Origin of the sequence: Curtobacterium sp. MCBD17_028 (genome assembly GCF_003234875.1) — a bacterium.
GTDB lineage: Bacteria > Actinomycetota > Actinomycetes > Actinomycetales > Microbacteriaceae > Curtobacterium.
The window spans coordinates 1-57,349 of record NZ_QKTQ01000017.1 but is presented as its reverse complement, the minus strand read 5'-3'; the positions used below and the strand labels follow the sequence as shown (position 1 = coordinate 57,349).

Below are 57,349 nucleotides of genomic sequence, written 5' to 3'. Positions count from 1 at the left end.
CCTGCTCGAAGGCCACGTCGGGCACGACGCCGTCGATCACCGGGTACCCGTACGAGTCGGCGAGGAACATGAAGTCGAACCCGCCGTCGTCGAGCATGCGGGCCAGGTCGGTCCAGTGCTCGAGCTCCTTGTAGCGCCACGTCGTGTTGTCCGGGTGCGCCCAGAGCCCCTGGCTCGTGAGGTTCACGCCGTTGATCTCGAACGCGCCGAGGAACAGTTCCTTCGTCATGCTCGCCCTCCTGTGAGCCACGCGGTGAGCTCACGGTCGAATCGGTCGCGGGTGTCCGCGGACATCCCGGTGGCCCGCGTGCCGGTGCGCGCGAGGTCGGCCAGGGCCTGGTCGTCGAATCCCCACGTCGTGCGGGCGATCGCGTACTGGTCGGACACGGTGGCCCCGAACCAGAGCGGGTCGTCCGCGTTCAGGGTCACCGGGACCCCGCGCTCGACGAGGACCGGGGCGGGGTGCGACGCGAGGTCGGCGACGACGCCGAGCCGCACGTTCGACACCGGGCAGACGTCGCAGACGATCCCCTCGGCCGCCAGCCGATCGGTGACGCGGGCGTCCTCGACCGCTCGGAACCCGTGCGAGATCCGGGAGGCATCGAGCACGTCGAGCACGGCCGTCACGCGGTCCGGCCCGCCGGTCTGGCCCGCGTGGCTCACGACCGGGAGGCCCGCCGCCCGTGCGGCGCGCGCCGCACCGACGAACGGGGCCAGGTCGCCGTCCTCGTCGAAGCAGGCGGTGCCGAGCGCGGTGACGCCGCTGCCGGCGAACCGGGCGGCGAGCGCACCGAGCTCGTCGGCGAGGTCCGCGTCGGCGTCGGTGTTGAGCGTCAGGTCGGCACCGACCTCGACGGGCGTGCCCGCGGCGGCGGCGTCGGCGGCCGCCTCGGCGAAGGCCGCGAGGACGGTGCGGAGGACCTGCTCGTTCCCGCCGAGACGCTCGGCGTACAGCTGCGGCTCGACGGCGGGCTCGAGGTACCGGACGCCCTCGGCGGCCTCGGCGTGCACGAGTGCCCGGCAGAGTGCGGCGAGGTCCTCGTGCGTCGCGACGAGGGCCGGGACGGTGCCGTACGCGTCGAAGAACGCCCAGACGTCGGCGAACCGCTCCGGCCGGTGGAACGGGAGGCCGCGTCGCGTCGCGAGGGCGCGGACCGCGTCGACCGGGTAGCTGCCGTCGAGGTGCGCGTGGAGGTGGGTCTTCGGCAGGGCGCGGAGCCGGTCGTCGGCGGTGGGGTGGACCGGCATCTGCACGTCCGGCAGCGTAGGGCGAGGGCACCACGGCTGTCGCATAGGATGCGCCACTGGGGCCATAAGCAGCGCTGATGTGCCCGCCGACACGGGGATCGGCGCGGTGCGGCGCCGCACTCGGGCCCGGATCCGTTACACGCCGGAAACGCGCGGAGCGCGCGAGCGAGGAGGACCACGCCGTGCCCGTCGACCTCGACCTCCGGCTCCTCCGTGCGTTCGTCGTGCTCGTCGCCGAGCAGGGGTTCACCGCCGCTGCCGCCGTGACCGGGGTGTCGCAGCCGGCCCTGAGTCAGGCCATCCGACGACTCGAGGACGTCCTCGGGGTCGAACTCGTCGACCGCCGGGGCCGGACGCCCGGGAGCGGTGTGCGGCTCACCCCGGCGGGGCACGCGTTCCACGCCGACGCCGTCGCCGTGCTGGCCGCCGCGGAGCGTGCGGTGGCCCGGGCTCGTCGGGTCGCCGCCCGGCCGCGCGTCGTCGTCGGGTTCGGCACGAGCGCGCCACGGACCCTGACCGGTCTCGCCGTGCGCGAGGGCGAGGCCGCCGACGTCGAGGTCGTGCTCGAGCACGTCCCGTGGGGCAGCGAGCACCAGCGGCTCGCGGCGGGTGAGGTCGACGTGCTCGTGGCGCAGCTCTCCCCCGGGTTCGCGGAGGCCGACTGGGTCGCCACGGTCCTCGGCACCCGCGACCTCGTCGCCGTGTTCCGCTCCGACCACCCGCTCGCCGGACGCACGGCACTGGCGCTCGCGGACCTCGACGACGAGCCGATCGTCGACGCCGCCTCGGACCGGGACTTCTGGATCGCGGCGGCACGGCCGGACGGGCGGGCTCCCGTCGTCGTCGGACCCCCGGCGCGGACGGTCGAGGAGATGCTCGCGCAGGTGGCGGCCGGGCGGGGCATGGCGTTCACGAGCACGACGGTGGCCGAGAACGCCGGGGGCACGGGACTCGCGTTCGTGCGGATGGTGGGCCTCCCGGCGGTCACCGTCGCCATGGTCCGCCGACGCGACGACGACCGCGCGCACGTCCTGGACCTGGTCGAGCGCGTCCGCCGGTCCTGGGCCGACCCGGCCGCCTGACCGGCGCTGTGGCCTCGGCGCCGGCCGCCTCGGGCCTCGCCGGCGCCAGCACCCTCGGGCCTCGCCGGCGCCGGGGCCCTCGGGCCTCGCCGGCTCCAGTCGGCTCCGGCTGGCCCGTCAGCGGGTGACGAGGGCGCTGTCGATGCTCTGGATCACGGACTCGAGGGTCTGGTCGATCCGGACGACGAGCCCGGCCTCGTCGGCCTGCAACGGCTCGAGCGTCGCGAGCTGCGAGCCGAGCAGCGAGTCGGGCATGTACTCGTGGTGCCGGCGGCGCTGCCGTTCGGCGATGACGTCCTCGTCGCCGGTGAGGAACACGAAGAACAGGTCGGGGTTCGTCGAACGCAGGCGGTCCCGGTAGACCCGCTTCAGCGCGGAGTTCGCCATGACGCAGCGCTGCCCCTGGGCCTCGATCGCGGCGATGCGGGCCGCGCAGATGTCGAGCCACGGCCAGCGGTCCTCGTCGGTCAGGGGATGCCCGGACCGCATCTTCTCCTTGTTCGCCTGGGGGTGCAGGTCGTCGGCGTCGACGAACTGGGTGCCCTCCCAGTGGCGCGCGAGGGCGGAGCCGATGGTCGTCTTGCCCGAACCGGACACCCCCATGACGACGACGGGGCGATGACCGGTCACAGCGCGCCCTTGGCGTCGTCGCCGAGCGGCACCGGGCGGAGGACCCGCACCTCGAGCGGACTCGCGAGCAACGGCTGCACGCGCTGCGTGAAGGCGGTGAACTCGGGCGCGGCGCCGTGCTGCTCGAGGGCCTGCTGGTCGCTCCACTGCTCGATGAGCACGAGGACGCCCTCGCCGGCCTCGTGCAGCGCGTAGCGGAGGTTGCCCTCGTCCTGCTGTGCGACCGGCACGTACTCCTGCACGGCGGCGGTCAGGTCCGCGACGGACTCGGGCTTCGGACGGAAGGTCGCGACGACGACGATCGGATCGGTCATGGGCCCACAGTACGAACCGGTGCGTGCGCCGCTCCCAGGGCGTCCGGAGGCTCGCGCTCGCGGCGGCGAGAGGCAATGGGATCGGCCGTGGCGGGGCGCGGCGCGAGCGCGAGCGCGAGCGCGAGCGCGAGAGCGCAGGACATGCCGCTCACGTCACGAGCTGAGCGGCGCGTTGTGCGATCTCGCGAGCAGTGAGCGGCGCGTTGTGCGATCTCGCGAGCAGCGGTCGGCCGGTCGTGCCTACAGGATGACGCGCTCGGCGGCGAGGTCGGCGCTGAGCCGGTCGAGCGCCGGCCCACGGCCGAGCAGCCGCAGCGACCCGAGCGCGCGGCGCACCGCGAACGTCGCGACCGCGGGCGTGCCGTCCGGACGGTGGAAGTGGATGGCGATGACCGCGCGGTGGGGGGACGAGGAGCCGTCGGGGAGGTCCTCGACACCGACGTGCACGACCCGCGTCCACCGGACCACGAGCACCCGCAGGGCCTGCCGGCCGTCGAGTTGCCACAGGGACGCCTCGGTCGCGCCGAACCCCCAGACGACGTGGCGCCCGAGGGCGACCTCGGGATGCGCGCGCCCGACGAGGTCGCGGAGTTCGCTCGTCGGCACTGCCGGCACGAGCCGCACGGTCGGGTCGATGCTGCGGATCGCCCGTCCGAGCGACACGTCGGTCGTCCGGACGCGCTTCGACCAGGACATGCCGACGCCGAGCGCCACGATGAGCACCCCCACGAGCGTCGCGAGGAACTGCACGACCCCGAGCACACGGAGGTCCGCGGCGGGATCCGTGGTCACCACCGTCACCCGCACGACGAGCAGCGCCACCCACAGCACGACGACGCCCCACCGCACGATCGCCCAGCGGTCGACGCCGCGCGCGATGCGGCGGTCCGGGCCGAGGTGGGTGGTCACCGTCCGATCCTCGCACGCAGCGGTCCCCGGCGAAGCGCCGAGTTCGGGGGGTCCGGCGACCCGGGGAACCGCCAGAGGACCCGCCTACGATCGCCCCGTGAGCACCGAGGACCCGGACCAGCGCGACGCCGCTCGACACCACCGCCCGGCGCCCGGCGCCGACCGCCCCGCGCCCGGTGCCGACCGCCGCGCGTCCGGCACTGCCATCGCGGCGTCCCTTGCCGCGGAACCCGTCGACCGCCCGCTGCACCTGCCCGACCGCACACGGACGATCGCCGCCGCGGCCGTGGGGCTCGTGGCCGGAATCGTGTTCCTCGCCGTCGCCGAGATCGTCGCGCTCCTGCTCGACGGTGCCGGCAGTCCGCTCGTCGCGGTCGGCTCGGCCGCGATCGACCTCGCGCCGCGGTGGGTGAAGGACCTCATGGTGACGCTGTTCGGCACGGGCGACAAGGCGGCGTTGTTCGTCCTCATGGCAGTGCTCCTCGCCCTGATCACCGCGGCGGCGGGCGTCCTCGAGCGCCGTCGTCCGCCGTTCGGCACCGTCGTGTTCGCCATCGGCGGGGTGATCGCCCTCGTCGCGGTGATGACCCGTTCCGGCAGCGGGAGCCTCGACGGTGCACCCTCGGTCGTCGGGGTCCTCGCGGCGGTCGTCACGCTCCGCCTGGGCATGCAGCGGTTCCGGCGGTGGGACGCCGCCGCCGAGCAGGACGCGACCCCGACCGCAGCGAGCACGATGACGGGCTCCCCCGAAGTCCAGCGCCGGGCGTTCCTCGGGTGGACGCTGACCCTCGGCGTCACCGCGCTCGTCGTCGGGGCCGGCGCGCGCGTCGTCGACGCGGCGAGCTCCGCCGCAGCGGCCGTCAAGCGCGCCGTCCACCTGCCGACACCGACCGTGCACGAGCGCGCGGTCCCGGCCGGCGCGAGTCTCGGCGTGCACGGGATCACGTCGTACGTCACCCCGAACGCCGAGTTCTACCGGATCGACACCGCGCTGCGCGTGCCGTCGGTCGATCCCGACACCTGGAAGCTCCGGATCACCGGCATGGTCGACCACGAGGTCGAGATCTCGTTCGCCGACCTGCTCGCCCGGCCGCTCGAAGAGCACATGGCCACCATGAGCTGCGTCTCGAACGAGGTCGGCGGCGACCTCATCGGCAACGCGCTCTGGCTCGGGTACCCGATCCGGCACCTGCTCGCCGAGGCCGGCCCGCACGCATCGGCGGACATGGTGCTCTCGCGGAGCGTCGACGGGTTCACCGCGGGCACACCCCTCGACGTGCTGCAGGACGCCGGCACGGACGCGATCCTGGCGGTCGGCATGAACGGCGAGCCGCTGCCCGCCGAACACGGGTTCCCGGTCCGCATGGTCGTCCCCGGCCTGTACGGCTACGTGTCCGCCACGAAGTGGGTGACCGAGCTCACCGTCACGCGGTTCGCCGACGCCGAGGGCTACTGGACACCCCGCGGGTGGAGCGCGCACGGGCCGGTCAAGCTCGAGTCGCGGATCGACACGCCACGGTCTGGAGGCACGGTGCGCGCGGGCGAGCGGGTCGCGGTCGCCGGGGTGGCGTGGCAGCCGCACACCGGCGTGCGGGGCGTGCAGGTCCGCGTCGACGACGGAGCATGGCGCGACGCCGAGCTCGCGGACTCCGTGTCCGCGGACACCTGGCGGCAGTGGGTGCTCCGCGACTGGACGCCGACGCACGGGCCGCACACCCTGACGGTCCGGGCGATCAGCGCGGACGGCACGGTGCAGACGAGCGTCGAGCGGGCGCCGGCACCGAACGGGGCGAGCGGCTGGCACTCGGTGGGCGTCACCGCGAGCTGAGGTCGCCGCCGCCCGTGATCGCGAGGAACCGCGCCATGGTCTCGCGGACGACCGCGACCAACGCGCGGTCACCGTCCTCGTCGAGCCAGCGGTCGAGCGACACCCACCACACGGCACCGCTGACCTCGGCGGCGAGCGTGGCGGACAGGTCGTCCTCGCCGCGCTCGACGAACCCGGCACGGACGGCCCGGGCGAGCGCCGCATGCTTCGTCAGCTCGCGTTCGCGCAGGCGCTCGTCACTCCGGACCACCGCACGGTGGGTGAGCAGGTACTCGCGCAGGGGTTGGAACCGGGTCTCGGCCAGGGTCTCCAGCCCCGCCGCGATGAGGGCGATCGGCGCGAGGTCCGGCGGCGCCTGGGCGAGCAGCTCGGCCACCACCGCGGGGAACTGGTCCTCGAACCCGAACAGGACCTCGCGCTTGTCGGCGAAGTGCCGGAAGAACGTCCGGGTGGTGAGGCCGGCGCGCGCGGTGATCTGCGGGACGGTGGTCGCGGCGAACCCCTGCTCACGGAACAGCTCGAGCGCGGCCTGCTCGAGGCGCGCTCGTGCATCCGGATCCCATCGAGCCACCCGTCGATCCTACTCACGACACGTCGTGTCATCACGTGTATCGTGACGACACGACGTGTCATCGAGGCACGCGGGACGGGCGGAGCACGACATGCACGACGAGGTCATGGTCCTCGGGGCCACCGGGCGCACCGGACGGGCGATCGCGGCGGAGCTCCACGCCCGCGGTGTCCCCGTGGTGCTCGCAGCGCGGGACCGAGCGCGGCTCGAGGAGGTCCGGGACGCCGTGTCCGCCGTCGCCTCCGAGCGGCCGGGCTCGGCCGCGCGCAGTCCCCGGATGGTCGTCGGCGGGTTCAGCGACCTCCTCGCGGCGATCGGACGGGAACGACCCGGGGTCGTCGTCAACACCGTGGGCCCCTTCACGCGGACCGCGCTCCCGGTCGTCCGGGCGCTCCCACACGGCACGCACTACCTCGACCTGTCGAACGAGTACGCCGCGGTCGACGACGTCCTGCGGCAGGACCGTCGCGCGGCAGCCGCGGGACAGGTCCTCGTGCCCGGCGCCGGGTTCGGGGTGGTCGCGGTCGAGAGCGTCGTCGTGCGCCTGTGCGACGGCGAGCCCCGGCCGCGGCGCGTCCGGGTCGACGCGATCGCCTCGGTGGCGACCGAAGCCGGGACCCTCGGCAGTGCCCTGGCGGAGTCCATCGCCGACGTCGCGGCCTTCGGCGGAGCGCAGGTCCAGGACGGCCGACTCGTCCGCACGCGACGGGTCGTCACGGACTACCGGACCATCACGACGCCGGACGGGGACCGGGTCGGCACCGGCAGTGGCGCGAGCGGTGAACTGCTCGCGGCCTGGCTCGCGAGCGACGCGGACGACGTGGTCGCGGCCTCGGCCCTCGCCCCCGCGAACCCCGCGGTGCGCGCCGTCCTCCCGCTCGCGACCGCCCTGTTCCGGATCGCCCCCGTGCGGCGCTTCGTCGTCGGGCGCCTGTCCGCGATCCGCTTCGAGGACCGACCTCGCCCTCGGGCGTCGTCGTGGGGCCACGCACGGGTCGAGTGGCCGGACGGCCGCGTGCGCGAGGGCTGGCTACGGCTCGGTGACGCGTCCGTGTTCACGACCGCAGCCGCCGTCGAGGTCGCGACACGGCTCCTCCAGGGCGAGGGCCGACCGGGCGCTGCGACGCCCGGCGTGGTGTTCGGCGCCGACCTGGCGGTCGCCGCTGGCGGCGTCGTCGTCGACGCGCCTGCGTGAGCGGGGTGTCGACGACACCGGCCGCCAGGGTCAGAGCACCGCCACGGTCATCCCCGGCACCGCGGCGGGTCCGTCGAGTCCGGTGAGCGCGGCGGGCAGCTCCTCGAACCCGATGGTCCGGCCGACCGTGGTGTCCGGCCGCAGGTGCCCCGACACGACCGCGGCGAGCATGGCCGCGTACTCCGAGACGGCGATCCCGTGGCTCCCGAGCAGCTCGAGCTCCTGGGCGATGACGCGGCCCATCGCGACGGCGGGCTCGGCCTCGGCGCCGAGCAGCAGCCCGACCTGGACGTGACGCCCCCGTGGGCGGAGGCTCTCGATCGCCGCGTTCGACGTGCTCCGGCTGCCGAACGCGTCGAAGGAAACGTGGACCCCGCCCCCGGCGAGCGCGCGCACCCGCTCGACGGCGTCGGATCCGCTCGGCACGGTCACGGCGCCGAGCGCCTGGGCCCGTTCGAGCGCCGCGGGAGCGACGTCGACCGCGATCACCTGGGCCCCCGCCGCGAGCGCGACGACGATCGTGGACAGCCCGACCCCGCCGCAGCCGTACACGGCGACCCACTCCCCTGTCTGGACCCGCCCGCGCGCGTGGACGGCGTGGTAGGCCGTGCCGAATCGGCAACCGAGCCCCGCGGCCTCGACGAACCCGATCGCGTCGGGCAGCGGCACGAGGTTGAGGTCGGCGTGCGGCACCACGACCTGCTCGGCGAACGACCCCGGGAGCGTGAACCCCGGCTGCTCCTGCCGTGTGCACACCTGCGTCGCCCCGGCGCGGCACTCGTCGCACGTGCCACAGGCGAACACGAACGGCGCGGTCACCCGGTCACCGACGCGGTGCTCGTGGACGTCCGGACCGACCTGGGCCACGACGCCCGCGAACTCGTGCCCGGGGACGTGCGGCAGGTGCACCGAATCGTCGTGTCCGCGCCATGCGTGCCAGTCGCTGCGGCACACGCCCGTCGCCGCCACCTGGACGACGACGCCGTCGGGCGGACAGGCGGGGGCGTCGACCTCGACGACGGAGGGCTGGGCACCGAAGGCGTCGTACCGGACTGCGCGCATGCGCCAATCCTCGCAGCCCCGACGAGCGGGCGGCGTGCCCCGTTGCGCGAGATCGCAGTCGTCGTCGCTCTGGAGGCCCGCAGAACGGCGACGACTGCGATCTCGCGGAGGGGTGCGGCGTGTACACAGGGGAGCACGACGACGACGTCAGGAGACGACCGCATGGAGTACACCCACCTCGGACCGACCGGCCTGCGGGTCAGCCGCATCACCCTCGGTTGCATGAGCTTCGGCAACGGCAACGAGCAGCAGACCTGGACGCTCGACGCCGCCGCGGCGGAGCCGATCTTCCGGCGGGCGGTGGAGCTCGGCATCGACTTCTGGGACACCGCGAACGTCTACGGGCGCGGCAGCTCGGAAGAGGTCACCGGCGCGGCGATCCGCGAGTACACCCGCCGCGAGGACGTCGTCCTGGCCACGAAGGTGTTCGGTGAGATGGGCCCGGGCCCCGGCGAGTCCGGACTGAGCCGTCGGGCGATCCTGGAGCAGGTCGACAAGTCCCTGCAGCGACTCGGCACCGACTGGATCGACCTGTACCAGATCCACCGGTTCGACCCGGACACCCCCGTCGAGGAGACGATGGAGGCCCTGCACGACGTCATCCAGGCGGGCAAGGTGCGCTACATCGGTGCGTCGAGCATGTGGGCGTGGCAGTTCGCCAAGCTGCAGGCCGCAGCGGACCTCGGTGGGTGGACGCGATTCGTGTCCATGCAGAACCAGTACAGCCTCGTGCAGCGCGAGGAGGAGCGAGAGATGTTCGGGCTCCTCGCGGACCAGGGCGTCGGGTCGATCCCGTGGGGTCCCCTGCAGGCCGGCAAGCTGGCACGCCCGTGGAGCGAGCAGAACACCGCCCGCGCCGGTGACGAGCCGGAACGCGACCCGAAGGGGAACCCCGTCCGACTCGACTCGGACGAGGGCATCGTCGACGCGGTGGCGCGGATCGCCGACGAGCGCGGGGTCAGCATGGCGCAGGTCGCGCTCGCGTGGGTGCTGCGCAACCCGGTCGTGGACGCGCCCATCGTCGGCGCCACCAAGGTGCACCACATCGAGGACGCCGCGGCTGCCCTCGACCTCCACCTGACCGACGACGAGGCAGCCGCGCTCGAGGAGCACTACGTGGGCCGGCAGCCGACGTTCTTCTGACCCGGGCCCATCCCGCGAGATCGCAGTCGTTGCCGCTCAGGCGACCCCGAGAACGGCATCGACTGCGATCTCGCGGGGGTGGGGTCAGGCGGGGCGGACGGCGACGACGACCGTGGCGTCACGGTCCTCGTCTCGAGCGATCCGCGCCTCCAGGCCGGCGGCCGTGAAGAGCGCGGCGGATGCGTCTGCCTGTTCTGCGCTCACCTCGATGACGACGGCGCCGCCGGGGCGGAGCCACTCGCCGACGCCCGCGGCGATCCGCCGGTGCACGTCCAGCCCGTCGGCGCCGCCGTCGAGCGCGACGCGGCGCTCGTGCTCACGCGCCTCCGGCGGCATCAGCGCGATGGCGTCCGTCGGCACGTAGGGGGCGTTCACCGCCACGACCGTGACGGCGCCGCGGAGGCGGTCCGGCAGCGGCTCGAACAGGTCGCCGACGACGGCCACGGCACGGCCGGCCAGGTTCTCGGCCGCGACCTCGACCGCGTCCGCGTCGATGTCCACGGCGACGAGGTCCAGCAGCCCCACCGTCACGATGAGGCCGACGCTGATCGCGCCGACGCCGCAGCACAGGTCCACGACGCTGTCGCCGACCTGGAGGAACGGGGCGGCCTCCTCGACGACGAGCTCGGTCCGCCGACGGGGCACGAACACGCCGGGCACCACCCGGACCCGGTGCCCGCAGAACGACGCCCACCCGACGACGACCTCGAGCGGTTCGCCCGCGAGGCGCCGTTGCAGCAGGGTCCGCAGCCGGACCGCGTCGCCGTCCGCCTCGTCGAGGATGACCGTGGCCTCGTCCTCGGCGAACACGCTGCCGGCCGCGCGGAGTCGGGCGGTCAGGGCGCGGTGCGCGGCCGGGTCGTGGTCGGGCATGCGCCGCTACGCTGCGCCGTCGAACATCGAGGTCACGGAGCCGTCGTCGAAGACCTCGTGGATGGCGCGGGCGATGAGCGGCGCGATCGGCAGGATCGTCAGGCGGTCCCAGCGCTTGTCGGGCGCGAGCGGGAGGGTGTCGGTGACGACGACCTGGTCGATGAACTCGCTCTGCAGCAGCTCGGTCGCCGGGTCGGAGAACACCGCGTGCGTGGCCGCGACCACGACCCCGACCGCCCCGTTCGCCTTGAGGGCCTCGGCCGCCTTGGCGATCGTCCGGCCGGTGTCGATGAGGTCGTCGACGAGCAGGCACCAGCGGCCCGAGACGTCCCCGACGATCTCGTGGACCGTGACCTGGTTCGGCACGAGCGGATCACGGCGCTTGTGGATGATCGCCAGCGGCGCGCCGAGCTTCTCGCTCCAGATGTCGGCGACCCGGACGCGGCCCATGTCGGGCGACACGACCGTGAGCGTCGCCGGGTCGAGCAGCTGCCGGAAGTGCTCGAGCAGCACGGGCATCGCGAACAGGTGGTCGACCGGGCCGTCGAAGAAGCCCTGGATCTGCGGTGCGTGCAGGTCGACGCTCATGATCCGGTGGGCGCCGGCGGCCTTGAACAGGTCGGCGACGAGGCGGGCCGAGATCGGCTCACGCCCGCGGCCCTTCTTGTCCTGACGAGCGTACGGGTAGAACGGCGCGACGACCGTGATCCGCTTGGCCGAGGCCCGCTTGAGCGCGTCCACGATGATGAGCTGCTCCATGAGCCACTCGTTGATGGGCGCGGTGTGCGACTGGATGACGAACGCGTCGCAGCCGCGGACCGACTCGTCGAAGCGCGCGTAGAGCTCGCCGTTCGCGAAGGTGCGGGCGTCCGTCGGGACGAGGTCGAGCCCGAGTTCGTCCGCGATCGACTCGGCGAGCTCCGGATGCGCTCGGCCCGACACCAGCACGAGTCGCTTCTGGCCGGTCATCTTGATTCCGGACACCTGTGTGCTCACTCCTCGACCCGCGGGGTCGCGCTCTGGGGGGATGGGGCGGACGCGCGTCGTGCCCCCGCGGCCGCAGCGGCCTCGGCAGCAGGGGTTCCAGGCCGATGTTCCTCGACCCAGCCCTCGGTGATGCGCTGCGGGGCGTAGCTGATGGCGAGCGAGCCGGCGGGGACGTCCTTGCGGACCGTCGTTCCCGCTCCCGTGTACGCCCCGTCCCCAATCCTAACCGGGGCGACGAAGACGTTGTGCGAGCCGGTGCGGACGTGGGAGCCCACCTCGGTGCGGTGCTTGTGCACGCCGTCGTAGTTCGCGGTGATCGTGTTCGCGCCGATGTTCGAGCCCTCGCCCACCTCGGCGTCCCCGATGTACGACAGGTGCGGCACCTTGCTGCCGCGGCCGATGCGGGCGTTCTTCGTCTCGACGAAGGTGCCGATCTTGCCGTCGTCGCCGAGGTACGTCCCGGCCCGGAGGTACGCGAACGGCCCGACGGTCGCCCCCGCTCCGACGACCGCGAGCGTCGCATCGGTCCGGACGACGGTCGCCCCGGGCCCGACCTCGGTGTCACGGAGCGTCGTGTCCGGCCCGACGACCGCGCCGGCCGCGATCGCCGTGGCCCCCTCGAGCTGCGTGCCCGGCAGGATCTCGGCGTCGGGCTCGATCGTGACGTCGAGGTCGATCCACGTCGTCGCCGGGTCCTTGATCGTGACGCCGGCGAGCTGGTGCGCGCGGACGATCCGGGCGTTGAGCTCGCGCCCCGCGTCGGCGAGCTGGGCGCGGTCGTTCACGCCGGCGACCAGCCACGGGTCGGACAGGGTGAGGACGTCGATGCGACCACCCCGGGCGGCGATGAGGGCGGGCGCGTCGGTGATGTACTTCTCGCCCTGCGCGTTGTCGGTGCCGATCGACGGCAGGACGGCGCGGAGCTGCGCGACGTCGAACGCGTAGATGCCCGCGTTCGCCTCGGTGATCATGCGCTGCTCGTCGGTGGCGTCCTTGTGCTCGACGACCCCCGTGAACGCACCCCGCTCGTCGCGGAGGATCCGTCCGAGCCCGGTCGGGTCGGGCGCGATCGCGCTGACGAAGGTCACGGCGTCGCCCGCGGTGGTGTGCTGCTGCACGAGGGCCCGGACGCTCGCCGCGTCGAGCAGCGGCACGTCCGCACTGAGCACGACGACGACGCCGTCGAAGTCGGCCGGGAGCGCGGCGACCGCCACCTCGACGGCACGGCCGGTGCCGGGGACGTCGTCCTGGTCGACGACGAGGGCGTTCGGCATGCGCTCGGTCACCTCGGCCGCGACGCGCTCGCGCTCGTGCCGGACGACGACCGCCACGTGCGCCGGTGCGAGGGACTCCGCGGTCCGGAGCACGTGGGCGATGAGCGGGAGTCCGGCGAGCCGGTGGAGCACCTTGGGGGTCGCGGACTTCATGCGGGTGCCCTGCCCGGCGGCGAGGACGACCACGGCGATCGGCTGGTCGGTCATGCTCCCATCCTGGCCCGGTTCGCGGCCGGGAGGGACGACACACGGGCCCGGCGTCGGGTCCGGTGCCGCGCCTCCCGGCCGACACACCGTCGGTCAGCCGACGAGCGTCAGTTCCACCTTGGTCCAGCCGTCCTCGCGCCGGTCGAACGCCTCGTACGCCGCGATCGCGTCCGTCATGGCCTCGTGCTGGGTGATCAGGGTCGTCGGGTCGAACTGCCCGCTCGCGACGAGGTCGATGAGCGGCGGTGTGACGGAGTGGTGATCGCAGTTCCCCGCACGGATCGTGAGGTTCTTGTTCATGGCCTCGCCGATCGGGTAGGCGTCGACGGTCGGCGAGTACACGCCGATGATCCCGATGCGGCCGTACTTCGCGACGACCTGCACCGCCCAGCGCGCGACCTGCGAGGGTCCGTCGCCCGGCTTCCACTGGTCGCCCCGAGGCTGCGCGTCGGGAGCGATCGAGGCGACCTCGGCGTCGAACTGCTCGGCCTCGTCGGCGGAGACCGCGGCGGGTCCCTGCTTCGGGCGCTCGGCGTCGACCCCGACCGCGTCGATGACGCAGTCCGCACCGATCCCGTTCGTCAGGTCCATGACCGCCTGGACGGGGTCCTCGCGGTTGAAGTCGACGACCTCGGCGTGCTGCGCCAGGGCCTGGGCCAGCCGGGTCTCCTGGCCGTCCACGACGATCACGCGACCCGCGCCCTGCTTGAACGCCGAGGCGATCGCGAACTGCCCGACGATGCCCGCTCCGAACACGACGACCACGTCACCACGGCTGACACCGGCCAGCTCGGCGCCGAACCACCCGGTCGGGAAGATGTCGGACAGCAGGATCGCCTGCTCGTCGCTCACGTTCTCGGGCAACCCGTGCAAGGTGTTCTGCGCCCAGGGGACGCGCACGTACTCGGCCTGGAGTCCGTCGACGGGACCGGTCGACACCGGGCCACCGAAGAAACTCGTGCCGGCCTGCGACCCGTTCGGGTTCGCCACGTCGCACTGCGCCGTCTTGCCCATCCGGCAGTACCGACAGGCGCCGCACGAGATCGTGGAGTTGATGACGACGCGGTCGCCTGCGCTGAATCCGCGGACGGCGTCGCCGACCTGCGTGACGACGCCCACGGCCTCGTGACCGAGGATCGTGCCCTCCTGCATCGGGGCCATCGTCCCGCGGACGAAGTGCAGGTCGGTTCCGCAGATCGCGCTCCGGGTGACGCGGACGATCGCGTCGTGCGGGTCCTGGATCGTCGGCTCGGGGACCTCGTCGAGTCGGATGTCGCCGATGCCGTGCCAGACGACTGCCTTCATGAGCGTGCTCCTCACGTCCTGCCGCGCCTCGCGCACGAGCGTCGCGGATCCCCGGATCTCGGGGCGCGCTGGACGGTACGCGGATGCCGGTGCGAGCCCGGGGGACGGCACTGCCAGGGTCGGCGGTCCGACCGGGAGGCACGGCGCACGTCGGCGACGTCGGACGCGGTGCCGGGCCTCCCGGACCCGCTGCCGGGCCTCCCGGACCCGGTCCTGGCCGCGCGGGCCGCGCCGCCGCCTCAGGCCTCGACGCCGACGCCCCATCCGGCCTCGGCAAGCGCCACCGCGGCGTCCTCGTACGACGAGTAGGGGACGTGCGCGTCGCCGATGATGCGGTAGTCGGTCAGCCCGGGGCCGGCCCAGTACACGGCCCCGTCCGCTCCCGCGTGGCGGAGGGCGGCGCGGATCGCGCTGGGCGGATCGGGGATCTCGAGGATGGTCGTGTCGGTGCCCGCCCCGCGCGCGCCGGCGAGGATCGCCGCGCGGATGGCGTCCGGGTCCTCGTGCCGGGGGTGGTGGTCCGCGACGATGACGACGTCGGCGTGCCGGGCCCCGACCTCGCCCATGCCCGCGCGCTTGGTCGGGTCCTTGTCCCCGTCGGCGCCGACGACCATGACGAGCGGCCCGGCCGTGAACGCCCGCATCGCGATGAGGCTCTTCTCGAACGCGTCGGGGGTGTGCGCGAAGTCGACGAAGACCCGGGGCCCGGTGGCCGCGGACGCGTCCGCCATGCGCCCGGGGACGTCGACGTCGAGCCGAGCGCCGACCGCGCGCACGAGGTCCGGGAACGGCACGCCCGAGGCGGCGAGCATGACGATCGCGAGCCCCGTGTTCGCCGCCATGTGCACGCCGAGCAGGGGCACCTCGGTGGTGACGGTCGCTCCCCCGGGGCCGTCGAGCCGGAACCGCGTGGCGTCCGGGCGCTGCTCGAGGACGGTGACGTGCCAGTCGGCGGCCGTGTCCGGGCGCGAGGTGATGGTCGTCAGGGGGACCTCGGCGGACGCCGCGATCCGCGCACCGGCGGCCGAGTCGAGCGACACGACCGCGCGCCGCGATCGGTCGGGGCGAAACAGGAGCGCCTTGGCCGCCAGGTACGCGTCGAGGTCGGCGTACTCGTCGAGGTGGTCGTGGCTGAGGTTCGTGAACCCGGCGACGTCGACGACGACCCCGTCCACCCGGTGGCGGGACAGGGCCTGCGCGCTGATCTCGAGGGCGACGCCGTCGGCACCGTGCTCCAGGGCCGCGGCGAGGAACCCGTGGAGCTCGCTCGCCTCGGGGGTCGTCAGCCGGCTCGCGATCACCCGGTCGCCCACGTGGCGCTCGGCGGTGGAGGTCAGCGCGGTCCGCCACCCGAGTCGGCGCATGACCGCGTCGAGCAGGTACACGCTCGACGTCTTGCCGTTCGTGCCGGTGACGCCGAACAGCGTCGCGGACGGCGCGGACGTCCCGAACACGACCGCCGCCGTCCGACCGAGCACGGCGCGGGGTGACGGCACGACGAGGACCGGCACGGTCGACGCCGCGAGCGCCTCGGCACCCGCCGCGTCGGTGAGGACCGCGACGGCCCCCGCCGACAACGCGGCCGGGACGAACCGGACGCCGTGCGTGTGGGCACCGGGCATCGCGACGAACAGGTCCCCGGGGCGGACCTCGCCGTCCTCGACGGCGACGCCGGTCACGCGCAGGTCGTCGGGGACGGCGGTCGGCGTGGTCGCTGCGACGACCTCGGCGACGGCACGGAGCGTGGTGCCCGTCGGGTTGCGGGGCCGGAACGCATCGGACACCGGTCGACTCCTCGTCGTCGTGGCTCAGGACAGCGCGACGCTACGCCGGAGAGGTGCGGGTCGGGGTACGTGCCGTTCAGGCGACGGCGAGGAGGGGGAGGCGTGCTGCCCCCTCCCACCCGACTGCGGCTCAGGCCCGCCCGAGGGATGCCGGCTGCGCGCGCTGCACCCGGACGAAGAGCATGAGCACGAGCCCGGCGAGCAGCACCGCGACGATGCCGAGGATGCCGAATCGCGTGGATCCGCCGATCGTCACGGCGAGTCCGAACAGCGCGGGTGCCAGGAAGCTCGCCGCCCGGCCCGTGGTGGCGTACAGACCGAAGAGCTCGCCCTCGCGCCCGGGGGTCGCGAGGCGCGCGAGGTAGGCGCGGCTCGACGACTGCACCGGGCCGACGAACAGACACAGCGCGAGGCCGAGCACCCAGAATCCCTGCTGCGCGGTGCCGATGAACAGGACGCCCGTGCCGCACGCGACGAGTCCGACGAGCGCGGCGAGGATGAGCGCGCGCGAGCCGAAGCGGTCGTCGAGCCGTCCGGACACGACGGTGGCGATGCCCGCGACGACGTTCGCCGCGATCGCGAACAGGATGACCTCGGACGACGAGAACCCGAACACCTGCGCGGCGATGATCGCCCCGAACGTGAACACGGCGGCGAGGCCGTCGCGGAACACGGCGCTCGCGACGAGGAACATGAGGAGGTCGCGCCGCTCGCGCCACAGTCGGGCGACGTCGCGGCCGAGGTCGGCGTAGGCGGTGAGGACGCCGCTGCGCCGCGCCGGTCCGCGGGTGGCCTCGGGCACGACGACGAACAGCGGCACCGACGAGGCCGCGAGCCACAGCGCGGCGACGCCGATCGCGACCCGGACGCTCCACTCCCCACCCGCCACGGTCGACGGCAGGCCGAGCAGTCCCGCGCGGTCGGGCGAGCCGAAGTCCTGGATGCACAGCACGAGCAGGACGACGAGCAGCACGATGCCCCCGAAGTACCCGGCGGCCCAGCCGATGCCGGACACCCGGCCGGTCCGGCCCTCGGGGGCGACCTGCCCGAGCATCGCGTTGTAGCCGACGCTGGCGATCTCGTACGCGACCGTGCCGATGCCGAGGAGGGACGCCCCGAGCACGAGGTACGGCTGGGCGGGCGCGACGAACACCATGCACCCGATGCTCAGCACGATGCCGATCGTCGCGAGCAGCACGGACCGCTTCCGGTGCCCGGACGCGTCGGCGAACCGGCCGATCGCCGGTGCGATGAGCGCGACGACGACGCCGGCGATCGTCAGCGCGACCGACACCACGGTCGCGTTGTGGGCGAGGGCTGCCTCGACCGCCCGCCGCCCGGCTGCACCGTGCTCGTGCGCGACGAGGGCGGGGTCGACGAACGCGCGACTGGCCAGGTAGGTGCTGAAGACGAACGTCGTGACGACGGCGTTGAAGGCGGCCGACCCCCAGTCCCAGAGCGCCCACGCGACGAGGCCACGCCGGTCGGTGCGCTGCGGGGGCGCCGTTGCTGCCATGGGCGAACCGTAGCGGAGCCGGGTGTCGCGCGGGTCGCGGCGCTGGCGGTCGGCGGCGATCGCACGCGCTGACACAGCCGACCGGAGCCGGACGGGAGGGGCGCAGCCGCTGGCCCCGCCCCTCCCGTCCGTCGGTCAGTCGGCGGTGACCACCGCGGTCGCCCCCGCGACCGTGATCGCGTCCTCGACGAGCGCGACGACCGGGTCCGGCAGGCCGCTGACCCAGCCGAGGGCCGTGCGGCCGAGGTAGCCCGCGTAGCTCCCGATCACCGCGCCGACGCCACCGAGCACCGCGGTCTGGAGGCGCGACACACTGCTGCCGCCCACGCTCCCGATGACGAGCCCGGCGATCGCACCGGCCGCGACGCGTCCGAGGAGCGCCCCGGGCTTCAGCCGACTGGGCGTGACGGGGAGCTTGTCGGCGACCAGTTCCCCGGCCGCCGAGGCGACGAGGGCGCCTCGGCCGACGGGCGAGCGGAACACGGGCCACTGCTGCCAGGCGCCCTGGAGCGAGGGGCGATCGTGCTGCAGCGCGAGGACCGCGAGGGGCGTGGCGGACCGGGCGCCCGTGAACACGCCGAGCAGCAGTGCCCGGGCCGGGATGGACAGCGTGGTGGTGCTCGGCATGGTGGGCTCCTCGTGGTGGCGGATGTGGTTCTCGCGCGAGGCTACCGACCGCGGGTCGACACGGACCCAGCCCGCCGACGGGTGACGTGGAACGCGGCGACCGAGCGGGCTGCGGCGGCACCATCCAGCGCCCGGCACGCGGTCACCGGGCGTCGGGGCCGTGTGGACCGTCAGCGGGCGCCGGTCGCTCCGCGCTACTCCGCACCGGCCGCGAGTCCGGCGCGGATGCCGGCCCAGCCGTCGCGGAGGATCCCGTCGTCCGTCCCGGCGACGACGAGCCCGAACCCGTGGGCCGCGAGGACCCGCGCCCGCTCGGGCGTGCCGCCGTACGCCGCGGCGAGGATCCCCGCTCGACGGCAGGCCGCGGCGATCCGGACGAGCGGCGAGGACGACGAGTGATCGGCGAGGAGGTCGTCGAGCGCGACGCCGAGGGCCAGCGCGAGGTCGAACGGCCCGACGAAGATCCCGTCGACGCCCTCCGTCTGGGCGATCTCCTCGACGTGGGTCAATGCGGCGGCGGACTCCACCATGACGAGACACTGCGGCTCGTCCTCGGGTGCGTGTCCGCCGTACGCCGCGTCCACGCCGAACGCACGGCGGGCGGGCCCGAAGCTCCTCGCGCCGAGCGGCGGGTAATGGCATGCACGGGCCGCGCTCTGCGCCTGGGACGGGTCCTCCACCATCGGGACGATGATCGCGCTCGCGCCTGCGTCGAGCGCGCGGCCGATCAGCTCCGGCCGGTTCCAGGCGACACGGACGACCATCGTGACGTCACGTGCGAGCCCGGCGCCGATCGTCGCGGCGAGGTCGTCCGGCGGGTACCCGTGCTGCTCGTCGACGCAGATCCACGGGGCCCCGGAGGCCGCGAGCGAACCGACCACCCGGGGGCTCGCGTAGTTCGACCACAGACCCCAGAGCGGATCGTCCGACGTCGTCGCGGCGCTGTGCATCGTCCTCGCTGTCACGCCATCAGCTTTCCAGATGGCATGTTTCCAGCGCGTGAAGACTTGCGGCTGGAATCCCGTAGCGCCCCGATACTTGCCCCATGAAAATGCAGAACGCGGTGACGCCTGACGCTCAGGCGCTCTACGACGGTCCGGTCATCGACGCGCACTTCCACATGTGGGACCTCGCCGGGGACCACTACCCGTGGCTGATGCCCGGCGGGAGCTTCGGTCCGAAGGGCCTCTTCGACTCGCTCAAGCACGACTACGTGCTCGACGACTACCGCCGCGACATCGACGGACAGAACGTCGTGGCGTCGGTGCACATCGAGGCGCTCTGGGACGCCGAGGACAGCCCGGTGAACGAGACGCGGTGGCTGGAGTCCCTCGACAAGTCCGACAACCTGGCGATCCGGTACGTCGCCGCCGTGCCGTTCGAACGACCCGACACCGAGCAGCTCATCCGGGAGCAGGCCGCGTTCGAACGGGTCGTGTCGATCCGGCAGACGATCGCGTGGAACCCCGACCCGGAGAACACGATGATGGTGGAGGCGGAGATCAGTCGACGCCCCTCGTGGCGGGCAGCCCTTCCGGTGATCGCGGAACTCGGTCTGGCGCTCGACCTCCTCATCTACCCGTGGCAGGCGGACGAGGTCGTCGAGCTCGCGGCCGCGTACCCGTCGTTGACGATCGTGGTCAACCACATCGCGAGCCCGATCGACCAGAGCCCCGATGGCCTCGCGCGGTGGCGGGACGACGTCGCCCTGCTCGCGACCGCCGCGAACGTGGTGATCAAGGTCTCGTCGGTGCACGGCTACCTCCCTGAACCGACATACGCGCACGCCGAACCGCTGATCCGCCACGTCCTCGACCGGTTCGGCGGGGGCCGCAGCATGATCGCGAGCGACTTCCCGGTCGGCGGGATCCGCGGGATCACCTACGCCGAGGCCTTCGACCAGTACCGCCGCGCAGCCGCGCACCTGAGCGCCGACGAGCAGTTCGCGCTGTTCTGCGGCACCGCCTCCCGCGTCTACCGGATCCCGCTCGCGTCCGTGGGCGTGCAGCCTTGAGCAATCGCAATGCGTAATTCGCCGGAAACAAAACGTTCGAAAAGCGAAACGCGCTGCTACTTGCCGAACACAACTACTCCGACTTGACTCGCTTACGAAACGTCACCTCCCGCTGAGCACCACCCGACCTCAAGGAGCACCCATGTCCTCCCACCCCTCGAAACGACGCGGTGCGCGAATCGCGAGCATGGGCGTCGCAGCCCTCGGCGTCGGTGCCCTGCTCGCCGGCTGGACGGCGGGCGGCACCGCCGTCGCGAACGCGAGCACCTCGTCGAAGACGCCGAAGGCGCTCACCGTCGCGCTCAGCCAGAACCCGGACACGCTCGACCCCGGGCAGACGGGCCTCGTCGGTTCGGTCAAGGTGGACGCGCAGATCTTCGACCCGCTGATCTGGCGGTTCTCGGGTTCGAAGAAGTACGAGCCCGGGCTGGCGACCTCGTACACGGCGAACGCCGATGCCACGGAGTACACGTTCCACCTCCGGCACGGCGTGACGTTCCAGGACGGCACCCGGTTCGACGCGAACGCCGTCAAGGCCACCTTCGACCACATCGCGGACCCCGCGACGAAGTCGGCCAGCGCGGTCACCTCGCTCGGCCCGTACAAGGGCACGACGGTCGTCGACCCGTACACCGTGAAGGTCGACTTCACCAGCTCCTACCCGGCGTTCAACACGCTCGTCGCGAGTGAGCAGTTCGGCATCGACTCCCCGACGGCGCTGAAGAAGTACGGGGCGGACTACGGGCAGCACCCGGTCGGCACCGGGCCCTTCACGTTCCAGAGCTTCACCAGCGGGTCGTCGGTCAAGCTCACGCGGAACGCGAAGTACGACTGGGGTCCCAAGCGGTTCGGCTCCGGGGCGGCGAAGCTGTCCTCGCTGACGTTCCGCATCCTGACGAGCCCGACGTCGCAGAACAACGCACTGAAGACGGGCGAGGTGCAGGTCGCCGACGGACTGGATCCGCAGGACGTGGCGAGCGCGAAGAAGGCCGGCAAGCGGACCACCACCGTCGCCGCGGCCGGGATGCCCTACGGGTGGCTCCTCAACGTCGACAAGGCACCGACGAACGACCCGCTCGTCCGCCAGGCGATCGCCCACGCCATCGACCGGAAGTCGATCATCTCGACGCTGTTCGCCGGTGAGTTCAAGCTCGCGACGAGCGTGGTCACCCGCGCCACCCCGGGGTACGCGAGTGCGGGCAGCGCGTTCTCGTACAACCAGAAGAAGGCCGGCAAGCTGCTCGACCGCGCCGGCTGGAAGATGGTCGACGGGAAGCGCCAGAAGCACGGCAAGACCCTGACGATCTCGATGATCAACATCGCGAACTTCGGCTTCGACGACATGTCGACGCTCGTCCAGTCCCAACTCGCGTCGGTGGGCATCACGGCCAAGCTGAGCGACCAGGCGTTCCCGACCGTGGGACAGACGTACAACAACGGCGGCTCGAACACCGCCAGCTGGTTCTTCTGGTCCCTCGACCCGAACATGATCAAGTCGGTGTTCACCTGCGCGCAGGTGAAGAGCGGGTTCAACTGGTCCCACTCCTGCAGTGCGTCGCTCGACAAGCAGATCGACGCGGCCGACGCGACCACGAGCACGACCGCCCGGAACGCCGCATTCGCCTCCGTGTTCAGGAAGATCAACAAGCAGGCCGCCTTCATCCCGGTCTACGACCTCAAGGCGATCTACGTCACCAACGGGATCACGGGGCTGGCGTCCACGCCCGACGGCGACGCCTACTACGCCGGAGTCGGCAAGTGAGCGCCGTGGCGGTCGCGTCCGTCGCGCCGGACGCGAGGGATCGGGGCTGACATGGCGCAGTTCCTCGGACGACGGGTCCTCGTCGCGATCCCGGTGCTCTTCGGCGTCGTCGTCCTGGTGTTCCTCATCCTGCGACTGATCCCGGGTGACCCGGCGCAGATCGTGCTCATGGGGACGAACGCCTCGCCCGCCCGGGTGGCGCAGGTGCGGCACCAGATGGGCCTCGACCGGTCGTGGATCGCACAGTTCGGGATCTACGTCGGCGGCCTCCTCCGTGGTGACCTCGGGTACTCCTACGTGTCGCACGGCACGGTGGCGGCGCAGATCGGCAGCCGCCTCCCGTCGACGCTCGTCCTCGCGGGCTCGGCGCTCGCCGTCGCGCTCGTGGTCGGGATCCCGACGGGCGTCGTCGGCGGCCTCTGGCCCGGGTCGATCGGCGACCGGCTGGCGACCGGGTTCTCGGTGCTCGGTCTCGCGGTCCCGTACTTCTGGTTGGCCCAGCTGCTCATCCTGCTGTTCGCCGTGCGGCTGCAGTGGCTCCCCGCACTCGGGGTCGGCGGTCCGCAGGCCCTCGTCCTGCCCGCGCTGTCGCTCGGACTCGGGTTCGCCGCGATCATCACGCGGATGCTGCGGAGCGCGCTCATCGACGTGTACCAGCAGCCCTACGTCATCGTGGCGCGGAGCAAGGGGCTCTCGAGCTGGCAGCTGCTCTCACGGCACGCGTTCCGCAACGCGATCTCGGCGGTGACCACCATCATCGGCCTGCAGATCGGCAACCTGCTCGCGGGCGCCGTGGCCACCGAGGTGATCTTCGGTCGGCCGGGGATCGGGAACTACCTCGTCTCGCAGATCCAGCTCAAGGACATCCCGAGCATCCAGGGCATCGTCCTGTTCATCGCCGTCTGCTACATCGTGATCAACATCCTCGTCGACGTGAGCCACGGCCTCCTCGACCCGCGTGTCCGGAAGGCGTGGACGGCATGACGACGTCAGCAGTGGAGAACGTCACGGAAGCGGCAACCCCGACCTCGGGTCGGCCCCGGCCACGACGGGTCGACGTCGGCGGCGCGGTCGTCTGCGGAGCGGCGGCGCTGCTCGTGCTCCTCGTGCTCCTCGCCCCGGTCCTCGCGGCGGCGTCCCCGACGACCGCGGTGGGGCTGGCGCGGAGCGCACCGACCCTGGCGCATCCGTTCGGCATCGACCACCTCGGTCGCGACGTCCTGTCGCGCACGCTGTGGGGCGGACGGCTGACCCTGCTGATGGCCGCGCTCTCCACCCTGCTCGCCGCGGTCGTCGGGGTCCCCATCGGGCTCTTCGCGGGATACGTCGGGGGGATCCGGGGCGGGATCTCGATGCGGGTCATGGACGTGTTGCTCGCGTTCCCGGGCCTGCTCCTCGCGCTCATCATCATCACGATCGGCGGCACGGGCGTCCCGAGCACGATCCTCGCGGTCGGGGTCTCGTTCATCCCCGTGTTCGCCCGCGTCGTGTACGGCTCGACGCAGCGGATCCGGTCCGAGGAGTACATCGCGGCGTCGATCGTCGTCGGCGCGTCGCCGCTGCGGGTCATGATGCGCAACGTGCTCCCGGTCGTGCTGGTCGAGGTCGTCGTGCTCGTCTCGAGCGCGATCGGGTGGACGACCCTCCTCACCGCCGCCCTCAACTTCCTCGGGTTCGGGGTCGCCCCGCCGACGCCGGAGTGGGGAGCCGACCTGGGGGCCGGCACCCAGTACCTCGACCAGGCGTGGTGGATCTCTGCAGCACCGGGCCTCGCGATCACGCTGACGATCCTCATCGCCAACTTCCTCGGGGACTTCTTCGCCAAGCGCCTGTCCGCGCCCCGGGCCGACCTGCAGCCGAGCACGGAGCCCGTCGCATGAACCTCGTGATCCTCCCCCTCGGGACCTGCTGGTGCGCCCACGGCGTCGTGACACCGGGCCACCTGCACGACGAGAAATTCTCGATCCCGGTGTCGTCGTACCTCGTCGAACTCGACGACGGACGGCTGCTCCTCATCGACACCGGCATGAGCCGCGACCACGTCACCGACCCGGACCTCACCTGGGCGGGAACCGATTTCGCGCGCATGCTGACGCCGGTCATGGCGCCCGAGGACGACATCGGCGCGCGACTCCGGGCACTGGGCATCGAGCCGGAGCAGATCGACGTCGTGATCAACACGCACCTGCACTTCGACCACGCCGGCAACAACCACCAGTTCCGCAACGCGACGTTCCTCGCCCAGCGCGAACACCACGCGTACGCCCTCGGCAACCCGAGCTTCCCGAACCAGTACTGGAACCTCCCGGAGCTCCACTACGAGCTGCTGGACGGCGGCGGCGAGGTCCTGCCGGGCGTCGAGATCGTGGTGACGTCCGGCCACGCGCCCGGCCACCAGTCGGTGATCGTGCACCTGCCCGAGGAGGGCGACCTCGTCATCTGCGGTGACGCGATCTACCTGCAGGACAACCTCGACCTCGACAACTGGGAGGCCATGGCCGACCCGGACCAGGCGCGTGCCAGCGCCGCGCGCCTCCGCGACCTGGAGGCCGGCGGTGCGCGCCTCCTGTACGGACACGACCCCGACCAGGTCGCCGACTTCCCGCGTGCCCCGTACCGGCACCGGTGACCGCCACCCGCCCTCGACCGCAAGGACCCGCCATGACCAGCCACCTCCTCGTCTCCGACGTCACCGTCTTCGACCCGCGCGCCGCCGGCGTCGTCGAGCACCAATCCGTCCTCGTGCGGGACGACACGATCGACTGGGTCGGCCCCGCCGACCAGGCGCCCGCCCCCGGCGACGGGTGGGTGGTGCGTGACGGGCGGGGACGCACGCTCCTCCCGGGCCTGTTCAACGGCCACGTGCACCTCATGGGCGACGGCGTCCACGACGGGGGCACCCTGACCGGCTCCTCGACGTACGGCACGGTCCAGGCGGTGGTGAACCTCGCCGAGACGCTGCAGACCGGCGTCACCAACGTGCGCGACTGCGGGTCCATCGACGGGATCGCGATCGAGCTGCGCGACATCGTGGCGTCGGGCTACGTTCCGGGGCCGCGGGTGAAGGCCGCGGGCCGGGTGATCACGATGACCGGTGGCCACGGGCACTCCATCGGACGTCAGGCTGACGGCCCGTGGGGTGTCGCGCAGGCGACGCGGGCCGAGCTGCACGCCGGAGCCGACTTCATCAAGATCATGGCCACCGGTGGGGTGCTCACCGAGGGCGTCACGCCGCTGCAGACGGCACTCCACGTCGACGAGCTGCGTGCGGCGGTGGACGAGGCGCACAACGCCGGCAAGCGGATCACGAGCCACGCGATCGGCGGCCCCGGCGTCAAGAACGCGATCCGGGCGGGACTCGACTCGATCGAACACGCCTGCTTCTTCGACGACGAGGCGATCGAGCTCGCCCTGGAGCGCGGCACGATCATCGTCCCGACCCTGGTGGCCGTGAACCGGATCGTCACGAACCCCGAGACCGTCTCCGCATCGGTGTACCGGAAAGCACGGATGGAGTCCGACGCATCGGTCGCAGGGTTCCGGGCGATGGTCGAGGCCGGTGTCCGAGTCGCGTGCGGGACCGACGCGGGGACGCCCCACAACCCGCACACCGAGGTGCCGGTCGAGCTCGGGCTCATGGTGGAGTACGGGATGACCCCCGTGCAGGCGCTCGTCGCCGCGACCCTGACCTCTGCCGAGAACTTCGACGTGCTCGACACCCTCGGCACCATCGAGGTCGGCAAGACCGCCGACCTGCTCCTCGTCGAGGGCGATCCCACGGCGGACATCGGGGCGATCCGGGACGTGCTGCTCGTCGCCAAGGCCGGCGCGGTGGTCCGCGACGAGCTCGCGCTCGACTCCGTGCGCGCATGAGCGACACCGAGCCCCTGCTGTCCGTCCGCGATCTGCGCGTCGTGTTCCCCGGGACCGCCGAGGGGAACGCAGCGGTGGCGGGGATCGACTTCGACCTGTTCCCGGGCCAGACGCTCGGACTCGTCGGCGAGTCGGGTTCCGGCAAGAGCACGGTGTGCCTCGCGATCCTGGGCCTGCTCCCCCGCGGCACCCGGGTCACCGGGCAGATCCTGTTCCGCGGTCGCGACCTCGTCACGCTCGGCGACCGGGCCATGCGGCCGATCCGCGGGCGGGAGATCGGTCTCGTCTACCAGGACCCGCTCGGCGCCCTGAACCCGACGCGGACGATCGGCTCGCAGCTCCGCGAGTCGCTCCGGCTGCACCTCGGACTCTCCGGGGCAGCAGCGGACGACCGTGCGGTCGACCTGCTCGAGCGGGTCGGGATCCAGTCGGCGCGGGCGAAGCTGACCGCGTACCCGCACGAGTTCTCCGGCGGGATGCGCCAGCGGGTGGTGATCGCGATGGCGATCTCCTGCAACCCCGTGCTGCTCCTGGCGGACGAACCGACCACGGCGCTCGACGTGAGTGTGCAGGCCCAGGTGCTGGAACTCCTCCAGGACCTCAGCGCGGAACTCGGCCTCGCACTCATGCTCGTCAGCCACGACCTCAGCGTCGTCGCCGGCCTGTCCGACGTCACCGCGGTGATGCGGTACGGCGAGATCGTCGAACAGGGCGAGGTCGACGACGTGTTCTCGAGGCCGCAGCACCCGTACACCCGCGCACTGCTCGACACGGTGCGGGCACTCGAACGAGAGGACGCCTGATGAGCGACCCACTGCTCCGGGTCGACGACCTCGTCGTCACCTTCACGCCCCGCGGCCTGTTCCGGCGCGGCGAGGGGGTGCAGGCGGTCCGGGGCGTCTCACTGTCCGTGGAGGCCGGGACCACCGTGGGCATCGTCGGCCAGTCGGGCAGCGGGAAGTCCACCGTGGCGCGGACGATCGTCGGCCTGGAACGACCGACGTCCGGCCGCATCGTCCTGGGCGGCAGGACCGTGGACCAGAGCGCGGAGTCGCTCGCGGAACTCCGCCGCAGCGTGCAGATGGTGTTCCAGGACTCGCTCAGTTCCCTGAACCCGAGGCGGACGATCGGTGCGATCCTCGCGGAACCGCTGGTCGTCCACGGCATCGTCCCGCGCGCCCGGATCGCCGACCGCGTGTCCGAGCTCCTCGAGGACGTCGGGCTGCCCGCGTCCCACGCCCGGCGTCGGCCGATGCAGCTCTCCGGCGGGCAGCGCCAACGCGTGAACATCGCACGCGCCCTCGCCAGCTCGCCGCAGCTGATCATCGCCGACGAGCCGACGAGCGCCCTCGACGTCTCGATCCGCGCGCAGATCCTCGAACTGCTGAAGCGTCTGCAGGCTGAGCACGGGCTGGCGTACCTGTTCATCAGCCACGACCTCCACGTCGTGCGGTACATGAGCGACACGGTCGTCGTCATGCGGCACGGTGAGATCGTGGAGGTCGCCGACAAGACGTCCATCTACCGGGCGCCCCAGCACGAGTACACGAAGGAACTGCTCGCCGCCGCACCGACCACCGACACGGCCCTGGCGAAGGCACGAGCACGCCGTGCGGCCCGCCCGGTCGGGTCGGCCTCCTGACTCGCTCCCCGCGACGAACCGACCGAAGGAACAGCGCTCCGCCCATGCAGATCCCAGCCAGCACCAGCACCATGCCCAGATCGGGGATCCGCGAGATCATGGACCTCGCGCTCGCCCGACCGGACACCATCCGACTCGAGCTCGGCGAGCCCGACTTCCCCACACCACCGAACGTCGTGGAGGCCGCCGCCCGCGCCGCCGCCGCCGGTGCCACCAAGTACTCGGTCACGCCGGGGATCCCGCAGCTGCGCGAGGCGCTCGCCGAGAAGATCCGGACGCGGAACGGGTTCGAGACCCGCGCCGAGCAGGTGCTCGTCACGTCCGGCGCGGTGCAGGGCATCTACGTGGCACTCGTCGGGCTGGTCGACCCGGGCGACGAGGTCCTCGTCCCGAGCCCCGGGTGGCCGAACTACCAGATGATGTGCCGGCTCCTCCGCGCGACGAGCGTCGGCTACCGGCTGCGCGCCGAGGACGACTACCTGCCCACCGTCGCCGACCTGGAGGCGCGGGTCACGCCGCGGACCAGGGCGATCGTGCTGAACGCACCCTCGAACCCGCTCGGCTCCGTGTTCGACGCCGATCGGCTCGCCGAGGTGGTCGCCTGGGCGAACGGCCACGGTCTCTGGATCGTCTCGGATGAGTGCTACGACGAGCTCACCTTCGACCGCCCGCACGTCTCCACCGCGGTGTTCGACGAGACCGACTCCGTGATATCGGTCTACAGCTTCTCGAAGACGTACGCGATGACCGGATGGCGCATCGGGTACCTCGCCCTGCCGCAGGCGGTCGTCTCGACGCTGTCGAACGCGCACGAGGCGATGCTGTCGTGCGTCGCGATGCCGACGCAGTACGCCGCCCTGGAGGCCGTGACCGGTCCGCAGGACGTGGTCACGACGATGCGCGCCGCCTACCGGACGCGACGGGACACCGCGCTCGCCGCGCTCGAGGAACGCGGCATCCCCGCGTTCCGGCCGGAGGGGGCGTTCTACCTCTGGGTCGACGTGTCGGCGTCCGGCCTTCGGAGCGACGCGTTCGCGCGCGCACTCGTCGCGGACGCGGGCGTCGCCGTCGCCCCCGGCACCGCCTTCGGCAGCGGTGGCGAGGGGCACGTCCGGATCTCGATCGCCAACGGCGTCGACGCGGTCGTCGAGGCGATCGACCGGATCGGGGCCGCCATCGACGCCCGGTCGGTCAGCGCGCGGTGACCGTGGGGATCGGGGTCCGGGGCCGGACGGGGCTTCGGGCGCACCGGTCGGGCTGCCAGGGTCCCCGGCCGGGCCGCAGTGCGCCCCGGCTAGGCTGCCGGTCTCCCCGGTTAGGCTGCCGGGGGACGCGAGGAGAAGAGAGCGGATGAGCACCTCGAGCACCGAAGCGACCGGCCCGGACGACGACGAGGCCCCCGCCGGCTCGAAGCTCGCGCAGCTCATCCAGCGCCCGACGGCGAAGGTCCCGCTCGACGAGCTCGACCACGCCCTCCTCCGGGCGCTCGCCGACGATTCGCGGCGCTCCCAGCGCGCCCTGTCCCGCGAGGTCGCGCTCTCCGCCCCCGCGATCGGCGAGCGGATCGCCCGACTGGAACGCCTCGGCGTCATCCGCGCCTACACGCTCGACATCGACTGGGCGACCCTCGGCTACTCCATGTCAGTGCACATCCCGATGACCGCCGCCGCCGGTGCCGACCTCGGTGCGATCATCGAGCGCCTCGTCGAGATGCCGGAGCTCGAGGACCTCGACATCGTCACGGGCCAGTGGGACCTCATCGCCAAGTTCCGCCTGCGTGACCACGCTCACCTGCAGGAGGTCCTCCTCGTTCGGATCTGGCAGATCCCCGGCGTGCAGCGGGTCGAAACGTTCCTCGGACTCGGGAACTACCGCGGGGCCGGGGTGTTGCGCGACGAGTGACGGTCACCGAGCCGGGCCACCCCCGACGAACGCGCCCCGGCCCCAGCGGGCGACGCGCTCCGGCACATCATGAGCCCGGCCACGTCACCCACGTCGTTGCCCCGACGGTCATCGTCACCAGTCGCGTGGACGACACGACGGTCCGGTTCTGCACCGGGCGCTCCCGCCGGTGATGCGGTCCGCGGGTGTGGCCTGGAGAACGACACGTCGGTGAGCCAGGGCACGCAGGCGGACATGCCGCGGTCGGTGACGTCGTTGCTCCTCGCCACACCGGCGCAGCAGGGGCAGCGCGGCCAGCGGGTCAGGGGCGCCCGTCCTGGGCATCGACCACGCCGGGGGTCGGACTCGTCCCGCTGAAGGCGTCGCGCATCGTCCCGACCCCCTGCTGCGGATGCGCCCGGTCGAGGTGCTTCGCCCGGGATGCCTTCCGCGGCTCGGGGTCCGTGTGCATCGCGGCGTTGCGGTCCCGACGCAGGGCCTCGTCGACCTCGCCCTCGCGGTTGAACGACCACATGAGCATCGGGTCGCCGAGGGGCAACGCCTGCGCCGGGTGCTCCCCCATCGGCGTGCTGTGCCAGGTGTGCCAGGTCTTGCCGTACGAGTTCACGAGGTGCCCCATCAGCTCCGTCTCGACGGCGACCGGGAGTCCGGGCGCGACGAGCTCACCGGAGAACACCTCGTGGTTGTGCGGGTGCCACGCGGCCCGTTCCTCCTCCGGAAGCGTCCCGTACAGGGCCTCGGAGAGGATGTACTCGATGCCGATCAGGTTGGCGTCGCGCGTGTTGCCGTCGAAGAGCACGCACTGCAGCATGTCCGCGTTCACCACCTTGCAGAAGTGGTGCGCCTCCATCTGCAGGTCCGGCTCGCCCTTGACGCAGTGGAAGCCGACGACGTAGACGTCGAACCCCGCCAGCGGCGCGGTGGTCTGCAGGAGGTCGGCACCGCGGTCGAGCAGGGCGAGCGCGAACCCGCCGGGCCGACCGGGAGGCACGACACCGGTCGAGCGGTTCGCGACGGCTGGGTTCAGGGGCACGATGCATCTCCTCGGGCTCGGAACTCCTGCTCATCGCACTCCGCGCTGCCTGCCAGCCACCTCAGGACCCGGGGCGCTGGACACCACCCTCGCGGGCACACGCCCCGCTCATCCGCCGGGTGCCACCGCCGCCCTGACCACTGCGACGCCCGCGATCACCGGGACGGCGCGGGCGAGCCGGATCTCGATCGTCACGGTGTCGACGAGTTCGGGGGCGAGCGGGACGATGCGCTGGTAGCCGACCGCACCGAACTCAGCGCGCAGGACGAGTGCACCCCGAAGGGCCGCCGTCACGACAGCGCGCTCGATGCGCTGCCCGACGGCGATCTCCTCCTTGATGACGACGGCCTCGACGACCGTCGGCTCGGCCAGTCGCAGGGTGAGGTGCGGCGACGCATCGCCCGGCTCGGGCTCCCACCGACCGGTGCCGTTCGCGAGGTCGAGCGCCGGACCGCCGGGCGAGCCGATGTCGGGGCGCGGCCAGCCATCGCCGCCAGTTCGGACCACACCGCTCGACGGCTCGACGTCCGCCTCGACGACGCGCCGACGCTGGTCCGCGATCCGTTCGCCGAGCTCGGCGAGCACCGCGACGTCGGGCTCCGCGATCCGACCGGCTCGTGTCGGCGGGACGTTCAGCAGGAACCCCGCGTTGCCGCCCACCGCCGACCGGTGGATCGCGAACAGCTCGTCGACGCTGCGGACCGCGTCGTCCTCGGCCGGGTGGTGGAACCAACCGGGGCGGATCGACGTGTTCACCTCGGCCGGGTACCAGACCAGGTCGTCCTCGTGCCCGGCGAGGGCGGCTCGGCTGCCCAGATCCTCCTCGTCGCTCCGCACCAGCGTGGTGAAGGTGCCGTCGTCAACCTGCTGGGATCGTTCGGCGACGCGCTCGGCGTCCTGCAGCCCACGCGGCACGACGCTCCACTCGTCGGCGCGGGTGTGCCCGGCCTCGTTCCCACACCAGCGGACGTCCGGGCCGCAGACGTTGATGACCGCGCCCGGTTGGAGTTCGCGGATGACGGCGTAGTAGCGGTCCCAGTCGTACACCTGGCGTCGACCGTTCGGTCCCTCGCCGTTGGCACCGTCGAACCACACCGAGAACACGTCGCCGTACCCGGTGAGCAGCTCCGTGAGCTGGGCCACGTAGAAGTCGTCGTACGCGCGGCCCGAACCGTAGGACGCCTCGGTCCGGTCCCACGGCGACAGGTAGACGCCGAACCGGAGACCGTGGCGCCGGGCGGCGTCCGCGACCTCGCCGACCAGGTCCCCGTGCCCCCCGCGCCAGGGCGATGCGGCCACGGAGTGGGGGGTCACGGCGCTCGGCCACAGACAGAAGCCGTCGTGGTGCTTGGCGGTCAGGATCACCCCGGTCATGCCGGCGCTCGCGACCGCCGCCATCCACTGGTCCGTGTCGACGCCCTCGGGATCGAAGAGCGCCGGGTCCTCGTGTCCCGCACCCCATTCACGGTCGGTCATCGTGTTCATGCCGAAGTGGACGAACGCGGTGAACTCCATCGCCTGCCAGGCCAACTGCCGCTGGGAGGGGCGCACTGCGACCATCGCCGCCAACGCGGGATCCAGTGGGGTGACGGCACTCGTGGCGGCCGCTCCGGGACTCCCGGCCGCTGCTCCGCTCACCGGAACCGCCGGTTGTAGCTCCAGAGCACGGCGATGAGTCCGGCGAGCCCGACGAGCATGAGCAGCAGACTCGGCCAGCCGACGTGGGTCCGCGCGACCACGACGAGGACGACGCAGACGAGCACCGCCACGACGCGGGCCACGATCACGAGTGCCGCTGCGGTCGATTCCTTCACTGTCCGGATCCCTTCATGACGTCGAACACTGCCGCGCTCATCCCTTGACCCCGCCGGACGCCATGCCCTCGATGAGCCGACGTTGGATGAGCGCGTACACGATGAGCACGGGGACGATGACGATGACCATGCCGGCGTAGAGACGTCCGTAATCGGCGGCGGCCTTCTCGGCGGTCATCAGGTTGAGGAGACCGACCTGGACCGTCTTGTGCGACCCGGTCAGCAGGGTCATCGAGATGATGAAGTCGTTCCAGTAGGCGAGGAAGTTGAACAGGATCACGGTGGTCACCGCGGGGCGCGCCATCGGGAGCATGATCCGGGTCATCACGCCGAACCGGCTCGCGCCGTCGAGCGACGCGGCCTCCTCGTAGTCCACCGGGATCGTGCGGAAGAACGCGGTGAGCAGGTAGATCGTGAACGGGATGCTCGTCGCCGCGTAGACGAGGGAGAGCATCACGGGGTCGTTGAGGAACAGCCCGTTCGGCGCGATCGAGCTGATCGCCCGGTCCCAGCCGACGAGCATGAGGAAGATCGGCACGACGATGTAGTTGACGTTGACGAACAGGCCCGCGAGCAGCGCGAGTTCGATGATCCGCTTGCCCGGGAACTCGTAGCGCGCGATGACGTAGGCGGCGGGAATCGAGACCGCGAGGACGAAAGCGAGCCCGAGCAGCGTCACGAGCACGCTCGTCAGGAAGTACTGGCCCATCTGGGCGTCGACGAACGCGGCGACGTAGTTCTGCCAGTGGAAACCCTGCGGCAGCGCCCATGGGCTGCCGTAGAACTCGCTCTTCTTCTTGACGGACGCGAAGATCACCCACGCGACCGGGACCGCGGTGGCGAGCGAGGCGATGATGACGAGGACGTAGGTGAGGGTGCGGCCGACGCGGGGGCGGCGAGTGGTGATGGTGGTCATGGTCGACTCCTCAGAACTGCAGCGGCTCGCGCTTGGTGGCCCGGCTCACCAGGAGCGAGACGAGGAACGAGAACGCGAAGATGACGACCCCGATCGCCATCCCGTAGCCGTATGACCCGTTCGTGTAGGCCTGCTTGTACATGTAGGACAGGAGCACCTCGCTCGAGCCGTCGGGCCCACCGCCGGTCATCGCGTGCACGAGGACGAAGCTGAGGTTGACCGCGCTCATGATGAAGAAGGTCAGCGTGGTGCGGAGGTTCTGCCAGATGAGCGGCAGCGTGATCGTGAAGAACTGGCGACCGTTGCTCGCGCCGTCGAGCGACGAGGCCTCGTAGAGCTCCTCGGGGACGCTCGCCATGCTCGACATGTACATGACCATGTAGTAGCCGAGCGACTGCCAGACCATGGCGATGCCGACGGAGTAGACGACGATGTGCTGGTCGCCGAGCCAGACCTGACGGAGCCCGTCGAGCGACAGCAGGTGGAGCGAGCCGTTGATGAGCCCGTTGTCCTGGTCGTAGATCGCGGAGAAGATCGCCGCGATCACGACGACCGACAGGATGTTCGGGATGTAGAGGATGAACCGGTAAAGGTTCTTCGCGCGGAGCGACTGCCGGGTCATGATCGCCGCCAGGAACAGTGCCATCCCCATGGTGACGACGGTGACGACGACGAGCAGCGCGACCGTGTTCTCGAACGCCCGGATGAACTGCTGGTCCTGGAACAGCGCCTCGAAGTTCTGGAGCCCGACGAACTGCGCGGTCGGCGAGAAACCGCTCCAGGTGAACAACGACATGCGGAACACGCTGATCGTCGGCCACACCATGAACACGGCGAACAGGACGAGCGCCGGGGCGAGGCAGGCGATGACGAAGCCCCGACCGCCGCGACGGCCACCGCTCCCTTGGCGTGCGACGCCCGGCTGGATCCGCCGGATCCGGCGCTCACGGGAGGGCGCGACCGGTGCCGGGGTACCGGCGACCGTGGTCGGTGCCGGCGGTGTGGAGGTTGAGGTCACGATTGACGTCCTTCGCTTGGTTCCTCGTGTGGTCCCTCGTGGGGCCCGGCGGTCCCGGGATCAGCGGGACCGCCGGGGCGGGTGTCCGATGCTTCCGGTCAGTCCTTCGCAGCGTGGAGCTTGTTGCTCGCGGCGTTCAGGGCGCTCCGCCACTGGGCCTCGGTCTTGTCGCCGGTGATGATGCTGTTGGCGGTGCCGAAGAGGGTGTCCTGGATGCTGACGCCCTGGACCGTCCCGGTACTGGCGAAGCCGCCGACGATCGGCTTGACGCCCGACTCGTCGTAGACCTTGTAGAACGACTTGTTGTCGCCGGTCAGGAGCGAGGACACGCCCTTGATGGGCTGGATCGCCCCGGAGGCGGCGAACAGCTTGGCGGCCTTCTTCGAGTACATGAACGCGATGAAGTCCTTCGCCGCGTCCTTGTGCTTCGCCGCGCTCGGCACCCACACGGCCTCGGTCTGCGTCGCGATGTACCGTTCGTCACCGGCGGAGACGGCCGGCAGCGGCATGAGTCCCCACTCGAACCCGGAGGCCCGCGGTGCGCTCGCCATCTCCGTCGAGACCCACGTCCCGTTCGGCATGAAGAGCGCCTTGTCGTCCATGACGCTCTGCTGGTTCTTCAGGTAGTCCTGCTCGTTCGCGTAGCCGACGGTGGTCGGGGCGGCGTAGCTCAGCAGCTTCGTCGCGATGTCGAGGACCTTCTTGCCCTTCGCGGTCTCCCAGATCCCGGGCTTGTAGTTCATGACGTCGTCGTAGAACGCCTTGCCACCGACGTCAGCCGTGAGCGCGTAGAAGAACGAGTCGAGGTAGCCGGTCGTCGGGTAGGTGAACAGCGACATGCCCTGCGCCTTGGCCTCGTCGCCGAGCTGGAACATCTGCTTCCAGGTCGTCGGGACCGCCCAGCCCTTCTCGGCGAACAGGTGCTTGTCGTACACCAGGCCGGTCGGCGCGTAGTAGACGGGCATCAGGTAGGTCTTGTCGGTGCCGTACGGGTTGGTCGCCAGGTTGCCGACGATGCCCCCGGTCAACTGTGATGAGACCGTGCCGCCCTGACCCGGGATCTTCTCCTTGAGCACCGGGGTGAGGTCCTCGAGCGCCTTGTCCTTGACCATCGTCTCGGTGAGGCCGGCCGCGCGTCCCTCGCCGAGCTCGACGAGGTCCGGGTAGTTCCCGGCCTTCATCTGCGGGGTGATCTCGTCCTCGATGTCCTTCGACAGCGTGAGCTTGATGTGGACGCTGGGGTGGAGCTTCTCGTACGCGTCGATGACCTTGTGGTACATCGCGGTGCCGTAGCCGCCCTGGAGCGCGGCGAAGTCCAGCGTGGTGGAGCCGCTGGACGACGAGCCGGAGTTCGTCGTCGAGCAGCCGGCGAGCAGTCCGAGCGCCGCGACGGCGGCCCCGATCATGACGAGCGGTCTCTTCATCGTTGTGGGTCCTTCCGTGGGCGCGTTGCCCGGACGGGTCGAAGTGGGGGTGGTGGTTCCGGTCCGCCAGCCCGGGCACGGATCGGCGTCGTCGTCGTCCGCGTGCCGGTCGGGGTGCTCCTGGTTCGCCGATGTCAACACTGTGGCATCGATAACACGGACGCGCAAGCAGGTTCATGAGCCGGAAACAAACGGCACGGCGCTCGCCCGGCCGGCCGCTCCCTCGACTCAGCGAACGGCGGGAGCGGCGGTCGTGGCCCGGACGACGAGCTCCGGAGCCCCGTCGTCGGTCAGCGGACGGCTGGCACCGGGCGCGAGCAACAGGTCGACGGCGGCCGCACCGACACGGTGGAAGTCCTGCCGGACCGTGGTGAGCGGCGGCGAGCAGTAGGCCGCGAGCGCGATGTCGTCGACGCTCACGATCGAGACGTCGTCGGGCACCCGCCGCCCGTGCTCGCGCAGGGCGCGGATGACCCCGAAGGCCATCTCGTCACTCGCGACGAACACCGCGGACACGTCGGGGATCATGGCGAGGATCTGCCCCTGCCGGTGACCCGAGGCAGGCGACCAGTCCCCTTCGAGCGGCGGCGGCGGTTCGATCCCCACGGCCACCAGGGCGTCCTCCCAGCCCTGCCGACGCTGTCGGGCCTCGATCCACTCGTCCGGTCCGCCCACGTGCCACACCTGACCGTGCCCGAGTGTCAGCAGGTGCTCCGTCGCGAGCCGCCCGGCGGCCCGCTGGTCGATCCCGACCACGGCGGCGCCGGCCGTGCGGGAACCGTCGACGGTGACGGTGGGGATCTCGCGGGTGATCTCCTCCATCTTGCGGGTGACCGAGATGAGCGGGACCGCGATGACGATGCCCTCGACCCCCTGGTCGGCGAGCTTCGACAAGGACCGCTCCATCTGGCCCGTGTCGAGGGACGCGATGGTCGCGATGCTCACGGCGAGTCCGGCGGCCTCGGCCGCCGACTCGACACCCGCCGTCACCGCCGAGCGCGAGTAGTACCCGCCGGACTGCAGCAGCACGAGTCCGAGCGTGCGGGACCGGCCGGACGACAGCATCCGGGCCGCGTTGTTCAGTCGGTACCCCAGCTGCTCGACCGCCAGGAGGACGCGTCGACGCGTCTCGGGGTTGACGTTCGGGGAGTCGCGCAGGGTCCGCGAGACGGTCTGCGCGGACACCCCGGCGGCCCGCGCGACATCGGTCATGCTCGGACCGCGGACGGCGTGGATGTCGGTCTCGGTCATGTGCCTACTGTGGCAGTGCGGTCGGCATCGATGCCATCGCGACCGCTGCTCGGCGAGCCGTTCCCGCCGATGTTGGCAGAGATGGCATCGATAACATACGATCGCGGCGTGACGGATCTGCCCTCGACCGGCGTCGCGCCGGTGCGCTCGACCCTGCTCGAACCGACCGGATCGATGATCCCGGACGCGGATCCGACGAGGACCAGTGGGACGACGATCCAATCCGGAGCGACCCTCACGTGGGCGGACCGCCGCCTGTACCGCGAGGGCGCACCCCACCGGATCCTCTCGGGAGCCCTCCACTACTTCCGCGTCCATCCCGACCTGTGGCGGGACCGTGTCCGGCGGCTCGCAGACCTCGGGCTCAACACGGTGGACACGTACGTGCCCTGGAACTTCCACCAGCCGCACGAGCAGCGCGCTCCCCGGTTCGACGGTTGGCGGGACCTCGAGCGGTTCCTGACCGTCGTCGGCGAGGAAGGCCTCGACGCCATCGTCCGCCCCGGACCGTACATCTGCGCCGAGTGGTCGAACGGGGGCCTCCCGAGCTGGCTCACCGCCCGCGGGGTCGCGCTCCGCAGCTCCGACCCGGGTTTCACGGGCCCGGTCGGGTCGTGGTTCGACGAGCTGGTCCCCCGGGTGCGGGACCTGCAGGCGAACCGTGGCGGCCCCGTCGTCGCACTCCAGGTCGAGAACGAGTTCGGCAGCTACGGCGACGACCATGCCTACCTGCTCTGGAACCGCGAGGCCCTCGTGTCACGCGGGATCGACGAGTTGCTCTTCACGGCCGACGGCCCCACGGACCTCATGCTCGACGGCGGGAGCGTCCCGGGGACCCTCGCCGCCGTCACGATGGGCTCCCGGCCGGCGGCGGCGCGGCGGCTGCAGGCGGACCGCCGACCCGAGGAGCCGTTCGTCGTCGCCGAGTACTGGAATGGATGGTTCGACCACTGGGGCGAGCCACATCACGTCCGCTCCGTCGCGAGCGCCACGTCGACGCTGTCGGGCATCCTCGACGACCACGGCAGCGTCAGCGTGTACATGGCGCATGGCGGCACGAACTTCGGCCTCTGGGCGGGCGCGAACGAACTCGACGGCGTCCTGCAGCCCACCGTCACCAGCTACGACTCCGACGCGCCGATCGCCGAGGACGGCACGCTGACCCCCAAGTTCCACGCCATGCGTGCCGAGCTCGGTGTCGACGGTTCGGTGCCGCTCCGCGTCGCAGCGCAACCATCACACCTGCCACCGCGGACGATCGCGCTGCAGCGCCGTGCGGACCTGCTCCCCGGCCTCCGGGCGGTCGGCGAGCGGTCGGTGTTCCGGCCGCTCCCCGCCGCGTACGAGGACCTCGGACTCGACGCGGGTCTCGTCGTCCACGTCGCGTTCCCTCGGATCCCCGCAGGCGTCCACGAACTCACCCTGACGGAGGTACGCGACCGCGCGGTGGTCCTGGTCGACGGGGCGCCGGTCGGCGTCGTCGACGGCCCAAGCGGTTCCGTGACGGTCACCGGCACCGGTGACGCGATCCGTCTGGAGGTCGTGGTCGAGTCCCTGGGACGGGTGAACTACGGTCCGCTCCTCGGCGGCCGCAAGGGGTTGCTCGGGCCGGTGCTCGTCGACCGGAGGATGGTCCAGGGCTGGGAGAGCGTGGCAGTACCACTCCAGGACCTCGGCCCGGACCAGCTCGACGCCGCGACGAGCGCTCCCGTCACCCGAGCCACGACCGCGCCGGCTTCCGGCTTCGCCACCGCGACCCTCGACGTCGACGAGCCGGCCGACACGTTCCTCGCCCTGCCTGGTTCGACCAAGGGCTTCGTGTGGGTCAACGGGTTCCTGCTCGGCCGCTACTGGGAGATCGGTCCGCAGGTCACCCTGTACTGCCCCGCCCCGCTCCTCCGTCCAGGCACCAACACCGTCACCGTGCTCGATCTCGAACGCCTCGGCACCGTGCTCGAACTCCGGGACGGACCGGAACTCGGCCCAGCCGAGGAGTACGTCGAGGAGTTCTGACCTCCTCCCCCGAACGGGAACGGGCGACTTCCCCGGTGTCGTCCGACCGCCGACCTGTCGGAACCAGGCGGTTTCCTGGGGGCGGGGGCGCTCAGCCGCGCCCGGTGACCGCGCGGCGGATCCGCTCGATCGGCACCTTCGGCTCGCGCTCGGCGGTGAGCAACCCGTTCGTCTCCTGCAGCGTGTCCGTCAGCTGCGTGTAGCACGAGCCCGCCAGGAACGTGCTCGCTCGGATCGCGTCGTACAGCGCCGTGATCCGGTCGAGGTAGTCGTCGCCGTCGGTCGCGGCCGTGTAGCCCCAGCCGTCCTCGCGCCGTGCGCCCGGCTGGTACTGCACGCCGCCGAACTCGGTGAGCATGACGGGCTGGCCCTGGTCCTCCACGCCGTCGACCAGGATCCGCCGGGTGGCGGGTCCCATCCCGGACAGCACCGCGGTCCGGGCGGCCGCATCGCCGTAGGTACGGGCGAGGACGGCACCGTCACCCTCGTAGTCGTGCACGGTCAGGATGTCCGACGCGGTGTGCTCCCAGCCGTCGTTCGAGATGACCGGCCGTGACGGGTCGAGCGCCCGGGTCACGTCGGCGAGGGCGCGCGAGTACGCCTGCTGGGCGCGGTCCTGCGGCACGTGCTGGATGCCCCAGCTCTCGTTGAGCGGCACCCAGGTCACGATCGACGGGTGCGACACATCGCGTTCCACGGCGTCCATCCACTCCCGCATGAGCCGCTGCACCGCTGTCGGGGTGAACGCGTAGGCACCCGGCGCCTCGCCCCAGACCAGGAGGCCGAGGCGGTCCGCCCAGAACAGGAACCGCGGGTCCTCGATCTTCTGGTGGATCCGGGTCGCCGTGAACCCGAGCTCCTTGATGAGCTCGACCTCGCGCCGCAAGGCCTCGGGCGAGGGCGCCGTGAGGTTCGAGTCCGGCCAGTACCCCTGGTTGAGCACGCTCCGGACGTCGTAGGGCCGGTCGTTGAGCAGGAACGCACCCCGGTCGACCGCGACGGTCCGGAGCCCGAGGTACGAGGACACCGCGTCGAGCACCGCGCCGGCGGGGTCGAGCAGGGTGACCGTCGCGTCGACGAGCCTGGGGTGTTCCGGGCTCCAGCGGATCTCGTCCTCGGCCTGCCCGTTCACCTGCCGGGCGATCGGCAGGACGAGGTCGACCGTGTCGGTGGCGGTGGGCACCGTGACCTCGGTCGTCCCGAGGTCCTCGCCACGGTCCTCCCAACGGAGTGCCACGCGCATCCGTGCGCCCGCCCGTGCCGCGCCGCGCAGGCGGACGCCGAGCGCGACGGCGGTCGCACCCGCGGGCACCCACCGCAGCGCCTCGACCGACACGGGCGGTACGGCCTCGAGCCAGACGGTCTGCCAGATCCCGGTGGTGCGCCGGTACCAGATCGCGTGCGGCTCTTCGTGCCAGTCCTGCTTGCCGCGGGGCTGCGTGACGTCGTGGGGGTCGTCCTCGGCGCGGACGACCAGGGTGTGGGTCCGGCCGTCGTCCACGGACGCGGTGACGTCGATCGTGAACGGCGTGTGCCCGCCCTCGTGCGTCCCGACGAGTGCGCCGTCGATCCAGACGCTCGCGCGGTGGTCCACCGCGCCGAAGTGCAGCAGCACCCGCGACGCATCGGCCGAATGCCCGGCACGCTCGAGATCCTCCGCGGAGATGCTCCGCGCGTACCAGACCACCGGGTGGAACCCCGGCTCGTCCACACCCGACGCGACCGACTCCGGCGGGAACGGCACGGTGATCACACCGGCGTCCGGGAGGCCCACGGTCCAGCCCGCGATCAGGCCTGCGTCGGCGTCGTCGTGGCGGAACGACCAGGTGCCGTCGAGGGAGGCCCATCGCCCGCGGATGAGCTGCGGACGCGGGTGGGTGCCGTCCTGCCGACTCGCGACCGGGAGGGTCGGCGCGGCGACCGGCGGAGCGACCGGAGACGGGGAGGCGGGCGTCGTGGGGACAGCGTCGTCGATGTGCACGAGTCGAATTTATACCGCTTCAAACGCGCGTGGCGATACCCTTTCCCGCATGGATCGCGTCACCCTGCAGGACGTGGCGGACCGGGCCGGCATCTCGATCGGGACGGTCTCGAACGTCGTGCGCGGGTACCAGCACGTCAGTCCGCGGATGCGCGCGCGGGTGCAGGCGGCCATCGACGAGCTCGGCTACCGACCGAACGGACTCGCCCGGAGCCTGGCCACCGGACGGTCCCGGATGCTCGGTCTCGCGTTCCCCGACCTCCGCCGCCCGTACTTCGCCGAACTGGCCCACGTGTTCGCGCGCGTGGCCGAGTCGCACGGCTACCGGCTGCTGCTCATCGAGACGGGTGGCACCGCGGAGGGCGAACGCGCGGTCCTCGCCGACCGTGAGGCCGGCACGATCGACGCCCTCGTCATGCACCCCCAGATGCTCAGCGCCGGCGAGCTCGACGGGATGCGCCGCGGCATGCCGGTCGTGTTCCTCGGCGAGGACCCGCAGCCCGCCACCTCGGACCAGGTCGCCATCGACAACGTCGCCGCCGCCGAGGACGCCGTCGCCCACCTGCTCGGTCTCGGCCGACGGCGCATCGCGTTCCTCGGGCACGAGGTCGGCGAGGCCTCCCGGACCTCGACCCTCCGACTCCAGGGTTACCGGCGCGCACTGGCCGGGGCAGGCCTGCCGGACGACCCGACGCTCCTGGTCCCCCGCGACGTCGGCGACGCGCGGGGCGCCGAGGAGGCCCTCGACGCGGCGCTCGACGCCGGCCTGCGGATGGACGCCCTGCTCTGCCGCGACGACCTCGCCGCCATCGGCGCGCTCCGCTCGCTCCGCCGACACGGGATCACCGTCCCCGACGACGTCGCCGTCATCGGGTGGGACGCCATCGAGCTCGGCGCGAGCACGGACCCGAGCCTGACGTCGGTCGCCCCCGACACGCACGGGCTCGCGGAACGGGCGCTCGGCCTCGTGCTCCGGGAACTCGACGGCGCGCACCAGGGCGGGGCGCACCACACGGTGGGGCACCGCATCCTCGTGCGCGAGAGCGCGCCGGCGACGCCGCGCTGACCCGCGCGATCACCCTCCGACGACCGCACGGGCCCATCGGCACGACGCCGCTGGGACTGTCCGAACACGACGTCGCTGCAATCGTGACCGCCACGTGACCGCGGGCTCAGCCTGCCGCGCCCGTTCGATGAAGTCCCGACCATCGAGACACCGACCAGTCCACTCTCACGGCATCGGGCGGTTGTCTCCGTCTGGGCATCTGTGGTTGGTTCGCAGTTGTGGAATCACACGACCTCGTCGGGGACGACAACTTCGTGATCGCGGGTCGGCGCGCCGAGCGCCTTGCCCAGCACGGAGCCACCGTCGTCGGCATCTCGCAGCAGGCGGGCGCGGCAGGTCTGTGCAGCCTGTGGCTTCTCGTCACCGTCACGTCCGCGTTCCGTTCGACGACGCTGATCTGGTTTCTTCTCACCGTCGCGGGAGCCGGCGTCGCTTTCACCAGCTGGATCCGCGCGCGACAGCTCCACACCCTGCTGCCCTACACGATCGAGGCACCGGAGCGCCCGTTCCAGGTTCTCGACAAGGCGCAACGTCGAACCATCGGACGGCAGATTCGCGGGAAAGAAACAGTCACCCCAGTGACTGCGAGGCTCGTTCGCGCCACACACCTGTCGCAACGGCGCTCGACACGCGCCGCACTGCCGCCACTGATCGGCATGGGTCTGGGTGTCGCTGGCTTCGCGGGGTCGTTGATCCGCACGGTCGGTGGGTGGGGGTCAGCACTGCTCGTTCTCGAACTCGCTACAGCCGTGGCAGTCACGATTGCGGGTCTCGTGGAGGCAAACAGGCGCAACCGAGTTCTCGCCGCGACAGAGCACCTCGAAACGCTTTGAAGCGGGAGCCGGTCGCTCGCTCTCGGAGTGCTCCCGATTCCGTCCCCCGCCCGCGACCGCCGTCGGTCTCTGGTGAACGATCGGCTAATGGGAAGGCTTCCAGACGAGCCACTTCCGAGCGACCTCCTCGGCCAAGTCGACGTCGAAGCGGCGCGCGATCAACAGCACCTGCGCGAGCACGTCCGCCAGCTCTGATCGGAAGTCCCCCTCGAGCTCGACGTCGGAGCGTCCCTTGTCGCGTGCCTGCCCGGCGCGGGCGAGGTACGCCTGCGTCAGCTCCCCGAGTTCTTCGTTGAGCTTCAACACGAACCAGTCATCGGACCGATCGATGCCGTGGCGCTCCGCGTAGAAGGCCGAGACCTCCTCGACCTCGTCGCTCAGCTCGTCGATCTGCACGACAGCAGTGTCCCATCGATGACGAGGAGCCGTAGTGGATGGTTGATGCGTCCCCCATCCCTGTCCTACGGCCGATCCCGCTCCGACGTCGAGCTTGCACCTCGGTAGTTTTGGCCACGATGGAAGGACGCGATGATGCGACCACTGATCCTCTCGGGCGGCCCGGCAGTCGGGAAGACGACATGCGGGCGGGCCCTCGCGGTCTCCCACGAGCGCGCCGCATACATCGACGGTGACGACATTCGTCAACTCGTCGTCGCAGGCGACGCCACCCTGTGGTCCGGTTCCGAGGGTCGTGCCCAGCACGCTCTCGCCACCCGCAACGTCGCGGCCCTCGCGAGGAACCTGCTCGCCGCCGGCTTCGCCGTCACTGCATCCGACGTGGTGACCCAGGAGACCCTGCCCGTGTACCGCGCGGAATTGCCCGGGTGCTTCGTCGTTCACCTCGTGATCAGCCTCGATGCAGCCCGCGCACGAGCAGCGACGCGGACGGTCTACATCACGGACGAGGAGTTCGAGCTCCTCCATCGGATCGCCGCCTCACCGCCGGCAGTGGACCTCGTCGTCGACGTCACCGACATGAGCGAGGAGGAGCAGGTCGACAGCCTGCTCAGGGCCTGGGTGAACGCGGATGTCTGATGGTCGAGCCTTGCGCGGTAAATCCCCGGGGGTGGCACGCTCGGGGCATGCAACGCAAGGGCCGAAGGTTCGGGGATCGCGCCGCGACCCTCACCTTGTTCTCCGGGTTGCCAGGTTCGGGCAAGACGACGCTCGCGCGTCGCCTCGAAGCTGAAGGCAAAGGCGTGCGCCTCGCTACGGATGAGTGGCAGGACCGGCTGGGCGTCCCGCATTCCGAGAGCGCGTTTCACGAGCGGCTACAAGCCGCGCTGTACCAACACGCCCTCGTCCTGCTGCGGCGAGGTGTCGATGTGATCCTCGAAGACGGCCTGTGGATGAAGGCTGAACGGGCCCAGAAGTTCGCCGACGCCCGCTCCTGCGGCGCACTCATCGACCTTCACGTGTTCGACGTCGACTACGACACGCTGTGGACCCGCTTGCAGAAGCGCAACGAGGAAGGTGCCTCCGGGGCCGCGCCGATCACGTCGGAACACCTTCGTTCGGCATGGGACTTGTTCGAACCCGTGTCTGCCGAGGAGCTGTTGCGGGTCGACTCTCACCGGACACACTCGGGGGGCTTCGCTTGAGCACGGAACACGGCGACCGATAGCCGATCGGCTACTGGACGATCTCGTCAGTCTGCACACGCTCGTGACTGATTCGACGGCGCCGGCGAGGACTACGAAGCCGGTGCGACGAGCAGCTCCTAGGGAAAAGCCATCCCGCTGAGGAATAGGGCGAGGAGTACGAGCGCACCGCCGACGATGACACACACCGCTTCGAATGGAGAGGAGCGCAGCTTTTGCGTCGCCCCCGTCTGCCGACGCTGCAAGATGCGTCGCCATTGGTGCATCAGCCCGATCAGCAGCGAGGCTGCTCCGAGTGCCAACGCGATACCGAAGAGGTTCTGCGCAAGCACGATCGACACGACCTGAACCTACCGGTCGACATCGCCCGGGCGACCGTCATCCACCCGAGGCCTCAGGCCCGCTACCGCTGGCCGATAGCGGGTCGTCCAGCGAACTTCCCACTGGGCCGCCCGCCGGCCGGGAATCCCCGCGCCGACCGGGGCGCAGGCGGTCTCACGTAGGGACTCCGCGACCTCTCGCAGTGAAGTCAGCGGTACCCGCGAGCCGGCCGGCCTCCAGAACAACGGAGCTCGCTCAGGACACATCGCCCGGCGGAACCTCCCCGACCACCGCCCCGAGCAACTCGGTGAGCGCTGCCCGGACCGCCTGCGGCAGCGCCACGGCATCGAGCTCCGCGAGCCGGTCCACGACGGGTCGGTCACCGGCGATGATCTCCCACGCCTCGAGCTTCTCGGGGTTGCCCATCTGCGCGTCGGCGAGCACGGTGCGGGCCGCGGCACGTCGGTCGGGGCCGACCCGGACCTCCCCCGCGATGCGGACGACGGCGCCGACGTCGGACGGGACGGTCGCGGTCACGCTCCAGCGCCCGTCCACCCCGGTGACGGCGACCTCGGCGCCGTCGACGGTCACCGGTCCGTCCGGCAGGGCGGCGAGGACGGTGAGCGTCCACGTCCGGACGGGCGGGACCAGGTCGCCCCGGCCCTCCGCGGGTCCGATGCGGAACGTGCGGGTCGGGAGGTCCCAGGCGAGCTCGGTCCGGACGGCCGGACCGGCGGCGGCAGCGCCCGCGTCGTCGTCCTCGGCGTCCTCCGCCAGCACGAACGTCCCGGAGGCCGCCGGCGCGACGAGCACCTCGAGCTCGCTCGGGTTCCGGGTCGCGTCGAGGTCGGGACCCGCGTCGAGCGGCAGGATCCCGCCGGCCCGCAGGAGCACGGGGATCGACGCGGTCGGCCGGTGGAACGCGAGGCTCCGGTCGCCGCGGTAGACCGTCCCGGTGAACACGTCGGTCCACGTCCCGGCGGGCAGCCAGGCTCGGACGCTCCCGAGCAGGGAGGCGGGATCGCGCGGCTCGGTGATCGGCGCGACGAGCAGCTCGGACCCGAACGCGTACTCGTTCGGGACGCGGTAGGCCTCGCTCCGGCGCGGCTCCAGGTGGTACATCGGCCGGACGAGCGGGGTGCCGGCCGCCGCCGCGTGGTTCATCGTGTGCAGGTAGGGCACCATCCGGTGGCGGAACCGGAGGGCGTCGTCCATGGCGGCGCGGTGCTCCGGCGGGAACGACCACGGCTCCTTGCGGATGAACGGGTTGTTGGCGGAGTGCAGCCGCATGATCGGCGAGAACACCCCGAACTGCACCCAGCGCGTCGCCAGCTCGTCGTCGCGCACGCCGCGGGTGTGGCCACCGATGTCGTGACTCCACCACGCGTAGCCGATGTTGGCGGCGGTCGCCGTGAACTCCGGCTGGAACGCCAGCGACGCCCACGACACGACCGCGTCGCCCGAGAACCCGACGGCGTACCGGTGGCTGCCGGGCCCCGCGTACCGCGAGAACGTCATCCCCGGGCCGCCGTTCCGGGCGGCGTCGAGGTGGTGGAAGTGGTTGAGCACCCAGAGCGGGTCGACCCCCGGCAGGTCGGAGGTGCGCCCCTGCTGCCAGTCGATCCACCAGAAGTCGACGCCCTGGTCCTCGAGTGGGTCGTGCAGGTCGCGGAAGTACGACTCGAGGAACGCGCGGTCCGTCGGCGCGAAGGGCAGCGGGCGCTCCGTCTCCGGGTCGACCCCGAGCGCCCGCGCCATCGTCGGGTAGGCGTCCTCGAACGCCCGGACGCCGTCGGCGGGGTGCAGGTTGAGGGTCGTCCGCATGCCGCGCTCGTGCAGGGCGGTGAGGAACCCCTCCGGGTCGGGGAACAGCGAGCGCTCCCACGAGTAGCCGGTCCACCCGTTCCCGAACCGCGACGGCACGGAGTCGACGCGGTGCCAGTCCATGTCGATCACGGCGACGGAGAACGGGACGCCCTCGTCGTCGAACCGGTCCATGAGCGCCAGGTAGCTGTCCGCCGTGTACGGGTGGTACCGGCTCCACCAGTTGCCGAGTGCCCATCGCGGGAGGCGCGTGGGCGGTCCCGAGACCGCGTACAGTGCCGAGACGGCGGCCGGGTAGTCGCGGCCGTACGCGAACACGTAGAGGTCCTCGCGGTCCGCGCCGCGCACGCCCACCCAGCCGTCGTCCTCGAACAGGAACGAGGCGGCGTCGTCGACCACCGCGATGCCGTCGGGCGCGACCACGCCCGGTTCGAGGTCCGTCCGGCCGTCGACGTCGTCGAGCGTCCGCGCCGTCCCGCCGAGGTCCCGCGTCGGCTCGCCGTACCGCCACCGACCGGTGTCCGCGCCGATCATCTCGACGAGCAGCCCGCTCGCCGAGAACGGGCCGCCGTCGTACCGCAGCCGTGCCCGGGCCGTCGTCACGACGACGCCCCGGCCGGACCGCTCGACGTCGAACGGCACGGCCGGCAGGTCGCGGCGGATCGCGAACGTGGAGGCCCGGTCCTCGAACCCGCCGTCGGCCGACCGTTCGACGCGGAACAGCCCCTCGGTGAGCACCGTGATGCGCCAGCCGTCGCCGTGGACCTGCTGGTCGTCGCGCGCCCGCGGCGCGGCGCCGGGCAGCGGCCGGATGACGGGCAGCGCGGTCGGAGTGGCGTCGGGCGTGGGCTGCGTGACGGAGTCGGACATGGTCCTCCAGGTCGGTGGGGTGGTCGGACGCGACGGTACCCGTGTGCGGTGGGGTGGGCCTCCCGGGCGGGACCCCGTCGTCGGCGCGGGCGGCGACCGTCGGTCAGTGCTTGACGGCGCCCTGCGTCACGCCGCTGATCACCCAGCGCTGGGCGAACAGGTACACGACGATCGTCGGCGCCATGGCCATGAGGTACGACGCGAACGCGACGTTGTAGTTCGTGCCGAACTGGCTCTGGAAGATGTTCTGCACGACCGGCAGGGTCTGCAGGCTCGGGTCCGCGGTGATGAGCGACGGCATCATGAAGTCGTTCCACGACGCCAGGAACGCGAAGATGCCGACCGTGGCGTTCATCGGACCGAGCAGCGGCAGCACGATGCGCCAGAAGATCTGCCACGTCGTCGCGCCGTCGATGCGGGCGCTCTCCTCGAGCTCGATCGGCAGCGAGCGGAGGTACGCCGAGTAGAGCAGCACGCTGAACGACAGTTGGAACATCGCGTGCAGGATGCCGACGCCGACGGGGTTGTCAAGGCCGGTCAACGCCGTGAGCTGGATCTGCGGCAGGGCGACCACCGGGAACGGCAGGAACAGCGCAGCGAGCAGGTAGTACAGCGACCAGCGGTAGATCCGCTTGTCCCAGTTGCGGGCGATCGCGAACGCGGCGAGCGAGCTGAGGAACAGCGTCAGGACGACCGTGATCGCGGCGACGCCGAGCGACAGGCCGAACGACACCGGGAAGTGCGTGAGCCGCCACGCCTGCACGAAGCTCGCGGGGTTGAACGGCGCCGGGAGCGAGAACGCGTTGCCGTCCACCGACTGGGCGCTCGTCTTGAACGCCATCGACAGCGTGACCCACAGCGGGGCGAGCACCGTCAGCGACGCCAGGATGAGCAGGACGGTCAGCGGCCAGTTCGTGCGACCGAGCCGACGACGCCGACGCGTGGTGGTGGGGCGGCCGGCGCTGGAGCCGGCCATCTGGTCGTGGTGGAGGTCGACAGAGGTCACAGTCGGATGGTCCTTCCGCGGGTGACGAGGAGCTGGGCGACGGAGATCACGACGGTGACGATGAAGAACACCGTGGCGTTGGCCATCTGGTACGCGTAGTCGCCGCCCGTGAAGCCGCCGAAGATCGTCATGGCGACGCTGCTCGTGGCGGTGCCCGGGCCACCGTTCGTCAGGCCGACGATGACGTCGTAGGCGCCGAGGTACCCCTTCACGCCGAGCACCGTGTTGATGACGATGAACCCGGCGATGAGCGGCAGCGTGATGGAGCGGAACTGCTTCCAGGAGCTGGCGCCGTCGAGCGCGCTCGCCTCGTACAGGTCGTCCGAGATCGCCGTGAGGCCGGCGGTGTACACGAGCAGGGCTCCGGGGATCGTCTGCCAGGCGGACACGATCACGATGGCGAGCCACGCGAGGTCCGGGTTGCCGAGGATGCTCTGCTCGAGCGGGTGGAACCCGACCGCGGTGGCGAGGGCCGGCAGCGAGTTCGAGAACAGGTAGTTGAACACGTACGCGACGACGATCCCGGAGATCACCATCGGGATGACGAACACGCTCCGCAGCGGCGCCGCGAACCGGATCCGCCGCGACAGCGCCACGGCGAGCGCCAGGGCGATCACCTGCGCGACGACGACCGTGACCGCCGCGAACCCGAGCGTGAAGCCGTACGAGGCGATGATGTTCGGATCCGTGAACAGCGTGGTGTAGTTCCGCAGCCCCAGGAAGGACCACCGGCCGTACCCGACGTAGTTCGTGAAGCTGTAGAAGATGCCGATCACGGCGGGCACCACGACGAACGCGGTGAACAGCGCGAGCGCCGGGAACAGGAACAGGGCGTAGATCGGGTCGACGCGCCGCCGTCGAGCGGGCCGGGTCGTCGGTCTCGGCGGCAGTTCATCGGCGGTTCGGTCCGACAGGGGTGCTTGCAGGGTCACGATCGCTCCTCGTCGAGGTCGGACATCGTCATGGGGGTCATACGAGTGCGTCCCGTCCGGCGAGGCGCCGCCAGTCCGCGTCGAGCTGGCGGAGCATGCCGTCGAAGTTCCCGCTCCGCGTGGCGGACTGCAGGTAGTTGCCGAGCGGGATCGAGTTCGGCATGAACGTCCCCGCGCCCTGGTAGAACGCGGCCCGGTCGACGAACGGCTGGAGGCCCGCCACCCGCTCGTCCTGCTGCGCGGGCGCGCCCTTCCGCGTCGAGTACGCCAGGTTGTCCTGGTTGTAGGCGTCGATGACCGACGGACGCATGAGGAACTCGACGAGTTCGCGAGCTTCCTCGCGGTGTGCCGTCGCGGTCGGGATGTAGAGGCCGAGGTCGATGTTCACCCGGGCCTTGCGGTCCGCCGGGTCCTCGGACACGGGCAGCGGGAACGTCCCGACCGACAGGTGCTTGTCGACGAGCGCGATCTGCCCGAGGGCCCACGGCCCCTGCAGGTACATCCCCACCTGGCCCTTGCCGAACGCCAGGTTGCCGTCGGCGTACGAGCGGACGGCGTGGTCGGGGTTGAAGTACGTCGAGATCGTCTTGGCGCGTTCCATCGGGACCGCCAGGGTCTTCTCGAACGAGACCTCGGAGTCGGGTCCGACGTCCGTGCCGAGTTCCTTCATCCGCCGGAAGAACCGTCCCGTGTCGACGAGGCTGCCGACCGCGTAGTCGAACAGGCCCTGCCACAGGGTCCACGTGTCCTTGTCGGTCGCGTAGATCGGGGTGATCCCGGCCTGCTTGAGCTCCTTGCAGACGTCGACGAACTGCGACCACGTCTCGGGCACCGGCAGGTGGTGGTCGGCGAAGATCTTCTTGTTGTAGATGACGCCGGCCGCCGCGAGGGAGTAGGGCAGCACGCTCGTCCGGCCCGGGTACGTCGCGTACTGGTCCGTCAGGGAGCGGATGTCGGTGCGGACGGTCCGGGCCGAGGGCAGGTCGGACATGTCGCTGAGCACGCCGCGCTTGATGTACCGGGCGAGCTCGAGGTTGTCGTTGAAACAGCCGACGTCCGCCGGGGCACCGCGCACGAACTGCGGGGCGATCACGTTGGTGGAGTCGTGCACCACCGAGATGCCCGGCCGCTCCCGCTCGAACTGGCGGAGCAGCGTGTCGAAGTAGGCGATGACCTCTTGCTTCTGCTCGTAGAACCGGAGGTGCGTGGTGCCGCCGCCGGCACCGGGCGCGGCACAGCCGGCGAGACCGAGCGCAGCGAGTGCGGTGGAGCCGACGAGGAAGGACCGGCGGCTCACTGAGACAGGACGGGACACGCGACATCTCCCTTGATTGCGGCGTGCGCGCCAATTTATAGCGCTCAAAATCCGGTGTCAAGCGGGCCGCTCAGCGGTGGCCGCCGGGGTCCGTCCCGTCCGACCAGGGAGGCCGCCTACCCTCCGGAGCATGACCGACGATCGACGCCGCGAACTCGGCTCCACCGACGCGCCCGTCGAGGACGAACTCCTCGAGTCCTTCGAGGCGACGATCGAGGAGGGCGCGGAACGGCTGCAGCGGACCGTGCGGGCGGTGCTCATCACCGGGTTCTTCGGTGGTCTCGAGGTCGGCCTCGGCGTGATGGCCTACCTCGCGGTCCTGACCGAGACCGGGAGCCACCTGCTCGCGGGACTCGCGTTCGGCATCGGGTTCATCGCCCTGCACCTCGCGCACAGCGAGCTGTTCACCGAGAACTTCCTCATGCCCGTCGCGGCCGTCGTCGCGCGCGAGGGGAGCCTGCTGCAACTCCTCAAGCTGTGGGGCGGCACCCTCGTCGCGAACCTCGTCGGCGGGTGGGTGTTCATGTGGCTCGTCGTCCAGGCGTTCCCCCAGTGGCACCCCACGCTCAGCGAGGCCGCGCACCACTACATCGACGCCCCGTTCGACCTGCAGAGCGTCGTGCTGGCCGTGCTCGGCGGCAGCACCATCACCCTGATGACCCGGATGCAGCAGGGCACGGACTCCGATCCCGCCAAGCTCGTCGCCGCCGTGGCCGGCGGGTTCCTGCTCGCGGGCCTCCAGCTGTTCCACTCGATCCTCGACTCGCTGCTGGTGTTCGGCGCGATCCAGAGCGGTGTCGACATCACGTACGGACAGTGGCTGGGGTGGTTCGGGTACACGCTGCTGTTCAACCTGCTCGGCGGCCTGGTGTTGGTCACGGCACTCCGGCTGCTCCGGACGAAGGAGCTGATGCAGGGTCGGCGACAGACCTCGCACGACCACCCGGATCGCGCTTCCCACCAGCAGGCGGACTGACGCACCCGGTGGTCGGGTGCGGGGTCAGACCCCGAAGCCCTCGCCGCCGGTCACGGGCACGACCGCTCCGTTGAGGAACGTGCTCTGCGCCACCCACCGGATGACGTCCGCGATCTCGTCGGGACGCCCCACCCGCCCGAGCGGGATCCGCTCGAGGAGGGCTCGACGGTGCTCGTCCGTCATCGGGGCGAGCATGTCGGTCTCGGTCGGGCCCGGTGCGACGGCGTTGATCCGGATGCCGCGCGGGCCGTACTCCCACATGACCGACCGCATGAAACCCTCGAGCGCAGCCTTCGACGCCGTGTAGTGGCTGCTGCCCGGGATGCCGACGCGCGCGCTCTCGGACGACACGAGCACGATCGAGCCCGACCGCTGCCGGTTCATCGCCTTCGCCACGTGCTTCGTCGCGAGCATCGCCCCGACCAGGTTCACCTCGAGCACCTCGCGGATCGACGCCGCGGTCATCCGCACCAGGAGCTCCTGCGGTGCGACGGCGGCGTTGACCACCGCGACGTCGAGCCCTCCGTGCTCCACCGCCATGCGCACCGCGTCCGCCACGGATCCCTCGTCGCGCATGTCGGCCTCGACCCCGACGACACCGGACGGGACGCCCGAACCACGGTGCGTGCCGACGACGCGATGGCCGGCCTCGTGGAACGCCGTGGCCGTCGCGGCGCCGATGCCCCGCGATGCCCCGAACACGATCACGGACAGCGGTTCGACGTCGGTCTGCACGGGTCGATTATCTGCTACGGTCCTGTTCGTGCGGGGCGGATGCCTCGTGAGCATGGCCGCTGGACAGCGGCTCAGGCTGGACGTTCTGGGGCGCGGACGCGCTCGGTCCGGCCCTGCCGTGCCCGCCCCGGGATCCCGAGCGCGGAGGCACAGGATGGCGAACACCGAGGTCGATCCCGTCGGCCGGTGGGTCGTCGTCGATCACTTCGGTGCCGTCACGACCCTGCTCGCGGTCGGTGACCAGGAGCACGCCGGGGTCAGCCCTCGGCGGAACCTGGACCGCCGCGCGCGCGAGGTGCTGCTCCCCGCACTGTCCGAGGTGATCGGGTCGGGCGCGGCCCTGCGACGCATCGTGCACCTGGGGGGCGATGCGTACCAGGTCGACGCCCGGCCCGTGATCACGCCGGACCGGTCGCACGTGACGGGCGCGTACGGCGTGTTCGTCCCGGCCGCCGACCCCGTGCCGGAACCGCCGCTCATCGGTGCCTGGCAGTGGACGGTGGACACGTCCGGCAACAACGTCGGGTCGACCTCGTCGCAGTGGGACGCCGACCTCTACCGGTTGCACGAGTTCACCCCGGACGAGGTCCAGTCGAGCCGAGGTCCGGTCGGCGACTGGTTGACGCGACTCCTGCCGTACGAGGAGCGTGCTCGCGTGAAGACGACGGTGGACGCCGGGCTCGCGGCCGCGAACGGGGTGCACCAGCTCCTCACCTTCGGTGCCGTCACCCGCCCGGACACGCCGAACCCCGGCCGCAAGCAGTTGGCTCTCGTCGGCACGTCGACCGTCCTGCCCGACCGGCCGGGCGTGTTCTACGCCTACGGGTTCACGCGGGAGGTCCCGAAGCCGAGCACGTACCGCACGACCGGTCTCGACATCGTCGACGCGGCGGAGTTCGCCCGCGCCTACTTCGCGCTCGCGGGTGACGTCGCGTACGCCGCCGTCGACTGCCTCCAGTCGTCGACGTTCATGACGTCGCCGAGCTGGGGGCGGCTCGGGCTCCACGAGCCGTTCGAGGGCGACATCGCCTCGCTCGCGCTCGCGGAGGACCGTCCCGCCTTCGAGGAGTTCGTCGCCGCCGCGCGTCGGAGCGTCGACCACGACGCGGCCACGCACGACGTGCGACTCGTCCGCGACGACGGCTCCCCCGCCCGGTTCCGCGTCCGCGCGGCGCGGGTGGACCGCACCGCGGCGGCGAGCCGGTACCTGCTGCTGTCGTTCGAGGCACGCTCGTGAGCCTCCTCGCCGGCAAGACCGTGCTCGTCTCCGGCGTGTTCACCGAGTCCTCGATCGCGTTCCGCACCGCCGCGATCGCGCAGGAGCAGGGCGCCACCGTGATCCTGAGCGGGTTCGGGCGGCGCCGTCGCATCACCGAGGCCGTCGCACGACGGCTGCCGACGACCGCGCCCGTCGTGGAGTTCGACGCCGAGGAACCGGCCGACGTGGGCCTCCTGGCCGGCCGGCTCCGCGAGCACACCGACCGACTCGACGGCGTCGTGCACTGCATCTCGGCGAGCCTGCCGTCCGTGGTCGGCGACGGGTTCAGCGATGCCGAGTGGGACGACGTCGCCCACTCGTTCCGGGTCTCCGCGTACTCGCTGCAATCGCTCGTCCGCGGCGCGGACCCGCTGCTCGGCGCGGGCGCGAGCGTCGTCGGGTGCACGCTCGACGCCTCCCGTGCCTGGCCCGTCTACGGCTGGGCCGGCGTCGCCAAGGCGGCGTACGAGTCCGTGAACCGGTACCTCGCGCTGCACCTCGGTCCGCGCGGCATCCGCACCAACCTCGTCGCCGCCGGCCCCGTCGACTCGTTCACCATGCGGGCGATCGAGGGCATCGACCAGGTGAACGGGCTCTGGGAGGACCGTGCGCCGCTCGCCTGGGACCGCACCGACGCGACCCCCGTGGCCAGGACGGTCGTCGCGCTGCTCTCCGACTGGCTGCCGGCCACGACCGGGTCGATCGTCCACGCCGACGGCGGGTTCCACGCGGTCGAGTACTGACCGGGGCCGGAGGTCGACCCGGCCGGGACGTGGAAATGCCCCGGCGGACTCGGGGGAAGCCCGCCGGGGCGGATCCGCGGAGTTGGGGGGAACGCCGCGGACAGGTCGATGCTACCCCTCGCAGGCCGCATCGCGTGGTCTGGAGCGTCGTCTCACCATCCCGTGTCGAGCGTGTGCTGCACGAGGAGGGCGGTCAGGACCTGGACGACCAGGCCAGCCCATCGCCAGCGGGGTGAGAGCAACGCCGTCCCGACGAGCACCCACGGCGCGAAGGGCAGCCAGATGCGCTCCACCTCGGCCTTGCTCATCCCCGACACGTCGGCGAGGAACACCATGGCGGCGCCGGCGAGTGCCAGGACCACCGGGACGACGGCCGCCCGAGGGAGCCGCCGGTACGCATGGATCCAGCCGTGACCGCGCACCAGCGCGCGTGCGCGCACGAGCGTCTGTGCGACGGCAGGCCCGATCACCGGTCCCGCGCTGAAGGCGAACGCGGCCAGGTCACCCCAGACCCAGTACCCGAACGGACGCTTGTGTGCCACGCCGTTGTAGTACCGCTCGCGGAGGACCGGGTACGCCTCCCACCAGGCGAACCCCCACAGCGCGAACGCCCCGACGACCGCGACGGCACCGAGCAGCCCCCACACGAGTGGTCGCCACGAACGTGCCGCGACGAGCACCCCCACCGCCAGGACGCCGAGCAAGGGCAGCCCGTAGGAGAGCATGACGCTGTACCCGAACAGCAGTCCCGCTGCGACACCCCACGCGGCGGCGGCCCCGCCGCGCCGGCTCGTCGCCGACCGCGCCAACAGACAGGCCGCCCAGGCACCGCACGCAGCGAACACCGCGTCGGCGGAGACGGCCGACCAGACCGCTGCGGGACCGAGGACGAGGAACGGGGCGGCACGGCGGGCGGCGGAATCGGCGCCGAGGGTACGCAGGGTGAGCAGCACCGCGACCGGCGTCGTCGCCGCGACGAGCAAGGTCATCCAGCCCGCCGCCAGGCCGGTCGTGAACCCGAGCCGGACGAGGACCACGTAGAAGAGCAACGCCCCGGGCGGGTGCCCGGCGATGTGGACCGGCCACTTGCCCGGGCCGCCCACGATGCGTGGGATGAACCCGTGGAGGGTCTGGGCGAACGGATGCCCAGCCACGGCCCGCGCCGTGTCCATGTACTCGTACGGGGTGTCGAGGACGTGACCGATGCCGTGGGAGCCGTCGACCAGTGCGAGCGCCGCGAACCACGCCAGCGTGACCGCATACGCGCCGGGCACGAGCACCGCCCAGCGCGCCCGAGCGGCCACCCGGTGTGCGAACACCACCCCGAGCACCGCCAGCGCCACCGCCGGCAGTGTCCCCGGCCCGACCCGCGGGTCCCAGTGCGCGTGCAGGGGAGGGAACGCGATGACGTGCACGCGCCAGCCGGTCAGTCTCGGGATCAACACTGCCGCGGCCATCAGGAGGACGGCGACGGCCAGGCCGACCACCGCCGGGGTCCACGGTCGTCGCACGTGGTGTTCAGGGAGGGACATGGGTCTCCGGTTCCGGCCGTCGAGGAACCGTCTCATGCAACCAGATCGCAGGCCCGACTGGCCCGCCGACCGCACGATCACGCGCCGCGAGCGCACGCGACGTCAGCCGAGCGACTGCTGCTTGGCCTGGATGACGCGCCGCGCGGCCGCGTCGACCTGCTGCCGGAAGGACGCGTCGGTCCGGGCCTTCGCGACGACCGCGTCGACCATCGGGTCGACCACGCTCGGGTCGGCGGAGGCGAGCACGATGTCCGATCCCGCCTGGATCGCCAGGACCGCGCGTTGCGCCGGGGTCCACTGCTGCACCTGCGCGGCGGTCGAGAGGTCATCGGTGACCACGACGCCGTCGAACCCGAGCTGGCCGCGCAGCAGGCCCTGGACCACCGTCGGCGAGAACGCGGCCGGCATCGACGGGTCGATCCGCGAGTAGTACGCGGTCGACGTCATGACGAACCGGGCGGCGTCATGGACCTCGGCGCGGAACACCTGCACGGACGGGCTGTCGGCGGTCGTCACGCTGTCGGTGACACCACTCGTGTAGTCCGTGTTGCCCGTCACGTTCCCGAGGCCCGGGAAGTGCTTCACGACGCTCTGTACGCCGGCCGCCTGCAGGCCCCCGCGGAACGCGTCGGCCGCGCCCGTGATCGTGCCCGGGTCGAAGCCGAGTTCGCGGCGGTACCGCCCGATCGGCGGGTTCGCCGCCGCGGTCGCCGCCGAGGGCAGGAGGTCCACCACCGGCCCGAGGTCGAGGTCCACCCCCGCAGCCGCGAGCTGCCGCCCCCACGTCACCGCGTCGTCGTGCAGCGCGGCCGGCGGCATCGTGCCCTGGGCGAGACCGTCCGGGATGTCCGAGAACCCCGGGCCACGGAGCACCTGCACCTGCCCGCCCTCCTGGTCCGTGGCGACCAACATCGGCAGTCCCGCGGTGGTGTCGTCAGACACCAGACCGGTGACCTGCCGGACGACGGCGGCGGTCGCGGCCGTGCCGGACGTCGAGCGGCCGGAGAGGAACACGTTGCCGACGTGGTGCGTCCGCACCGCCTCGAGCGCCTGGGCGCCCGCCGCGGTCGCCGGGGTGCCCACCATGAACAGCTGCCCGACGCGTTGCTCGAGCGTCAGGCCGGCGAGCGGGTCGGGGG

Annotated in this window: 54 protein-coding genes (1 of these 54 cut by a window edge); 22 read left to right on the top strand and 32 right to left on the bottom strand. The window is 71.7% G+C overall.

The genetic code is table 11. From position 1 onward, the window contains the following. Positions 1-229, bottom strand: the start of a protein-coding gene (locus DEI86_RS14400; protein ID WP_111049977.1) for an NtaA/DmoA family FMN-dependent monooxygenase. Its footprint begins 1,133 nt before the window's first position; 229 of the gene's 1,362 nt are visible here — the first part of the coding sequence; the start codon lies at positions 227-229; the stop codon falls past the left edge of the window. Continuing rightward, positions 226-1,248, bottom strand: coding sequence for a hypothetical protein (locus DEI86_RS14395; RefSeq protein WP_258376568.1), 1,023 nt, complete (start codon positions 1,246-1,248; stop codon positions 226-228). Before DEI86_RS14395 ends, DEI86_RS14400 begins: the two co-directional genes overlap by 4 nt. A gap of 182 nt (positions 1,249-1,430) precedes the next feature. Between DEI86_RS14395 and DEI86_RS14390 the strand changes: the two genes are divergently transcribed. Continuing rightward, the gene (locus DEI86_RS14390) at positions 1,431-2,330 is read left to right on the top strand and encodes a LysR family transcriptional regulator (RefSeq protein WP_181439795.1); all 900 of its coding nucleotides are present in this window, start codon (positions 1,431-1,433) and stop codon (positions 2,328-2,330) included. Positions 2,331-2,447: 117 nt separating this feature from the next. On the opposite strand, the gene DEI86_RS14385 is transcribed toward DEI86_RS14390, so the two are convergent. The 3 genes from DEI86_RS14385 to DEI86_RS14375 form a co-directional block, all read right to left on the bottom strand. Next, complete coding sequence (locus DEI86_RS14385) at positions 2,448-2,960, bottom strand: gluconokinase (RefSeq protein WP_258368699.1); 513 nt, start codon at positions 2,958-2,960, stop codon at positions 2,448-2,450. Continuing rightward, positions 2,957-3,274 (bottom strand): putative quinol monooxygenase, encoded by a 318-nt coding sequence (locus tag DEI86_RS14380; protein ID WP_111010992.1) that lies wholly within the window; start codon positions 3,272-3,274, stop codon positions 2,957-2,959. Before DEI86_RS14380 ends, DEI86_RS14385 begins: the two co-directional genes overlap by 4 nt. Before the next feature lie 240 nt (positions 3,275-3,514). After that, positions 3,515-4,183 (bottom strand): hypothetical protein, encoded by a 669-nt coding sequence (locus tag DEI86_RS14375; RefSeq protein WP_146244954.1) that lies wholly within the window; start codon positions 4,181-4,183, stop codon positions 3,515-3,517. A 97-nt stretch (positions 4,184-4,280) separates the two neighbouring features. Between DEI86_RS14375 and DEI86_RS14370 the strand changes: the two genes are divergently transcribed. Further along, complete coding sequence (locus tag DEI86_RS14370) at positions 4,281-6,011, top strand: molybdopterin-dependent oxidoreductase (protein WP_309146567.1); 1,731 nt, start codon at positions 4,281-4,283, stop codon at positions 6,009-6,011. On the opposite strand, the gene DEI86_RS14365 is transcribed toward DEI86_RS14370, so the two are convergent. After that, positions 5,998-6,582, bottom strand: coding sequence for a TetR/AcrR family transcriptional regulator (locus DEI86_RS14365; RefSeq protein ID WP_111049973.1), 585 nt, complete (start codon positions 6,580-6,582; stop codon positions 5,998-6,000). The two genes, DEI86_RS14370 and DEI86_RS14365, sit on opposite strands and share 14 nt — an antisense overlap. A 91-nt stretch (positions 6,583-6,673) precedes the next feature. On the opposite strand from DEI86_RS14365, the gene DEI86_RS14360 reads away from it, so the two are divergent. Then, positions 6,674-7,777, top strand: a complete 1,104-nt coding sequence (locus tag DEI86_RS14360) for a hypothetical protein (RefSeq protein ID WP_111049972.1) — start codon at positions 6,674-6,676, stop codon at positions 7,775-7,777. A gap of 30 nt (positions 7,778-7,807) precedes the next feature. On the opposite strand, the gene DEI86_RS14355 is transcribed toward DEI86_RS14360, so the two are convergent. After that, the gene (locus DEI86_RS14355) at positions 7,808-8,839 is read right to left on the bottom strand and encodes a zinc-dependent alcohol dehydrogenase family protein (protein WP_111049971.1); all 1,032 of its coding nucleotides are present in this window, start codon (positions 8,837-8,839) and stop codon (positions 7,808-7,810) included. Between the two features lie 162 nt (positions 8,840-9,001). Here DEI86_RS14355 and DEI86_RS14350 point away from each other — a divergent pair, with 162 nt between their 5' ends. Then, positions 9,002-9,982 carry an aldo/keto reductase gene (locus tag DEI86_RS14350; RefSeq protein ID WP_111049970.1) on the top strand — a complete coding sequence of 327 codons (981 nt, stop codon included), beginning with the start codon at positions 9,002-9,004 and terminating at the stop codon, positions 9,980-9,982. A gap of 84 nt (positions 9,983-10,066) precedes the next feature. On the opposite strand, the gene DEI86_RS14345 is transcribed toward DEI86_RS14350, so the two are convergent. The 8 genes from DEI86_RS14345 to DEI86_RS14310 all read right to left on the bottom strand — a co-directional run bounded on the left by DEI86_RS14345 (position 10,067) and on the right by DEI86_RS14310 (position 19,520). Then, on the bottom strand, positions 10,067-10,855 hold the full coding sequence (locus tag DEI86_RS14345; RefSeq protein WP_111049969.1) for a putative protein N(5)-glutamine methyltransferase: 789 nt from the start codon (positions 10,853-10,855) through the stop codon (positions 10,067-10,069). A 6-nt stretch (positions 10,856-10,861) separates the two neighbouring features. After that, a complete protein-coding gene (locus tag DEI86_RS14340) occupies positions 10,862-11,839 on the bottom strand; it encodes a ribose-phosphate diphosphokinase (RefSeq protein WP_111037352.1) in 978 nt (325 codons plus the stop codon). A gap of 8 nt (positions 11,840-11,847) precedes the next feature. Next, positions 11,848-13,323 (bottom strand): bifunctional UDP-N-acetylglucosamine diphosphorylase/glucosamine-1-phosphate N-acetyltransferase GlmU, encoded by a 1,476-nt coding sequence (glmU, locus tag DEI86_RS14335; RefSeq protein ID WP_111049968.1) that lies wholly within the window; start codon positions 13,321-13,323, stop codon positions 11,848-11,850. Between the two features lie 93 nt (positions 13,324-13,416). Next, complete coding sequence (locus DEI86_RS14330; RefSeq protein ID WP_111049983.1) at positions 13,417-14,628, bottom strand: zinc-dependent alcohol dehydrogenase; 1,212 nt, start codon at positions 14,626-14,628, stop codon at positions 13,417-13,419. Positions 14,629-14,867: 239 nt separating this feature from the next. Next, the gene (locus DEI86_RS14325) at positions 14,868-16,412 is read right to left on the bottom strand and encodes a Mur ligase family protein (protein WP_111049967.1); all 1,545 of its coding nucleotides are present in this window, start codon (positions 16,410-16,412) and stop codon (positions 14,868-14,870) included. A gap of 130 nt (positions 16,413-16,542) precedes the next feature. Beyond that, positions 16,543-17,928 carry an MFS transporter gene (locus tag DEI86_RS14320; protein WP_111049982.1) on the bottom strand — a complete coding sequence of 462 codons (1,386 nt, stop codon included), beginning with the start codon at positions 17,926-17,928 and terminating at the stop codon, positions 16,543-16,545. A gap of 135 nt (positions 17,929-18,063) precedes the next feature. Continuing rightward, positions 18,064-18,555, bottom strand: coding sequence for a DUF4126 family protein (locus tag DEI86_RS14315; protein WP_111012347.1), 492 nt, complete (start codon positions 18,553-18,555; stop codon positions 18,064-18,066). A 194-nt stretch (positions 18,556-18,749) separates the two neighbouring features. Next, entirely contained in the window at positions 18,750-19,520 is a 771-nt protein-coding gene (locus tag DEI86_RS14310) for an HpcH/HpaI aldolase/citrate lyase family protein (protein ID WP_146244953.1), read from the bottom strand. A gap of 80 nt (positions 19,521-19,600) precedes the next feature. Between DEI86_RS14310 and DEI86_RS14305 the strand changes: the two genes are divergently transcribed. From DEI86_RS14305 to DEI86_RS14260, 10 genes are all read left to right on the top strand, one after another. After that, positions 19,601-20,569 (top strand): amidohydrolase, encoded by a 969-nt coding sequence (locus tag DEI86_RS14305; protein WP_111049965.1) that lies wholly within the window; start codon positions 19,601-19,603, stop codon positions 20,567-20,569. A 142-nt stretch (positions 20,570-20,711) separates the two neighbouring features. Next, entirely contained in the window at positions 20,712-22,331 is a 1,620-nt protein-coding gene (locus DEI86_RS14300) for an ABC transporter substrate-binding protein (RefSeq protein ID WP_111049964.1), read from the top strand. Positions 22,332-22,382: 51 nt separating this feature from the next. Then, complete coding sequence (locus DEI86_RS14295; protein WP_111049963.1) at positions 22,383-23,315, top strand: ABC transporter permease; 933 nt, start codon at positions 22,383-22,385, stop codon at positions 23,313-23,315. Then, entirely contained in the window at positions 23,312-24,211 is a 900-nt protein-coding gene (locus DEI86_RS14290; protein ID WP_146242925.1) for an ABC transporter permease, read from the top strand. Before DEI86_RS14295 ends, DEI86_RS14290 begins: the two co-directional genes overlap by 4 nt. Beyond that, positions 24,208-24,960: an N-acyl homoserine lactonase family protein gene (locus DEI86_RS14285; RefSeq protein WP_111049962.1), complete on the top strand. Its 753-nt coding sequence runs from the start codon at positions 24,208-24,210 to the stop codon at positions 24,958-24,960. Before DEI86_RS14290 ends, DEI86_RS14285 begins: the two co-directional genes overlap by 4 nt. A gap of 32 nt (positions 24,961-24,992) precedes the next feature. After that, complete coding sequence (locus DEI86_RS14280; protein ID WP_111010975.1) at positions 24,993-26,204, top strand: amidohydrolase family protein; 1,212 nt, start codon at positions 24,993-24,995, stop codon at positions 26,202-26,204. After that, complete coding sequence (locus tag DEI86_RS14275; protein ID WP_111011006.1) at positions 26,201-27,007, top strand: ABC transporter ATP-binding protein; 807 nt, start codon at positions 26,201-26,203, stop codon at positions 27,005-27,007. The genes DEI86_RS14280 and DEI86_RS14275 overlap by 4 nt, the downstream gene beginning before the upstream one ends. Beyond that, entirely contained in the window at positions 27,007-27,846 is an 840-nt protein-coding gene (locus tag DEI86_RS14270; protein WP_111037333.1) for an ATP-binding cassette domain-containing protein, read from the top strand. The genes DEI86_RS14275 and DEI86_RS14270 overlap by 1 nt, the downstream gene beginning before the upstream one ends. Before the next feature lie 71 nt (positions 27,847-27,917). Then, the gene (locus DEI86_RS14265; RefSeq protein WP_181439794.1) at positions 27,918-29,051 is read left to right on the top strand and encodes a pyridoxal phosphate-dependent aminotransferase; all 1,134 of its coding nucleotides are present in this window, start codon (positions 27,918-27,920) and stop codon (positions 29,049-29,051) included. A gap of 145 nt (positions 29,052-29,196) precedes the next feature. After that, positions 29,197-29,748, top strand: coding sequence for an Lrp/AsnC family transcriptional regulator (locus tag DEI86_RS14260; protein ID WP_111010972.1), 552 nt, complete (start codon positions 29,197-29,199; stop codon positions 29,746-29,748). A 301-nt stretch (positions 29,749-30,049) separates the two neighbouring features. On the opposite strand, the gene DEI86_RS14255 is transcribed toward DEI86_RS14260, so the two are convergent. From DEI86_RS14255 to DEI86_RS14225, 7 genes are all read right to left on the bottom strand, one after another. Continuing rightward, a complete protein-coding gene (locus DEI86_RS14255; RefSeq protein WP_258376566.1) occupies positions 30,050-30,781 on the bottom strand; it encodes an OBAP family protein in 732 nt (243 codons plus the stop codon). Positions 30,782-30,889: 108 nt separating this feature from the next. Beyond that, complete coding sequence (locus tag DEI86_RS14250) at positions 30,890-32,419, bottom strand: alpha-L-fucosidase (RefSeq protein ID WP_258376565.1); 1,530 nt, start codon at positions 32,417-32,419, stop codon at positions 30,890-30,892. Then, a complete protein-coding gene (locus tag DEI86_RS14245) occupies positions 32,416-32,595 on the bottom strand; it encodes a DUF6903 family protein (protein ID WP_111010970.1) in 180 nt (59 codons plus the stop codon). Before DEI86_RS14245 ends, DEI86_RS14250 begins: the two co-directional genes overlap by 4 nt. A gap of 37 nt (positions 32,596-32,632) precedes the next feature. Next, positions 32,633-33,511, bottom strand: a complete 879-nt coding sequence (locus DEI86_RS14240; protein ID WP_111010969.1) for a carbohydrate ABC transporter permease — start codon at positions 33,509-33,511, stop codon at positions 32,633-32,635. A 10-nt stretch (positions 33,512-33,521) separates the two neighbouring features. After that, positions 33,522-34,529 carry a carbohydrate ABC transporter permease gene (locus tag DEI86_RS14235; RefSeq protein WP_258368691.1) on the bottom strand — a complete coding sequence of 336 codons (1,008 nt, stop codon included), beginning with the start codon at positions 34,527-34,529 and terminating at the stop codon, positions 33,522-33,524. A 98-nt stretch (positions 34,530-34,627) separates the two neighbouring features. Beyond that, positions 34,628-35,953, bottom strand: coding sequence for a carbohydrate ABC transporter substrate-binding protein (locus tag DEI86_RS14230; RefSeq protein WP_111049959.1), 1,326 nt, complete (start codon positions 35,951-35,953; stop codon positions 34,628-34,630). A 228-nt stretch (positions 35,954-36,181) separates the two neighbouring features. Continuing rightward, entirely contained in the window at positions 36,182-37,204 is a 1,023-nt protein-coding gene (locus DEI86_RS14225; protein WP_111049958.1) for a LacI family DNA-binding transcriptional regulator, read from the bottom strand. Positions 37,205-37,312: 108 nt separating this feature from the next. On the opposite strand from DEI86_RS14225, the gene DEI86_RS14220 reads away from it, so the two are divergent. Further along, entirely contained in the window at positions 37,313-39,217 is a 1,905-nt protein-coding gene (locus tag DEI86_RS14220; RefSeq protein ID WP_258376564.1) for a glycoside hydrolase family 35 protein, read from the top strand. A 91-nt stretch (positions 39,218-39,308) separates the two neighbouring features. On the opposite strand, the gene DEI86_RS14215 is transcribed toward DEI86_RS14220, so the two are convergent. After that, positions 39,309-41,198 carry a sugar-binding domain-containing protein gene (locus DEI86_RS14215; protein WP_309146566.1) on the bottom strand — a complete coding sequence of 630 codons (1,890 nt, stop codon included), beginning with the start codon at positions 41,196-41,198 and terminating at the stop codon, positions 39,309-39,311. Between the two features lie 49 nt (positions 41,199-41,247). Here DEI86_RS14215 and DEI86_RS14210 point away from each other — a divergent pair, with 49 nt between their 5' ends. Both DEI86_RS14210 and DEI86_RS14205 read left to right on the top strand, forming a co-directional pair. Beyond that, positions 41,248-42,264 (top strand): LacI family DNA-binding transcriptional regulator, encoded by a 1,017-nt coding sequence (locus tag DEI86_RS14210; RefSeq protein ID WP_111049957.1) that lies wholly within the window; start codon positions 41,248-41,250, stop codon positions 42,262-42,264. Positions 42,265-42,482: 218 nt separating this feature from the next. Next, complete coding sequence (locus tag DEI86_RS14205; RefSeq protein ID WP_111037340.1) at positions 42,483-43,097, top strand: hypothetical protein; 615 nt, start codon at positions 42,483-42,485, stop codon at positions 43,095-43,097. An 84-nt stretch (positions 43,098-43,181) separates the two neighbouring features. Here DEI86_RS14205 and DEI86_RS14200 read toward each other — a convergent pair whose 3' ends face one another. Then, positions 43,182-43,493 (bottom strand): pyrophosphatase, encoded by a 312-nt coding sequence (locus tag DEI86_RS14200; protein ID WP_111049956.1) that lies wholly within the window; start codon positions 43,491-43,493, stop codon positions 43,182-43,184. A gap of 135 nt (positions 43,494-43,628) precedes the next feature. Between DEI86_RS14200 and DEI86_RS14195 the strand changes: the two genes are divergently transcribed. Both DEI86_RS14195 and DEI86_RS14190 read left to right on the top strand, forming a co-directional pair. Further along, a complete protein-coding gene (locus DEI86_RS14195; protein ID WP_146244952.1) occupies positions 43,629-44,132 on the top strand; it encodes a hypothetical protein in 504 nt (167 codons plus the stop codon). 47 nt (positions 44,133-44,179) lie between these two features. Beyond that, entirely contained in the window at positions 44,180-44,698 is a 519-nt protein-coding gene (locus tag DEI86_RS14190) for an ATP-binding protein (RefSeq protein WP_181435223.1), read from the top strand. Between the two features lie 119 nt (positions 44,699-44,817). On the opposite strand, the gene DEI86_RS14185 is transcribed toward DEI86_RS14190, so the two are convergent. The 5 genes from DEI86_RS14185 to DEI86_RS14165 form a co-directional block, all read right to left on the bottom strand. Further along, a complete protein-coding gene (locus tag DEI86_RS14185) occupies positions 44,818-45,039 on the bottom strand; it encodes a hypothetical protein (protein ID WP_111037344.1) in 222 nt (73 codons plus the stop codon). Between the two features lie 235 nt (positions 45,040-45,274). Then, entirely contained in the window at positions 45,275-47,713 is a 2,439-nt protein-coding gene (locus DEI86_RS14180; protein WP_111049954.1) for a glycoside hydrolase family 31 protein, read from the bottom strand. A gap of 103 nt (positions 47,714-47,816) precedes the next feature. Further along, a complete protein-coding gene (locus tag DEI86_RS14175; protein ID WP_111049978.1) occupies positions 47,817-48,689 on the bottom strand; it encodes a carbohydrate ABC transporter permease in 873 nt (290 codons plus the stop codon). 26 nt (positions 48,690-48,715) lie between these two features. Further along, positions 48,716-49,651 carry a carbohydrate ABC transporter permease gene (locus DEI86_RS14170; RefSeq protein WP_375334773.1) on the bottom strand — a complete coding sequence of 312 codons (936 nt, stop codon included), beginning with the start codon at positions 49,649-49,651 and terminating at the stop codon, positions 48,716-48,718. A gap of 37 nt (positions 49,652-49,688) precedes the next feature. Beyond that, on the bottom strand, positions 49,689-50,948 hold the full coding sequence (locus DEI86_RS14165) for an ABC transporter substrate-binding protein (protein WP_111049953.1): 1,260 nt from the start codon (positions 50,946-50,948) through the stop codon (positions 49,689-49,691). Positions 50,949-51,096: 148 nt separating this feature from the next. Between DEI86_RS14165 and DEI86_RS14160 the strand changes: the two genes are divergently transcribed. Continuing rightward, positions 51,097-51,942 (top strand): formate/nitrite transporter family protein, encoded by an 846-nt coding sequence (locus DEI86_RS14160; protein ID WP_111010955.1) that lies wholly within the window; start codon positions 51,097-51,099, stop codon positions 51,940-51,942. A gap of 24 nt (positions 51,943-51,966) precedes the next feature. Here the strand turns inward: DEI86_RS14160 and DEI86_RS14155 are convergent, their stop codons facing one another. Beyond that, positions 51,967-52,677, bottom strand: a complete 711-nt coding sequence (locus DEI86_RS14155; RefSeq protein ID WP_181439793.1) for an SDR family NAD(P)-dependent oxidoreductase — start codon at positions 52,675-52,677, stop codon at positions 51,967-51,969. Between the two features lie 154 nt (positions 52,678-52,831). Here DEI86_RS14155 and DEI86_RS14150 point away from each other — a divergent pair, with 154 nt between their 5' ends. Together DEI86_RS14150 and fabI are read left to right on the top strand one after the other, a co-directional pair. Continuing rightward, on the top strand, positions 52,832-53,914 hold the full coding sequence (locus tag DEI86_RS14150) for a hypothetical protein (RefSeq protein WP_111049951.1): 1,083 nt from the start codon (positions 52,832-52,834) through the stop codon (positions 53,912-53,914). After that, positions 53,911-54,678, top strand: coding sequence for an enoyl-ACP reductase FabI (gene fabI, locus DEI86_RS14145; protein WP_111049950.1), 768 nt, complete (start codon positions 53,911-53,913; stop codon positions 54,676-54,678). Before DEI86_RS14150 ends, fabI begins: the two co-directional genes overlap by 4 nt. A 152-nt stretch (positions 54,679-54,830) precedes the next feature. On the opposite strand, the gene DEI86_RS16345 is transcribed toward fabI, so the two are convergent. Next, positions 54,831-56,210, bottom strand: a complete 1,380-nt coding sequence (locus DEI86_RS16345) for a hypothetical protein (RefSeq protein ID WP_146244951.1) — start codon at positions 56,208-56,210, stop codon at positions 54,831-54,833. 102 nt (positions 56,211-56,312) lie between these two features. Next, a partial coding sequence (locus DEI86_RS14135) for a glycoside hydrolase family 3 N-terminal domain-containing protein (RefSeq protein ID WP_111049949.1) occupies positions 56,313-57,349 on the bottom strand: 1,037 nt, incomplete at its 5' end.

What these genes read in the sequence shown, in the direction of transcription:
- DEI86_RS14395 (WP_258376568.1), bottom strand. Translation starts at nt 1,248, where the DNA reads ATGCCGGTCCACCCCACCGCCGACGACCGGCTCCGCGCCCTGCCGAAG.
- DEI86_RS14380 (WP_111010992.1), bottom strand. Translation starts at nt 3,274, where the DNA reads ATGACCGATCCGATCGTCGTCGTCGCGACCTTCCGTCCGAAGCCCGAG.
- DEI86_RS14360 (WP_111049972.1), top strand. Translation starts at nt 6,674, where the DNA reads ATGCACGACGAGGTCATGGTCCTCGGGGCCACCGGGCGCACCGGACGG.
- DEI86_RS14355 (WP_111049971.1), bottom strand. Translation starts at nt 8,839, where the DNA reads ATGCGCGCAGTCCGGTACGACGCCTTCGGTGCCCAGCCCTCCGTCGTC.
- DEI86_RS14350 (WP_111049970.1), top strand. Translation starts at nt 9,002, where the DNA reads ATGGAGTACACCCACCTCGGACCGACCGGCCTGCGGGTCAGCCGCATC.
- DEI86_RS14345 (WP_111049969.1), bottom strand. Translation starts at nt 10,855, where the DNA reads ATGCCCGACCACGACCCGGCCGCGCACCGCGCCCTGACCGCCCGACTC.
- glmU (WP_111049968.1), bottom strand. Translation starts at nt 13,323, where the DNA reads ATGACCGACCAGCCGATCGCCGTGGTCGTCCTCGCCGCCGGGCAGGGC.
- DEI86_RS14330 (WP_111049983.1), bottom strand. Translation starts at nt 14,628, where the DNA reads ATGAAGGCAGTCGTCTGGCACGGCATCGGCGACATCCGACTCGACGAG.
- DEI86_RS14320 (WP_111049982.1), bottom strand. Translation starts at nt 17,928, where the DNA reads ATGGCAGCAACGGCGCCCCCGCAGCGCACCGACCGGCGTGGCCTCGTC.
- DEI86_RS14315 (WP_111012347.1), bottom strand. Translation starts at nt 18,555, where the DNA reads ATGCCGAGCACCACCACGCTGTCCATCCCGGCCCGGGCACTGCTGCTC.
- DEI86_RS14305 (WP_111049965.1), top strand. Translation starts at nt 19,601, where the DNA reads ATGAAAATGCAGAACGCGGTGACGCCTGACGCTCAGGCGCTCTACGAC.
- DEI86_RS14300 (WP_111049964.1), top strand. Translation starts at nt 20,712, where the DNA reads ATGTCCTCCCACCCCTCGAAACGACGCGGTGCGCGAATCGCGAGCATG.
- DEI86_RS14295 (WP_111049963.1), top strand. Translation starts at nt 22,383, where the DNA reads ATGGCGCAGTTCCTCGGACGACGGGTCCTCGTCGCGATCCCGGTGCTC.
- DEI86_RS14290 (WP_146242925.1), top strand. Translation starts at nt 23,312, where the DNA reads ATGACGACGTCAGCAGTGGAGAACGTCACGGAAGCGGCAACCCCGACC.
- DEI86_RS14285 (WP_111049962.1), top strand. Translation starts at nt 24,208, where the DNA reads ATGAACCTCGTGATCCTCCCCCTCGGGACCTGCTGGTGCGCCCACGGC.
- DEI86_RS14280 (WP_111010975.1), top strand. Translation starts at nt 24,993, where the DNA reads ATGACCAGCCACCTCCTCGTCTCCGACGTCACCGTCTTCGACCCGCGC.
- DEI86_RS14275 (WP_111011006.1), top strand. Translation starts at nt 26,201, where the DNA reads ATGAGCGACACCGAGCCCCTGCTGTCCGTCCGCGATCTGCGCGTCGTG.
- DEI86_RS14270 (WP_111037333.1), top strand. Translation starts at nt 27,007, where the DNA reads ATGAGCGACCCACTGCTCCGGGTCGACGACCTCGTCGTCACCTTCACG.
- DEI86_RS14265 (WP_181439794.1), top strand. Translation starts at nt 27,918, where the DNA reads ATGCCCAGATCGGGGATCCGCGAGATCATGGACCTCGCGCTCGCCCGA.
- DEI86_RS14260 (WP_111010972.1), top strand. Translation starts at nt 29,197, where the DNA reads ATGAGCACCTCGAGCACCGAAGCGACCGGCCCGGACGACGACGAGGCC.
- DEI86_RS14240 (WP_111010969.1), bottom strand. Translation starts at nt 33,511, where the DNA reads ATGACCACCATCACCACTCGCCGCCCCCGCGTCGGCCGCACCCTCACC.
- DEI86_RS14230 (WP_111049959.1), bottom strand. Translation starts at nt 35,953, where the DNA reads ATGAAGAGACCGCTCGTCATGATCGGGGCCGCCGTCGCGGCGCTCGGA.
- DEI86_RS14225 (WP_111049958.1), bottom strand. Translation starts at nt 37,204, where the DNA reads ATGACCGAGACCGACATCCACGCCGTCCGCGGTCCGAGCATGACCGAT.
- DEI86_RS14210 (WP_111049957.1), top strand. Translation starts at nt 41,248, where the DNA reads ATGGATCGCGTCACCCTGCAGGACGTGGCGGACCGGGCCGGCATCTCG.
- DEI86_RS14195 (WP_146244952.1), top strand. Translation starts at nt 43,629, where the DNA reads ATGCGACCACTGATCCTCTCGGGCGGCCCGGCAGTCGGGAAGACGACA.
- DEI86_RS14190 (WP_181435223.1), top strand. Translation starts at nt 44,180, where the DNA reads ATGCAACGCAAGGGCCGAAGGTTCGGGGATCGCGCCGCGACCCTCACC.
- DEI86_RS14180 (WP_111049954.1), bottom strand. Translation starts at nt 47,713, where the DNA reads ATGTCCGACTCCGTCACGCAGCCCACGCCCGACGCCACTCCGACCGCG.
- DEI86_RS14175 (WP_111049978.1), bottom strand. Translation starts at nt 48,689, where the DNA reads ATGGCCGGCTCCAGCGCCGGCCGCCCCACCACCACGCGTCGGCGTCGT.
- DEI86_RS14160 (WP_111010955.1), top strand. Translation starts at nt 51,097, where the DNA reads ATGACCGACGATCGACGCCGCGAACTCGGCTCCACCGACGCGCCCGTC.
- DEI86_RS14150 (WP_111049951.1), top strand. Translation starts at nt 52,832, where the DNA reads ATGGCGAACACCGAGGTCGATCCCGTCGGCCGGTGGGTCGTCGTCGAT.
- DEI86_RS16345 (WP_146244951.1), bottom strand. Translation starts at nt 56,210, where the DNA reads ATGTCCCTCCCTGAACACCACGTGCGACGACCGTGGACCCCGGCGGTG.